Genomic DNA, 57,671 nt, shown 5'->3' with positions numbered 1-57,671 from the left:
GGTATTCGTCAAAATGCTCAAGGCTTGAAGGTAAATCGTTAGCATCAATCGTAAGGCCGTGTTGAAGGCGGTTGTAGATATCCAGTTCGTGATTCAGGCTGGGGTCCGTGGTTGCCAGAAAATGGTATACCCTTTCGTAGTTGTTTAACCGGCTGTACAGCAGCGCTAATAAATATTCGGGCTGTAAGTCCAGCTTTTCTGTAAGCAAGTAGGGGGGCATGACATCAGACCAGTCCAGGAGTGGAAAGATGGCATCGCCCTTGACAATTAGATTCAAAGCACTGGAAACTGGTTTTTCTTCCAGATAATCTACGAGGTGGACCAACTCGTCCAATCGGTCTTCGCTTTGAATAATAGCGGTCAGTTGCTCGTGGTATTTAGTTGCGGCGTATATCGTTAGCATCAGGTTGTTCCTTAGGGCGCGGATCACGGGGATCGGCGCTGATTTGTCGTTGAAAAATATTGGCGTGCCATTCGGCTTTTTGGCGGCTTGGGTAGTCGTTGATCGGGCGGACCAGTTTCTTTAAAGGGTCATCACGGTCGGTAAAAACCATAACCACCCAAAATCTTCCCTTTTCCTCTTTGATTTTATGCGTAACCAGACATTTTTTGAGCCAGCCTGCTTGTTCACCCAAAAATCCGAGGTCCTTTTGATCTCCAGTTTTATCGCTCACAGCTTAGCATTTTGTTGTCGCTAATCATTCCGTGCATAAAGTCAATTAAAAGTGTGCTAAAGCAGCTTGGCCAAAAGATTGCTAGAGAAGGCTGTTTTAGAGCGTGCTGGGACTTTAGTAATCCGTCTGTTCCGGTGCGGCGGGACGCTTTTTGATTATACTACGTTCCGTAAACCCTTATTTAGCTAAGGCTAAACTCCGGTTTCCGTACCTCGCCTAATCAAAAAAATGATTTTTTTCGGCGAGAAGACCAAAATCCCAAAACGCTCTTACTCATCACTACCAAGTATGACCTGAAGTAATTGTAAACCTTCTATCGTCGAAAAAGCCAGCGGACGATCTTCTTCATCTAAGCCGTTGTCGATAATGATCTCCTGTAGGCTCAGGGATTTGTCGCCCTGCATATTACGGTCCTTAAGCATGACCAGACTGCATTGATGTATAGTCTTGAAAGCGTCATTAGACATCGGTGCTATAAGTAAAGCTTTCCGTTGGGGATAGTATACCGTATACACTTGTCGCTCATTGTTGAAAACGCGTTTAGCCAGGCCGCCACTCAACCATAAATGCTGCCGGTTGAGGCGCACCTGATCGCCGTCTAAACCAGGAGCGATATCGGCAAATTCGGAAAGCAAATCCTGGTGAAAAATACGTTCCATTTGATAGATTTTTTATCGCTTTTAGTGATTAGAGATTTGATGGATTGAGCGAATTTTAGGTGGCAAAGCGGCCTTTTATCCTCTTCCTTATTGGAGAAAAGGCTAATTGTTTTATCCAACAAGCCCCATAATCCATCAAGTCTGCTACACACGATTCGTCACCGCTTCATGATTGTTGTCGGTGGCTTGGTTAGACCCTTCGTCCAGACGTGCTGAAATGATATCAATGAGTCGGTCACCACCGGCAATCACCTCCGGGCTCATCCCAATATCTAATTTAGTATTGGTAATGGAGACCAAGTATACACCTATGTCATCAGGGTACTCATCCTGAAGAATTTTTTTGGCGTAGCTAAGGGCTTGGTCCCATTTCAGACTATGCAGAAACACCATTGGGTCATCCTGAACAGCGGCATTGATTTCGCTTGCTGGAAGGTGGTATAAAGTACCATCAGGTTCTCCGGTATTGATAACTCCATCAACAAAGATGATCCTTTCGTTTCCTTTAAGTTGGAATAGCACCTCGAAGGCGGAAGTGCCCATATCGAGAATGGTCAGTTCTTCCCGTTCGGGGTACTTCTCTTTTAGCTGCTGAATGACGTAACAGCCAACGCCGTCGTCGCTGCGGGCTGGATTTCCGAAGCCTAGCAACGCGGTTTTTTTAGCATTCATAATGCGTTTAGACTTTACCGGCTTAAAAAAGCTGTTTAGAGTAGGTCTGGAGGTTTTTTCAGTAGAAAGTACCTCCAAACGTACTCTAAAACGTTTACAATTTAAATCGTGCCATTTCTTCACCATTCTTAGCATCGTGGGCGTGAACGGTGCATACCAGACAGGAGTCAAACGAGCGGGCAACCATGCCAACTTCTACCGGATCATGTGGGTCTTCCACTTCGATACCTTCCAGTGCGGCTTCGATAGGGCCGACTTGCCCTTCGTCGTCATTAGGGCCGACGTTCCAGGTCGTTGGAGCCATAACCTGATAATTCTCGATTACCCCGTTTTTGATTTCTACCCAGTGGGCCAATGCACCACGAGCGGCTTCGGTAGCTCCCCAACCCTTGCCATCACGTTCTTCTGGCTTGATGTAGAACTCTCCGTCCAGATCAACTTGAGTCAACCACTCCATGATTTGAGTATAAATGCGTGGAGCTTCGTGCGTCCTCGCCAGAGAGCGTGTAAAGACACTTGGGCCCATCTTATCCATGATATCGAGGAACAAAGGATCTTTGATCTGATGATCGAGGTTATCAGGGTTTCCGGCCATGATGACCCGGCTAAGGGGCCCCGCTTCGGCGGCGTGGTTATCATAGCGTGGTGCTTTACTCCAACTGTATTTACCTTCCCAATTGGTATCGTGCATGGTTTGGCTTTCCATTGGTGTTGGCAGTGGTTCGTCCCAGGGGTGAGCGGCCGGGACATCTTCGTACCAGGCGCGGCCAACGTGTTCCTGTATCTTGAGATGGTCCATTTCATGGAATTTTTTTCCATCATAGAATCCACCCGGGCTGATCACAGCGCTTTGCCGGCCCTCTACGGTAGGATTATTGTAGAGGTCTTTATGCAAATAGGTGCCATAGGCAAGGAATTTACCCACCCCTTTACCGAATTTATCAAGCCCGAATTCAATAGAGGCACGAATAAAGAGTCCGAGGTCAGAGTTTTTCTGACTTTCGTTTTCTTCTACCCATTCCATCAAGTCATCCCAACTTTTGATTTGCAAGTACCGTTCGATAGAGCAACCCAGCCAAACGGGTTCCAGCCAATCGTTGCGAAATTGATTCAAGATGGCCGTTGCCCGAGTGATATCCTTGAGGGTAGGTGCACACATGACGCCACCAGGCACCATATAAGAAGAGTGGGGCCACTGCCCTCCGAATAACGCATAGACTTCCACCGGTCGCCCGGAGGCAACTACCCCTCTTTGGAAGGAGGTCCCTACGTAAGCGGCAAATCGTTTAGTGACTTCCGGGTAGAGCGGGTGATGGGCAAATTTTTTGTTCGCCAAATCTGTGGCAAAAATAGCGTAGAACCAACGCGGAATACTCTGAAGCGTTTCCGTTGCCTGCCCGATTGCACGAAGCAGTAGCGCGTTGGGCGTCAGTTGCGTTTTCCAAATGGTATCCAGCGCAGAAGAAGCGCAATATAAGTGGCTGCCGCCACAGATCCCACAAATACGTGGCGTTACGATCAGTCCGGACTGGGGGTCTTTCCCCGCCATAATCTGTTCAAACCCACGAAACATTGCTGCCTGGGTATGGGCTTTAGTGACAACGCCACCTTCCATATATACTTTCACGTCTAGGTCTCCCTCCACGCGCCCGACCGGGCTGATATTTAGCTCTTTTACTGTTGACATAGTGAGGTCGCTTAAAGGTTATTTACTGGTTTCGAAGTGTTCCTGCATGGTACCGGTTGCCCTTTCCAGACTACCAAGTACTTTCTCAAACCCAGCTCGGGTGTAGTAAGCGAGTTTGGATACCCCTGCGGGGACGTCCTTGGGTAAAAAACCCAGATGCTTCATGGTTTTAAGAACGGATCCTTTGACCAAATCGTGATGCGGGAACCCTGGTTCGGTACAGCCAAGACAAGGATGATTGGTCCGGGTTTTGGAGCTTTGGCGGTTCCATAGGATTCGGTTACAACTTGCTCTCGTCATGGGGCCGCGGCAGCCTACTTCATAGAACAGGCACCCGCCACGCTTGCCAAAATGTCCGTCCATTTTCTGGGCAAAACTTATAGCATTGGGGCAGCCGGTTTGTACGAAATCAGTGAAGAAGGTCTTTGGCCGGTGATAATCATCGATCAAGACGTCACCAACCCTGCCGGTACTGATCGCTACCAGAATTTGAGTCACCCAATCAGGATGAGCAGGGCAGCCCGGTATGTTAATTACCGGCAAACCTCCCTTTGACTTGAAGTCTGGTCCTAGCAAGCCTCCTTTTGCTTTCTTATGGAATTGCATCCCTGTACTTTCGCTGGGATTTGGGGGGACTGCGGGGATCCCTCCCCAGGTGGCACAATCACCGATAGCGACAACAAAGCCGGCTATATCACTCAGCTCTTTCACCCAGTCGATCATGGGGCGTTCTGCAAAGTAGTTCATCGTCCCGGTGCCGTTGGGGCCCTGAATCAAACTTCCTTCAAAAACTAAAATGTCTAATTGGGTTTTTCCGGCTTTTATGTCGTTCATCAGGTCAGTTACCTGGTCGCCTATTTCCAACCCAATGCTTGGGTGCCAGAGGATGTTGATGCCGAAATCGACTACCAGCTCGGGTATCGTCGGCTCTTCGGCGTTAAGAAAGGACATAGTGTTACCACTACACGCCCCGCCCTGTAGCCAGAGAAGATTTGCCATTGATCAAATTTTAATAAACGGTGGTTTTGCTCCTTAAATAAGGATAACACCTATGAAGGTATTGACTAAGAAAGATTAAAAATATGAAATTTTTATTTGTCCAACAACTTATTTGATAAAATCATAGCTCTTTAAAAAAGGTCTAAATAGGTTTTTATTAGGGATTAGCGGCCCATTACAAAGCTATAGCGCCTTCGTTTTAAGGGCGGTTGGGATCATATTGCAGATGCTGTGACGATTGAAAGCATCATTTTGCCGGTTGGTTGGTCAGGCCAGTCAGGTCCGTTTACCGGTCTTTTGTTTTTCTTCCAGTTCTCCCTGTTCATCGGGCTCGCCAAAGTGCAGGTCTGTGCTGGAGTAAGTCGTGCCAAACGTTTTGGACAAAGCGATGACCTGGTCAATGGCATTCAGCAACTGCTCCCGGCTGAGTTCCTTTAAAGGGTGCGTGAAAACACTGACAACAAATCCATCGTGGATGCTGTACTTGGCATCGAGGGCAGAGTGGAAGTTGGCGCGCAGCATCTTCTCGAGGTGCAGGGGTCTCGCATCCGCCGCTTCGATAATCGGAGTGAAGATGCGCATGCGGTTGCTGCCCGGGTCAGAAAGGACGAGCAGGATGTGGTCTTGCGTATACAGCAGCCATGCTCCCGGGTCTCCTTCGTAGGAAATGTCAGCTTTTTGGAAAGCCTTTTCCATTTTGCGTAGGGTCATCTTGCCCTGAGCGGTGAGGGTGAAAGAACAGCAAAAAAGGCACAGGGCCAGAAACAGCCGCATAATGAGAGGGGTTTTAAATGCTCTTTTTTAAGAAATATGCCCCCAGCGGCCGGATGGCAGCCGGGCGGTGTTTGACTCCGGCAAAGGGGCGCTTATTGCATGACTTCCATCCAGTCCAGGATATCCTCATTGCCCTTCCTCTCAATATCAGCGGGGAGATCGGCTCGTTCCCGTTTTTTTAAATCGATAACGATGGCGCGTTCATTCCCGTCATTTTCCCGCAGTAGCAAAAAACGATTGTCCTGAGCCGTCGCAACGGTTTGGGGGTCCAAAGCCACAGGCTGCTCAAAAACCGGATTGATTCGGAACAAACGGTCGCGGCGGTTGAACGTAGGGAGGATGACCTGCGCCCCCCGGTCAGAAGGCAACAAAAAAGCCTGGCTGTAGGAATCCATCTCATCCTGATATTCCGCCATAGGGAAGACCGGCACGGGCTGGTCTTTGTCATTCAGTTTGAAGACGAAGGCGCCATAATCCTGAACGTAACCAATGAGGTACGACTCCCATACTTCGAGTTGCTGAATGTTGCCTGACTGGGCATCGATGCCGTACCGCTCGCTGCTAAACTGAGGCTTAAACGGCCCCGTCAGGGTTTTCTGTTGCAAATCATACACATAAAGCTGCGTAGTGCCCCGGATAGCCAGTTGCTGCGCTGAACTATTGTAGTTGATATCTGCAATCTGGTAATTAAAGTCAGGGGAGCGGTCTACCGGAAGCGTTTCCTGCTCTATCAGCTGGCAGTTGTTGGCGTTGTAGACCAGTAGTTTCCGGTGGCTTGCTCCCAACTGCTCATCCCGGGTGGTACTATCTGCGGTAATAGCAATGAAGAGGTCTTGGGAAACGCTATAATACGTGTTGCCTTCAAGGACCTTTCCGTTGACGGGGCAATCGGGCATAGGGGCTTGTCGGGCAATGACAGTGGTGGCCAGCTCTGTTGAATCGGGCCTGGATTGGTCTGCTAAACCCGTGGAATTGGTGACCGGTGCATCGCCGCAAGCCATGAGCAGGAAGCCGGATGTCAGTACGAAAGTTAGTAACCGCATAGATTAGTATTTGAATGGAAGCAACCTTACGCATTGCCAAGGCTCTTTATAGAACTCAAAGTAAGGGCAATAAGTTGGCAACAAGCTCTAATAGTAGAGTAGGGGAAAGGTACGGGCGTTATTGGGCTGACCGGTTTTCGGTGGCGGCCGGTGACGATCTTGTTTTTTGACCGGTAGCCCGTACTGTTTTTTCGGGCACTTGACAGGCAGAGATATCCTTTTACGAATTTTTTCGTACTTAAAATTTGTAATTACGAACGCTTTCGTATATCTTTGTCTACGAAGTATTTCGTATAGTAGCTGCTAAACTTTGGGAAATGAGTAAATACAAAAAAATACGGCCCACCGAATCCGAGCTGGAAATCCTGCAGGTGCTGTGGGAGCATGGCCCCTCCACCGTGCGCTTTGTCAATGACCAATTGAATGAAGACCGGGAAGTAGGGTACACGACCACCCTTAAGCTCATGCAGATAATGGCAGAAAAGGAGCTGGCCAACCGCGATACTTCGCAGCGCACCCATATTTACAGCCCGGCGGTAACGGAAGCGGAGACGCAACACAATCTGCTGACCCAATTTGTAGACCGCACCTTCAAAGGCTCGGCTATGAAACTGGTCATGCAGGCTTTGGGCAACCACAATGCCTCCGAAGCGGAGCTGGACGAAATCAAAGCCCTGATAGAGGAAATCGAAACTAAGCAGAAAAAGTAATCACCCGACTATGACTACCACACTTGACTTTTTTGCGGATCCTCTGGTTTACGCCCTGGGCTGGACCGTCGTCCACTCCCTTTGGCAGGGCATGCTCATTGCTTTGGGCTTGGCCGGTGGGATGATTTTGGCGCAGCGCCGGACCGCCCGTTTCCGGTACGGGCTGGCTATTGGAGCCCTGTTGCTGCTGGTCGCCGTATCTGCAGCTACCTTTTACCTGTATTTTGAGGTGCCGGATGGCGCTGGGAATGGTCTGGCCGCGGCTCCGGCTCCAATGGCTGAAGGCGTTGTCCCGTCAATGAGTACCGAAGCCGCCCCACTGCAAGGCCTTGCTTTCTGGCGGGCACAGGCACAGGCCTATTTCGAGCAGCATTTACCGCTGATCGTGGCTGCCTGGCTATTAGGCGTAGCGTTCTTTTTGCTGCGCATGCTGGCCGGGCTGGGTTATGTGCAGCACCTTCGGCACCGGTCTGTCCGGCCGATGGGGGAGCCCTGGCAGGGCAAGCTGCAGGCGCTTTCGCGCCGTCTCCGGTTGCGCCGCAGGGTGCAGTTGCTTGAATCTGCACTGGTGCAATCTCCGGTAGTGATCGGCTGGTTGAAACCCGTGATCCTGATTCCGGTAGGCACGGTCAATGCCCTGACGCCGGCGCAGGTGGAGGCGGTACTGGCCCACGAGCTGGCGCATATTTACCGGCAAGACTATTTACTCAATATCATGCAATCGATAATTGAGGCACTGTATTATTTCAACCCGGCTGTTTGGTGGATTTCCGCCTACGTACGCATGGAAAGGGAAAACTGCTGTGACGATATTGCGGTAGGCCTTAGTGACGACGCCCTGGGCTACGCAAGAGCCCTCGTCAAAATTGAAGAAGCCGCTCAGCGGCATCCGAGAATGGCGATGGCCATGGCTTCGAAAGGGCGCCCTTTTCTGCTGCAGCGCGTACGGCGCATCCTCAATCAACCACCACAAAAAATGTACACCATGGAAAAAATGACCGCTACCGGCTTATTGCTGGCTGCCCTGTTGTTCTTCTCTTTCTCTTATGCACACAACAGTTCCGAAGCTGCTGAGCGTACAGTAATGGAAGCTTTAGATGAATTGCCACCGCTACCATTGACAACCCTGGCCTCCCGCCGGGCCGTACCCGATACCCTCCCTCGTCAGATCATGCAGCTCCAAACCGAGGACAACGGGCGCACGGTCGATGCGGAATTGCAAGATGGCAAAATCACAAAACTAAGTATCGACGGAGAGGAAATCCCGGAAGCTGAATTTCCAAAGTATGAAGGTTTGGTGGAAGACATGCTCGCCGATATGCCGCCTCCTCCGGTACCCCCTGCCGCCCCGGCACCACCGAGCACACCTCATGCGCCTGCACCACCGGCCCCGCCAGCTCCTCCATCGCCGCCAGCTCCTCCTTCACCTGAAGGGCTACGCACCTTCCGCTTTGAGCGCACCACGGATAAAAAAGTCCGCACGGAAAAGCGCGATGATGGCAGTGTAATCATTGAAATACAGGATGAGCGCAATGGCGCGCCTATGGAAGTGATCGTTGAACAAAAAGACGGCAGGCAGGTCATCCGCATTGATGAGAAAATTATCGAAGTAGGGGACAGCCTGGTTATCGAGGACGAAGACCATAATATGTTCTTCTTCAACGGCAAAGACAAGGATATTGACTTTGACTTCAATTGGACGGGCGATAAGGATATGCTGAAAGGCCTCCGGTCAACGGAAGAAATGGAGATCATCCTGGAGGAAGCCCATGAATCTACTCAGAGAGCATTTGAGGAACTGCGTAAAAAAGGGCTTACAACCTATGACTTCGACGATGTCGAAATAGAGATGGACGGCTTTGGGCTTGGGGGGACTCACCCTGAGGTCAAGGTATTTACCGCACCGGAACTCCGGGGAGCAGACTATCGCTTTCCCCGGCCCGGAGGAGGCAGCATGAAGCAAACCATCGAGCAGCAAATGCTACGTGACGGATTCATTGAAAGTACCGAGGAATACAAATTCCAGCTTAGCGGCAAGGGCAAACTGCGCATCAATGGCAAGCGTATGCCGGATGGGGTCTTTGAACGGTATAAGAACCTGTACGAGCGGTCTACCGGTTCCCGCCTGGGGCAAGGGGATGAGGTAGAGATCAATAAGAAATCTTAAGAAATCGGCGCATCGTTTGGAACAGCCAGGTAACATTATTGCCTGGCTGTTTTTTATTTTCCCCCCACTACTTATGCCCCCAGCCACCGCTTAAAGTCGGAAGCCCGGTCCCGGCTGACCGTTACTTCAAAATCAGCAGCGGGTCGAAGGGTGACCAGCAGCCGGCCATTGAAAAAAGGGGCTACTTTCTGTACCGATTGAATGTTAGCAATGACCTTCCGGCTAAGGCGGAAAAAAGACGCCGGCTCCAGCAGGGGCTCCAGTGCATCCAGCGTGTAGTCCAGTGCGTGCCTTTTTTTGCCTTCCAGTTGCGCAAAAACGATGCCGTCTTCTGAATAAAAGTACTGGATTTCTTCAGTGGCAATGTAGCTCAGCTGTTGCCCAATCTTAATGATAAACCGGGACTGGTACTGAGGTTGAGACAGGCTGTTGACCAAGGATTGCAGGACGTCCGGGGACAGCATATTGGGCGACTGTTGCCGGCGGTCGAATTTTTGCAGGGCGGCGGCCAGCTCTTCCTCCTCAATCGGCTTGAGCAGGTAGTCTACGCTGTCCTGTTTGAAAGCCTTCAGAGTGTACTGATCATAGGCAGTGGTGAAAACCACCGGCCCCATAAAGGGCGAATGCTGGAAAATATCAAAGCTCAGCCCATCCCCCAGCTGTATGTCGAAAAAAGCCAGATCCGGAGCTGGATTATTCTTCAGCCATTGCAGGGTGCTTTCCACGCTGTCCAAAGTGCCGCATATTTCAGTGCCTGGCCTCATCTTCAGGATCAGCTGGCTGAGCCGTTTGGCGGCGGGGTATTCGTCTTCTACGATTAGGAATCTCATAAGATAGAGCCTGTTATAATATGAAACTAAGGTACATAAATTGCCAGTTATTGTACATCATTAATTCCATGGTGGCATTACGTAACAGCCTAAAGAAGAGGGGAGCGAGAAAATGAGCTTACGTGTAAGAGAATGGCTGCCTTTCGGGCTGACAGGCATGCATTTATCCGGTAGGAATGGTTTTGATTTAGGGTGATTTTTTGATTAGAAGGAATATTTGTAATTGCCTTGAGTATTTTTTAGGTTATTATTTTGTTTTAATTGCCATATTTGCCGGCATTGTTTATATTTGCTTTGCGAGTTCGAAATAATGTTTTTGCGTTTTCTGTAACAATCAGAAGCGTTCCTGTATGTTTTAAAACCAGTTTTCAGCCTACGGTAAATTATGCACAAAGATTGGTGAGGCAATTTATTAATCTGTTAGAGGTCTGCTAAAGAGGTAGATTTTTTGTCTTTTTCTTTAGGTATATTCCTGTTCTGCTACTGATTTGATAAACGTCCAAATCATGCAGCCTTTTGAAAGTGGCTTGGCAAAAGTATTCAACAGTCAGGAGGAGAGGTTAGAGCCATAAGTTTGATTGGACAAGTTAGTCCCCTGTCAGTATCTGGCCTCCCGGCTGGCTTGTACATGCTGCATGTTCAATTGGATGATGAACGCCTAATGAATAAAACCTTTGTTGTTAAACCATAGATTCAATAACTACAGGTGCCTGGCAGGAATGATCTGAACCGGAACAATTGGGCAATAAAGATGACTAATTATTAGACCATACGTCTGAGCACAGCTAAAGCGTACGCGGGCGTAGAGGAATCAATAGACATATTGTCTGTTTACTTTGGATTCATTTCGGCGAATATCTTTCCTGACAGGTACTACTCAAGTTTACTATTCTCATGAAATATTCAATTGCAATCATATTCGTATACCTACTTCTTTTTAAAGCGTCTGCTCAGGTACCCGACTCTACTTTTGGGGAGATTAACTCTTGGGAACCTGTAACGGGTCTTGAATTCTATGGTATTACAGGGTTTTTTACAGAGTTTGCAGACGACGTTGTCCAAGGCGCCATTCACATCTCAGAGGGTAAAATTATTCTTGGAGGCTACACGGTAAAAAATGACAGCCTTGATTTTCTTATGGCCCGTTTGCTGCCTAACGGCCGGTACGATACGGCTATAGGCCCTATGGGACGTAAGACTATAGATATTGGATACGTAAATGATAGCTGTACCCTGATCGCCAATTACGATGAAAGCCGTTTTTTAATGGGCGGGTGCACTTATCTGCCAGGGCAGCAGGATTACGTAGGGCTTTTGACCAGACTGGATTTTGACGGTGTACCTGATTCCACTTTTGGAAATGGCGGGCACCTGATTCTGGACCTGCCCTCTAAAGAAGAAATGATAACGGAGGCTATCTCGTTACCAGATGGGAAAATTTTGGTAGGAGGGAATGCTTTCTACGGCGGGCAACTCTGGTATGAGTCGGATTCTACCCACCACTTTGTAGTAAGACTTTTGCCCGATGGCCGAATAGACTCTACTTTTGCAAATAACGGAATTTTGTACCATACCCCTCAGGACTACGGTGGCTGTCTGGCACCGATGATTGCGGATATGGCACTGGCACCAGATGGGGGTATCGTAATCGCTGGTATAAACTATGACCCCTATCCGGGCGAATTGAACTGGGAACATGGTTATTGCCTCGAGAACGGGATGTTTGTTTTTAAGCATAGCCCGGATGGAGAGGCAGATCTCTCCTTTGGGGAAGAAGGAGCGGTGGCTCTTCCTTCAATAGAGGGGGTACCTTATTCGATGGAGATTCGAGCAGATGGCAAAATCGTGATTTGCGGAGGCGTTACTTTTGGTTTTCTTAACTGGCCCACAAACGTGTTTATAGCCCGGCTTCTACCGAATGGAGAGGTCGACTCTTCTTTTTTAGGAGGAGATTACTTTATTAAAAATATCATTGGAGGGACGGAGTCTATAAAGCCAACCAGCACTATTCAAATAGGGGAAATGACTTACGTTACCTGGGATGATGAGCATTCAGGATTGACTTTCGGTCTAATGCGTATGGATGAGACCGGACAGTTGGACAGTAACTTTGTGCAAAATGAGTTTGTTGGTGCTCAGGGCAATGGAGTCCTGTTTTCAAGCTATGAGTGGCTGCCTTTTATTCGCGGGATTGTCAAGGCTTATTCCATCGACTCTACAGGCGTATATTTTGTAGGAAGGGTAGGCGGCAGTGGCGCACCTTATAATAGAAATATGTTCATCGCCAAGGTCAAGTTGCCACCTCCTGTCCCTGTTTCAACGGTAGCTGTGCCCTGGCGGCCGTTGTCCTTTTCAGCTTATCCTAATCCAGTTAGAAATGGAGTGCTACATTTATCTCCTGCAACGGGTCCGGTATCGGGCCCTTTGAGTATCCGCCTGGCAGATTTACAGGGGCGATTGGTTTGGCAGCAGCAGGTTACGGATTTGCAAGGTGCATCTACTATTGATGTTAGCGGGCTAAAAAGCGGGATGTATATACTGGACGTTTCAGGGCAGGCAGGGCGATGGGTGGAAAAGATCGTAATATCAGAGTAGTCTTGGTATCAGGAAGCTGAATAGGGGAGCACGAGTAAGGCAATTGAGTTGTATAGGCTTGATCGGGAAAGAGGGGCGCTCCTCCTTTTTTCCTTTCAATTGTACACTGGTTTTTGAAGATCATACGAATTTATGTAATTTGTAACAAATTTAAGCCACCTGCTTAGAGCCAAACCTTATGCACAAAAACTTGCTTAACTAGACACCACCCATGAAAGCAACCGAAGGGCAAACAGACCCTGCTCCCCGTATTCTAATCGTGGACGATAGCCCCCTGAACACGAAACTCCTGAAATTCATCCTCGATGAAGCTGGTTATGAGACCCTTGTAGCTTCCAATGGTGAAGAGGGGATTGCTGCCGTAGAGGCGCATCAGCCCGACTTACTGCTGCTTGACGTGATGATGCCGGATATTGACGGTTTTGAAGTCTGCCGGCGCATCAAAAAGGACCCGGCTAATGAAAACCTGCCCATTATTTTCATCACAGCGTTAGATCAGACGGAGGATATTGTCAAGGGTTTCGAACTGGGTGGAGTGGATTATGTGACCAAGCCTTTCAATAAAAAGGTGCTGCTGGTCCGCATCAAAAACCACATTGACCTCCTGACAAGCCGTAGAAAGGTAGAACAGCAGGCCGCTGACCTTACAGCCTCCAATCACCTGAAGTCGCGCATGTTTTCCATCATCGGGCATGATCTGCGCTCGCCCCTTGGTTCTCTTAAGCTAAGCCTGGACTTTATCAACCGGGGCTTAATTGATCCAAAGAAGGATGACTTTAAGGGCACCGTAATCAAATTGCTCCAATCAACAGATGAAGCATTGAGCCTGCTGGAGAACCTCCTGGGCTGGGGTAAGTCTCAAAGTGACGCACTGGTGGTTACGCCCGAAGCTATTGAGCTGCGGGAAGCCATAGAAAGCGTGGCCCGCCTGGTGAAGCTCAACCTGGAGAACAAAAAGATTCAGCTTGACCTCAACATTCCGGAAGAACTGCGGGCCATGGCTGATTTGCATATGCTCAACGCCATTGTCCGCAACCTGATCTCCAACGCCACAAAATTCACGCCCACCGGTGGCGCGATCACCGTCACCGCAGAGGAAGACGGTGATGAGGTGGTCATAAAAGTGGCAGACACCGGCGTAGGCATACCACCGGAAAACCTGGACAAAATCTTCAACCCCAATGTGCAGACCACTACGGAAGGCACGAACAAGGAAGGAGGCAGCGGCTTAGGATTGCTGCTGGTTCAGGACTTTGTTCAGAAAAACAATGGAAAAATAAGTGTTGAAAGCACCGTCGGTGAAGGCACCACTTTTGCATTTACCTTGCCCAAGGCTTAAGCGCAGCAGGTAACAAATCGCTGAGCACCCCGAGGCAAAAAACATTAAACAAAGTGAGCACAAAGAAAGACTACTCCGTAGAAACCCTTCGCGGTTTCGCAATTATTCTGGTGGTAATGGGGCATGTGATCGGTTCCGGCTCCGATGGGGGCATGAAAGTAGCCGATGATTCAGGCTGGAGGCACCTTTACTTTACGTTCGAATACCTGAGGATGCCTTTGTTCACGGTGATTTCCGGCTGGGTATACGCACTGCGCCCGGTCTCCCTGGAAAAGTACCAAGCCTTTACCTCGAAAAAGGTACGGCGAATTTTGTATCCCATGGTTTTTGTGGGCACGGCTTACTTCCTGTTGCAGTACATCGTACCGGGTACTAATAAAACCGGGAACCTCGCTGAAATCTGGAAAATATACGTGTTCCCCTACACGCTCTACTGGTATTTGCCCTCGCTTTTCTGGGTATTTCTGGCGGTAGGCCTGCTGGATGCGTTTAAGCGGTTGGACAAGTTTGGGCATTGGGCAATCTGGACAGCAGTAGCCTTTGCTTTGCTGTTGATAAGAGATATGGTAATCCCGGAAGCGTCCCCCAACTACCTGAGCTATAAAGGCGGGATATACCTGTTCCCTTTCTTCATGATTGGGGTGGGCATAAAGCGTTTTAAGGGATTCTTTGGGAATGTATGGCTCAACCGGGCACTGGCGGTGGTGTTTATAGCAGGGCTGGCCATTCAGCAATTGGGATGGTTTGATATCATTCAGTACAACCTGGATAAGAAAAGCGGTATGGGGCTGCTGATCGGTGTGACGGGGACCATACTGTTCTTTCGTCTAAAATGGAAGGTGGAATGGCTGATCTACTTTGGCAGCTTTGCCTATTCTATCTATTTGTTCCACTCCTTTGGCACAGCAGCCGGCCGTATTGTACTGAAGAGTATTGGCATCTCACAGGACATCCCTATCTTTTTGTTTTCTCTGGCAGTGGGGATGTTTGCGCCGATTCTGGCGGAAAAAATACTGGATCGCTGGGGCTGGACTCGTATGCTCTTCCTGGGGCGCAGCTATGCTCCTCCTAAGAAAGTGGACGCCACTCCAAAACCGATGACCCGGAGGGTGGTGTAGATTTGGGGTTTCTGATAAACTCAGGTAGGGTTATGCCAAAAAAAATGAGCGATATGGATGCATCCATATCGCTCTAATTGTATGTGTTTAAGGGGAATCTTTCTTTTACTGCAAAATCAAAGCCTGTGGTGCAGATGCCCAGCCTTCGTCAGATACGGCACGCAGGGAGTAGAAGCCTGCTGGCAGGTTGCCCCGGTCGAGCGTAATCGTGATTTTATGCTGGCCACCTTCTGTTTTGGTGTGGGCGATGCTGTGTACCCGGCCCTGAACATCGATCAGTTCAATAGCGTAGTTTCCTTCCGCCGGGCTGTCCACGTTAACGGCGAGCCATCCTGCTGCCGGATTAGGATAAGCCTGAACGCCTGTAGTGGCAGAAGCAGGGACCGCAAAGTTGCTGCGGGTCGTAGAAGCCGTGCGCTCAAGGTCCTGCTGAGCAACGGCTTCGTCCCGGCCGGCTTCGATCAGCGCATTGCCATTGCAGTCGATGATGATGGCAAAAAGTTCGCCTTCTGCTGCCGTATTGCGGGCATCAATTGCAAATAGGGTAATCAGGTGCGCCTCTCCGGCATGTTCAGGTGCCGGCGCAAAATCGATCACCACTGAATCCGGATGATAGGTAGCCGTTGCGTAGGAAGGCAGTCCGGAAACCAGGTACTTGACAGACTCGGCGTCCGGGTCAGTTGCCTGAATACTCAGCTGTTGCCCAAGCCCTGTGCAGATATCGAGATTGCTAAGTGGTGGGAGAACCGGAGCCTGATTGCCACCGGAAAGATAAATGATCTCAATCCCGTTGATCTTGGGCTTGTTTTGAATACCGATGAACTCAAGGTCAATCGTTTCACCTTGTAAGATAGAAACAGTGAAGGTTTTCTTTAAGGCAGCGAGCCCTGCTTCAGCGTAAATACTGAAATTATCGAGTGCCAGGTTGCCGTTCAAGAGCATATCGAAGACAATGGGGCCTTCATCATTAATGTCGTGCGAGCGTTCTGCGAAGAACAGGTTTACCTCGTAGGTGCCCTCGTCCACCGGCATAGACCAATACATTTGATCGCCTGAGAAGCCTTGTGTGGCAAACGGGCCAAACAGGTTATCCGGTGCACCTGTGGAATTGGTGCCGGACCAGCCGTGGCTGCCAGTACGGTGGGTGGTGGTAATCTCAAACGGCGTGATTTGATGATACCCGTCTTCCCAGGTCAAATCGAAGTCTATAAGTTCAGGCCCACCGCAATTCACCCGGATGACCGGGGTGCCGGTCGCAATTTGCTTGTGGAAAACGTGAATATCCACTTCCACAGAATCTACGCCACCAAATTGGTCATCCGCTATGATTTTGATCGTGTGGATACTCCCTGCGTGCCGGTAGCGCACATCGGTTGCCAGATAATGCTGGCCGTTATGCTCGTCAAGGACCATAAATGCCGGAATGTTGAGGACCGAAACGATAATCTCATCGCCCTCCGCATCGGTAATAGGCACGTCAATCCGGTCCTGAGTTAATGTGAGCAACTGAATATTGCCACTGAAGTCAATCCGGGGTGCGGTGTTGTTAGGGTTGCGTACGATATACTCAAACGCCAGGCGGGTTTTGTCGCCATGGGAGTTGTCTGAAAGCACCACCTTGATGGGGTAAACGCCTTTGTCGGCCGGTGTAGGGTTGGAAAGCAGGCGGGTACTGCCATTGGCTAATACCTGTACCTGTATGAACGCAGGGAGTCCGGAAAGGTCGTACTGAATACCATCGCCATCTGCGGTGTAAGCATTCAGCTCAAGGGTGTCGGCTTTATTCCAGTCTGCCATATACTCTTCAGGGAGGTCCAGCTTAGGCAGATAATTCATGGTGAAGGAAAGGCCAGGCTGAGGGCCCATGTTCTGATACGGAGCCGGGAACTGAGGGTAGGGGACAGACAAGTTCGGGTTGCTAATGACCGTAAATGGCGCCTGAGTCGTGCCCGTCTCCGTGGAATTGGCAGAGGCTCCGGAATTGTTCCTGTAGAACACGGTGGAGGCGCCGCCGTACCATTGGTTATCTGTGAGCTCAATAGGGTTGATCTCGTTAAGGTTACGGATCACATAATCGAGCTGCATATTGTAGAAATAGTTGCCTTCAATGAGGATCGGTGCTTCTTCAGTGGAGATCGTCCGGTTGTCAATGTATCCCCCCTCGCTGTTGGCACAGTAGTTATTGGTGATCTCCATGTCACCGGAGCCCAGGGCAATAAAGCTGTGCTCATAGGCTCCAATCATTACGTTATTGTAAAAGCGCCCTACGCTGTTATCTCCGATTTGCAGGCTTTTGCCGTGGTATTTTTTATGATCTACGCCTGCATTCCAGATGAAGTTGTTGTAAACCGCCACATCCTCTACGGCATTAGCGATCTGAATACCTTCCCGGCCAGTGTTCTGTGTGATGTTATTGAAGATACGGAGATGCCTAAACTCCATGCCCGGAGACTTGGTTTCCCCTATATACATACCTTCCGTGACATTTTTTATAAGGTTGTCATGGATGATTAAGTGCTCAAAAACGGGGATTGGATAGGGTGGATTGCCCCCAAAGTCCTTCTTAGCCATAATGCCGAAGAACCCATCGTGATCAATTTCTACAAATTCGATCTCACAATGGGAAGAAAGTCCTGAAAAGGCAACACCGCAATTGGAAGCAATTAATTTGAATCCGTAATGGTCGGTGGCTGTCCCTCTGCCACTAAGTTTCATATGCTTACAGTCCCGGAAGTCGATCGCACTGCCGTAAGTCGTATTGATATTCACTTGCCCCCCGTTATTGATGACAACAATAGGGTGGTCAAGGCTACCCTCAAGGTCCTTAAAGATGAGGGCTTTGACCCGGTCGGCTGCAATAAAGATGGTGTCGCCAGGGCCGGGAGGGATATCAAATGAGCCGGGCGTATAGTACACCGGTGCAACGGCATCAATATAGTAATTGGATTGCTGTCCCAAAACGGGAGCAGAAAATACCAATACAGCGAGGAAAGCGAGTGTTTTTTGCATGAGTTGTAATCGTTTTCGGATAGAATAAAAGTAGCGGGATTACCAAATTTAAACACAGATAAATGTAACTATTTGTGACAGAGTGTCAGCGATTTCTAAGGTGTGGAGCAGCAGTTTAGAGCTTGTTTGGATTTTACACTTCGGGCTGCGTTCGCTCCAAAAGTAAAATCGCAACAAGCTCTTACCTACTTTGCAAGGCATCAGTCAGGATGAAGGCAGTACAGACAGGTGAAAATGCCTACCTTTGCGTAACTAAATAAAACAGAGAAGACTTGAGCGATAAAGTACGTATAGGCACCCGGGGCAGCAAGCTGGCACTCTGGCAAGCCCACCACACCCAAGACCGGCTTGCGGAAGCCGGCATTGAATCAGAGTTGGTCATCATCAAAACGCAAGGGGACCGCATTCAGCACCTGAGCTTTGACAAAATGGAAGGCAAGGGTTTCTTTACCAAAGAAATTGAGGATGCGCTGCTGCGCAATGAGGTTGATGTGGCGGTACATTCTATGAAAGACCTGCCGACCACTTCTCCGGAAGGCCTTTGCATTTCAGCCGTATCTTACCGGGAGAATCCAGCAGACTGGCTGGTGATCCGTAAAGAACGCCTGGATAAGGGGCAAGACTTGTGGCTGCCGGAGAACGCGGTGGTCGGCACCTCTTCTGCCCGCCGGAAGGCTCAGGTCCTGGACTTCCGGCCTGATGTGCAGATCAAAGATATCAGGGGCAATGTACCTACCCGTCTTAATAAGCTGCGGGAAGGGCAGTTTGATGCGATACTACTGGCTGCGGCCGGCATGACCCGCCTTAAGATCGAAGCGGAAGACCTCGAAATCCTGAAGTTCAACCCCAGGGAGTTCATTCCTGCACCGGCACAAGGAGTACTGGCCTGGCAAACCCGGGAAACGGACAAAGCCACCCGCCGCCTGATCAGGCATATTCATGAAAAGGATACGGCAGAGCTGACCAATATTGAACGCAAGGTGCTGAACCTGCTCGATGGGGGCTGTCAAATGCCCCTTGGCGTTTATTGCGAAAAAGATACGGCCGGGTATTACCACGTCTGGGCCGCCCTCGCTGATGCATGGAATGCACCACTGCGCCGGGTACAGTTTTCTCAGAGTACCAGGCACCAGCTGCCGGAGCGCGTGGTGGAAGCGCTGCAAAGCAAGGCTAAAGAATAGCCCCAACCCGCTCCAGCGCCATCACCAGCGCCAGGCCGAAAGCACTACCGGAAATGAACAGGTTCCACTCCCGCTGCTGCACCCGCATCAGTTGAAGCGCAATGGCAGAAAGTGCTAGTACAGCCGCAACGATAGCCAGTTGCCCCAGCTCCACCCCGATGTTGAAGGCGAATAGTTGAGTGAGCAATTGGTCTTCCTGGCCGGGCATCAGGCTGGAGCGCAGAAAGTTGGAAAAGCCCATGCCATGAATGAGTCCAAACAGGGCTGCAAACCCGTAATTTATCTTCATCGTCTGATCCCAGATCCGATTGCTCTTTGCTTTGCGGTGGGCTACAGCGTTGTAAATCGCGGTAAGTGCAATTGTTACAGGGATCAGGAATTCAATCCAGGCCGCATTGACCGGCAGGATGCCAAGGACAGCTAGTGCCAGCGTCACCGAGTGCCCAATCGTGAAAGCGGTGACAAGCAAAGCAACGCTTTTCCATTCCCGGAGCCGGTAAATGGCGCAAAGCGCAATAATGAAAAGAATATGATCGTAGCCTTCGAGGTCAGAGATATGGCTGAAGCCAAGCTGCAGGTAGGTCTGAAATACAGATTGCATAGTGGTTGTGCGGGTTGATGGTTCACAGCAAAAATAAAGCGCCGCTCCGGTTTATCCCCGAAACGGCGCTCTTTTATAGTATTTTAGGCTAGCTCCCCGGAGGGGCCAACCGGCTTAATAGCGGTAGTATTCCGGCTTGTAAGGACCTTCCACTTTCACGCCGATGTACTCGGCCTGATCTTCGCGCAGGGTCTCCAGCTCCGCACCGATCTTAGCGAGGTGCAGGCGGGCAACCTCTTCATCAAGGTGCTTAGGCAAAGTGTACACTTCGTTTTCGTACTGATCTCCGTTGGTCCACAGTTCGAGCTGTGCCAGTACCTGATTGGTAAAGGAGTTAGACATTACGAAAGAAGGGTGACCGGTTGCACAGCCCAGGTTTACCAGGCGGCCTTCTGCCAGCAGGATGATGTCGTTGCCGTCAATCGTGTACTTATCCACCTGAGGCTTAATCTCCGTCTTGGTGTGCCCGTGCTCGCGGTTCAGGTAAGCTACATCAATTTCATTATCAAAGTGGCCGATGTTGCAGACAATAGCTTTGTCTTTCATCATCTTGAAGTGCTTCTCGGAAATGATATCCTTATTACCGGTTGCCGTTACAATAATATCAGCACGGGGAATAGCATTTTCCATGCGTTTTACTTCGAAGCCGTCCATGGCAGCCTGCAGCGCGCAGATCGGGTCAATTTCGCTGACGATCACCCGGCAGCCTGCACCGCGCAGGGAGGCTGCTGTGCCTTTGCCTACGTCCCCGTAACCCGCTACAGATGCAACTTTGCCAGCCATCATCACGTCAGTGGCCCGGCGGATAGCGTCAACTGCAGATTCCTTGCAACCATACTTGTTGTCAAACTTAGACTTCGTTACGGAGTCGTTGACGTTGATCGCCGGCATAGGGAGCGTGCCTTTGCGCATACGCTCGTAGAGGCGGTGTACACCCGTTGTGGTTTCCTCGCTCAGGCCTTGTACGCCTTCAATCAGCTCGGGGTGCTTATCCAGAACGGTATTCGTGAGGTCTCCACCGTCATCCAGGATCATGTTGAGGGGTTGCCCATCTTCGAATGCAAACAGCGTCTGCTCAATACACCACCAGAATTCTTCGTCGGTCTGCCCTTTCCAGGCGTATACCGGAATACCGGCAGCAGCAATGGCAGCCGCAGCGTGGTCCTGAGTAGAGAAAATATTGCAGGAAGACCAGGTGACATCGGCACCCAGCTCTACCAGTGTTTCGATCAGGACTGCGGTCTGAATCGTCATGTGGAGACAGCCTGCGATACGAGCGCCTTTCAGCGGCTTGGACTCGCCGTACTTTTCGCGCAGCGCAATAAGGCCAGGCATTTCGGCTTCCGCCAGTTCGATTTCTTTACGGCCCCAGTCCGCCAGGTTGATATCCTTAACCTTGTATTTCAGCTTTTGATCTACTGATTGCATCAAAGAATTGGTTTTAAAGTGAAAGTAAATACAAGCGGAAAGTTGAGTTCCACTTTATTTTGGCGCAAAAATAAGTTATTTCGCGGGCTTATTCAATTATGAGCGTCAGGCATTTGTAGAAACTACAACTTAATCCACTTGCCTTCTTTCGGTGGTGCTTCGTATTGCTCGAGTTTTTGGAAAAGCTCTGGCAGGCTGGAAGCCATCATCGTCAGTTGGCGGTGCACGGGTTTCAGGAAGCCCTCCGCCTCCATGTGGTCGAGCTGCTGAAGCAGGAAATCGAAGTAGCCGTTCACATTGAGAAAGCATACCGGGTGTTGCCCTTGGCCTACTTGTGCCAGTGTCAGCATTTCGAATACCTCATCCATCGTGCCGTAGCCGCCCGGCAGGACAATAACCGCATCTGACAATTGGGCCATCTTGATCTTACGCTCGTGCATGCTGTCTACAACGTACAGGTGCGTCAGCCCTTCATGGGATACTTCCTCTTTTCTCAGAAAAAACGGGATCACGCCGATGACCTCGCCACCTGCCTGAAGAGCGCCTTCGGCGACTTCGCCCATTAAGCCAACTTTGCCTGCCCCGTAGACGAGGCGGATACCGCGTTGCCCTAGCTGTTGACCGACCTCCCGGGCCGTTTCGGCGTAGAGCGGATGGTTGCCTTTGTTGGCACCGCAAAAAACAAGTGCTGATTTCATGCCTGGATTTTTATGAGAAAATAGATTGATAAACCCAATACCCAAAAAACGCGGCCAGAATTAAAAAGTTGGTCACCGCCTGCCCTATCAGCGCGATTGCTGCAGATTTCCAAAGCAGTGGCCACCACCCGGGCTGAAAAATTTGCCTTAAGGCATAAAGCCAGTAGCCGAACATGCCGGCAATGAGTATAGGGCCAGCCACCTTATCATTCCAGATGAGGAACGGAAGAATCAGCGTGTAAATAAGCGTTTGGATGCTAAAGAGGTAGGTATTGATCACCAGGTGTTCGGCAAAGTTATACCTGCTTTTCCGGAAAAGCAGGTAAGAGCCTACCGCCTGTCCGGGCAGTGATAGCACAAACAACAGGTTGAAGTACTTCTGCATGCCAATAGTCAGCAGGTGAAAAGCTTCCCACAGAAATGGTGGAAGTAAGTTTGCCCCACCATCCTCGCTGAAATCCTGCCAAAGCGGCTCTCCGAGCGGCAACAGGCGCAGCGAGAGAAAGGTGGCAATCGTTACCAGCAGCACCAGCATCGGGAACGGCTTCATCATGCGCTTCCGGTCGACCTCGAGAAATTCCTCCACAGCTTGCCCGGGGCGAAGGAGTAACCGCTTTACCGTATACCCAAAACCCTTTTCCAGGTTGGCGATCAACAGCAATTCATTGATCAGGTAGCGTAGAGTAATCCGTTCCGGTGCATCCTGAGGCATTGGCTTAAGTTTTGAAGTGCCAATTTAAGGTTTTCAAACAAACTGCCGCTCTTTTACCATATCTTGCTTTTTCCCTGGCCTCATTTTAGGATATTCGCAAACCAAGTAGTACTAAGAGCGTACAAGAATTGCCCGGCTTATGAAACCTTTGATTTTTTTGCTCCCAATGCTTGCACTGAGTTATGCTCCTATTGCTGCTCAGTCCAGTGAAAGCCATACGTTTTGGCAGGCTTATCTTGAAAATATCGACTTGGTCTTTAACGACGACCCCTGCGAGGGTTTGCCAGAACTGGAGTTAAATATCTCCGGTCCACTCTGCCTGGACTCCACTTTGGTTTTTAGTGCCAGCGGCGCTGGTCTGACTACCTACGACTGGACGTTCTCCAACCTGGCCTCCGGTACGGAGCCTAACCCGGAAAATGTCTTTCAGGAAACCGGCTTGGTCACTGCAGCCCTTACAGCAGTGGACACCAACGGCTGTACCCGCACCGGCAGCTTGTCCTTCGAAATTGTGGTATGTGAGGAGGGCGATCCCTGCCTGGATAATCCTGATTTGTTAATCACCGGCGATAGCGTGGTCTGCCTGGGCGATGCAGCGACTTTCTCCGCTTCCGGCCCAGATAGTATTTTTCTCTATGATTGGAATCTGGATGTAGCTGGAAGTGCTGATGAGCCCATGCCCTCGGTAACTTTCGAAGAGAATGGGATTTACAGCGTGGTGCTGCTGGCTGTGGATGAAGCAGGTTGTACCTACAGCGATAATTTTAGTTTTGAAGTACGTTTCTGTGAGCCAGCTGGTGGTTGTGCCTATACCTTGCCTAATGCCTTCTCACCAAATGGAGATGGGACCAATGATACCTTTGAGCTGCTCGGCAACTGCCCGGTCGCCAGCTTTGAACTCCGGGTGTTCAATCGCTGGGGCGGTATTGTTTTTGAGACGGATGATCCGGAAGCAGGTTGGGACGGCCGGTTCAACGGTCAGGATGCGCCCATCGAAGTCTACTTCTACCAGGCATTTGTGGAAACGCCCAATGGCAAAGTCGTTGAGCTGAACGGTGATGTGACGCTGGTGCGTTAGGAAGACTCTGGTATGAGCTTTTGGTAATGCGCAAAGCGTTCGAAAATCTGGTCTACATAAGTTACGGGCTCGATCCCACGCACATAGCCGTAGTCCACCACCGGGTCATTGTAATACTTGGGATACGACAGGCGCTTTACGAAAGTCTCCACATGCTTATCCCAAATGTCAGAGTCTTTGCCGTACTTGCCGGCAAGTTTACGGGCATCTACCACATGTTGATAGCCACAATTGTAGGAAGCAAGGGTGAATTTAATGCGCTGCACACTGTCGGGGATACTCTCCCAGCGCTGGTAGAGTTCCTGTAGGTATTCGGTCCCCCCTTCCAGATTGTCGGCAGGGTCGCTTCGGTCAGCAACGCCCAGCTCCCTGGCAGTGGCAGGCATCAACTGCATTAAGCCTTTAGCTTTAGCCCAGGAAGTTGCGGAAGGGTTAAATTGCGATTCCTGATAGATCAGAGCGCTGAGGAAGCGCCAATCCCAGTTCAGAGAGTCTGAAAACTGCTTGACAATACTGTCGTAGCGGCTGATCTTTCCACCGGCTTCACTGAAAAAATTACTCTCAATGCGGGCCCGGAAACCACGCTCATTCTTAAAGTATTTATTGTAGATGACGTAGTAGTCGGTTTGTTGCCGCATACCCTCAACCCATTGATTAAGGGCTTGCAAAAGCTCAGGCGCATTCTTGCGCACCGCCCACGCTGCACGCTGCGAAAAGCTGATTGGAGTGGAGACATCAAGAATAGGATAATAAGCACTGTTGATCTCTGCGATGTTGTCGTCCGCTACGGTGTAGTCCAGTGTCCCATTCACCACTTTCTTGATGATCCGGCCGGTAGACAAGTTGCCGGCTACGGTGTCAATGTAAATATTGCCGCCAATTTCCTGTTCCAGATTTTGTAAACGGTCAAAATAGGAAGAGGCCAGGCGTACGGAGACGGTGTCTTCGATGAGCTCTATAGGATCAGAAATTAAGGACTGCTCAATTTCGTGCAATTTCCAGTTCCGCCAGTCTTTTGGTTTGCGTTGCACGAGCACCTGTTTGGTCAGGTAGAGGTATTTGGTGAAGTCGATATACTGTTTTCTGGGCTTGGTGATGGTCAGACCGTGAGCGATCAGGTCCCCTTCGCCCCGGTTCAGCATGTTGATCAGCTCGTTTAAGTTATCGGCTGGAATGATTTCCAGCGCTACGCCCAAGTGGTCTGCCAGGCGGGTGAGCAGCTCGTACTCAAAGCCCATAGGTTGCCCCCGGTAAAGAAAGTAACTGGTCTCGCTGTATACTGTGATAGCGCGCAAGACCCCCGATTCTTTAATGTCTTCCAGGTCACGTGCTACCATGGGAAAAGGTGCTGCCGGATCAACCCCTTGATTAGAGTTGGAAGTGTCGCAGGCGAAGCAGCAAACCATTAAAAGAAACAGGATGATTGTAAGTCTTTGCATACCAGGGTTTTAAGAGTATAACGGGATGAGGTGTGCAAAGGTTTAGTTTTACAAGGTTTGTACAAACCTGATTGCTGCGGCCTGATTGGTGGCCAACGGGATGTTATGGACATCGCACAAGCGCATCAGCATGCTCACATCTACTTCGTGCGGATGCTTGCCGAGGGGGTCCCGGAAAAAGATGACCATATCCACGTTGCCTTCCACCAGGCGGCTGGCAATTTGGGCATCGCCACCCATCGGGCCACTTTCCATACGATTGACCTCAAGACCGGCCCGCTCCAGGTGCGAGCCGGTGGTACCTGTGGCTATCAGGTCTATATTTTTTTGCTTAAAAAGCGTTGCGTGATCTTTGATGAAGGCAACCATTTCGGGCTTTTTGCCGTCGTGAGCGATAATAGCTATGGTCATACTCATGATTCTGACTAATTACATTTGGTGAACAAGCGATGGGAACGGAGCTGCGGTGCACTGGTTTTGATAAAGTAACTCTGACAAAACAACTAAGCAAGGTTCTCGTTGTTATTCGGTTGCATCGAAAATTATACTTTGGTGCACGAATTTTGATAATTCTAAACTTAAAACCAAGTAAAATGAAGAAACTATTAAGCTCACTTGTTGCTCTTGCTATTGTTGCCTTAATGACACCGCAGCTTATGGCCCAAATTCAGACCCCTGCCCCAAGCCCTTCTGCCGAAATTGAGCAGATGGTCGGACTGACGGATATTCAAATCAACTATTCCCGCCCGGGCGTGAAAGGCCGTACTGTTTTCGCGGAAGACGGTTTGGTCCCTTACGGTAAGGTATGGCGCTTTGGTGCGAATGCTGCAACCAAGTTTACGTTTGACAAAGACGTAGTGGTAGGTGGTAAGGAAATGGGCGCGGGCGAATACGCGGTCCTTTGCAAGCCAATGGCTAAAGAGTGGATGTTGATGTTCTACCCTTATGAGTCTGGAAGCTGGGGCAGCTATGTGGACAAAGATCCGGCTGCAACGGTCTCTGTGAAGCCGGAAAAAAGCCCGGTAATGGTAGAGCAGATGCGCTTTACTGTAGATAATATCACTATGACGGGTGCCGATATCGTCTTTGCCTGGGATAAGATTATGACTAAAATCCCGGTCAAAGTCCACACGGAAAAGCAGGTGGAAGCCTCCATCGAGTCTGTAATGGCTGGCCCAACGCCTAATGACTACTACGCAGCGGCTTCTTACTACCACGATATGGGCAAAGATCTGGATAAAGCGCTGGAGTGGGTCACGATCGCCACAGATGTGGAAAAGCCGGCCTTCTGGCAGGTGCGCCGCAAAGCCCTGATCCTTGGCGATATGGGTAAAAAAGCGGAGGCAATCAAGGCTGCTAAAATGTCAATGGAATTGGCGCAAAAAGCAGGCAACGAAGACTATGTACGCATGAACAAAGCGTCTATCGAAGAGTGGAGCAAGTAATCTTGTTTCCTTTTTAAGCTTAAGCGGGGCGGTTTTCCATTGGGGAGAGCCGCCCCGTTTAGTTTAAACCCTACGCCACCCCAAGAGTCTAAGTCGTAAAAAAAAGCCTATGCGCCTGATTTACACCCTTTTCCTGCTCAGCTTGCTAAATGCAGTTTCAGCCCAAGCGCTCTATTTCCCACCTACTGAGGGCGATGCATGGGCAACCCTCAGCCCCGACAGCCTCAACTGGTGCCCGGAGAAAGTCGACAGCCTGCTGGCCTTCGTGGAAAGCCGGGATACGAAAGCCTTCATCATACTCAAGGACGGAAAAATCTTGCTGGAACGGTATTTTGGTACCTTTCAGCAAGACTCACTCTGGTACTGGGCCTCCGCCGGCAAAAGCCTGATGGCTGCGGTCATCGGCCTGGCGCAGGAGGATGGCTACCTGAATATCAATGACCCTGTATCGGATTATATGGGCCTGGGCTGGACAGAATGCCCGCCGGATAAGGAAGCCCTCATCACCATCCATAATCAAATTACGATGACGACCGGGCTGGATGATTTGGTAGAAGATGACGCCACCAACAGCTGCTTTGAGCCGGCCTGCTTTCAGTACCTGGTGGATGCAGGCACGCGCTGGGCTTACCACAATTCGCCCTACCGCTACACCCAGGAGTTGGTGGAAACAGCGACAGGTGTGAACCTTACCTTATACACCCGCCTGCGCCTGGGCAATGCGATCGGTATGAAGGGGGGCTGGTTTGGCAATGTCTATTTCAGCAAGGCGAGGGATATGGCGCGCTTCGGGCTATTCATGCTGGCTGAAGGTAACTGGAATGGAACCCAGGTCCTGACCGATACGGCCTATTTCAACGCTATGATCACTCCTTCTCAGGACCTCAACCAAAGCTACGGGTACCTGTGGTGGCTTAACGGGCAGCCCTCCTTTATGCTGCCGGCCTCCCAATTGGTACTGAATGGGCCCTTAGTCCCGGATGCACCAGCCGATATGTACGCCGCCCTGGGCAAAAACGACCAGAAAATCTACGTGGTCCCCAGCAAAGGGCTGGTGGTAGTCCGGCAGGGCAATAATGCCGGTCCGGTCGCCGCCGCCGCTTCCTCCTTCGACAATCAGCTCTGGGCCCGTCTTACTGATATGGAATGCCTGACTGGCACGCAAGAGAGCTACCATACCCTACGGTGGTCGGTAGCGCCTAACCCTGTACGGGGGCAGTTGAAGGTCCGGGCAGCATTTTCGGTAAGCCGGCTACAACTTTTGAATGCCAATGGTCAGGTGGTTCGTACGGTGAACGGGCCAAACATGAACGTTGCGGATTTGTCAGCGGGTTTGTACTTCGTCAGCGTATGGTCGGAGGGGCAACTGATAGGCTCTGAGCGGGTGCTCATTCAGTAGGCTGAGCGCTTTTTTGGCGCATTTGCAGGGGTAAGTACCTTATCTATTTACCCTTCTTCGTTTCAATCAACTGGAGCGGCAGGTCAATTCTGAAAACTGAATATTTTTGCTCCTGGCTTTGGACACTGATTTTCCCACCCATTTCCTCTACAACCTTTTGGCAAATGGCCAGCCCCAGCCCGGAGCCTTCGTAGGAGGAATGATTGTGCAGCCGGGTAAACATCTGGAAAATCTTTTCGTGGAAAGTTTCCCCGATTCCGATGCCATTATCTTCTATAAAAATTGAGCAGATGTCCTCCCCGGTCGTACTACTGATGATCACGCGTGGCTGCTCCGATTCGTTGTACTTGATGCTATTCTCGATCAGGTTTTTGAAGAGGATAAACAGCTTGGAATAATTCCAGTTGATTCTAGGGAGGGTGGGCAAAATCATGACCAGGTAGTTCGGTTGTTCAAGGGAATCAAAAAGAGAAGTTTGCACCTCTTTAATCAAATCTCCGAGGTCAACAATGCTGCTTTTTTGTTCCCTGTAGCCCATTGAGAATTGGGCGTATTCGAGCATATCCTCAATCAGGTTGTTCAACCGCTTACCTCCCCGCAAAATGAACCCAAGGTATTCCCGGGCTTCGGGATCGGCATTGTCCCTCAGGCGGCGCTGCAGCAGGCCAGAGAATTTGATCATGTTATGCAGCGGCGTTTTCAGGTCGTGAGAAGCGACGTAGGCGAAGCGCTCCAGTTCGGTATTGCTCCTCAATAATTCCTGATTGGTTTTCGTTAGTTCTTTGTTGGTCTTTTCAATCTGGGCAGTCCGCTCGGCTATGATCTGACTGAGTGCTTCACTTTGCTGTTTTCTAATCTTGGATAAACGCACAAAGTAAGTAGTCAGGCCCCCTAAGAGCAAAATCCCCAGCAGGGACAGCAACCGTATGTTCCTGTCTTTAATGATCCGTAGTTTTTGTTTAAGGTTTTCGACTTCCAATAGCTGATTCTCTTCCGATGCGAGTTGCCAGCCCAGTTGGTTTTTGATCAGGGCTTCACTTTGTGTAAAGGTATATTGGTTGACCTTGTCACTGTAGGCTTTAAATTGAATGTGGGCTTCCAGCGCAGGTTTGTCCAGCCCTTGCTCCATCAGCGCCTCGAACTTCATTTGATAGGCATTGACCAGGTATTGATTGCTATTCGCTTTTGTGGCATAAGTGATCAGCTCTTGCAAGTATTGGTTGAGCCTGGGCCAGTCTTTTTTCAACAGGTAAAAACTGCATTTCGCATTCATGGCACCGAGGGCGATGACACTGACTTTCTGAGTAGAATCAAGCGTTGCCGTCAACTGCTCATAACAAACTTCAAAGGAATGACTTAGCGCTGGTAGTCGCCCTAATGAAGCATGGGCTCTGGTCTTTGCCACGACGGTATAGCAGTTGCGGGGGTCGTCTGCGGAATAAGAGGCCACCTTCTCCAGTATGCCGATGTAGTGCATGGCGGAGTCCGGCATGGATAGGTCAATGAAGTTTTTGATGAGAATGGAGTAGTAATAATTCGCAATCCCCTTGTCCTCCAGCTCCTTGAGGTAGGGATATGCCGCTCTCAGGGCTTCCAGTGACTCTTTGTAGTTGTAGGCTTTGGTAAAAAGCTGTGCCAGCTTGAACCGGCTGACAACCTGAACGGAAGGCTCAGGATAGAGCTGGGCAAGGCGCTGCAGCTTGTTCAGATAGTGATAAACGCTATCCAGGTCCATGGTATAAGTCAGGCAGATGTCAATCAGGGCACCCAGGTTGAAGCTGTTTTCAGCTGCAGCACTGGCAGAATAATAGCTCCGTTGTTCTGGTATTTTTAGCATGGCAATGCCTTTGGCCGAATTGCCCTGTGAGAAGTAAAACAGCCCCTGCATATTATAGGCTTTCACGAGGGCCGCCGTATCTTTTCGCTTCTGTGCAATCTTCAGGATCGGCTCTATATGGTGGGTAAAGTTAACAGAGTCCTGCAGGTAGCGGGCAGCCATGGCAGCCAGGAACCGGGCTTGTAATTCCAAACTATCTGCTTGCAACACTTCGAAGCCTGCCGCTGCTTGCTGAGCCAGGGTGATCTGTGTGGAAAAATCGCCCGATGCCCCCTGCGCCTGCTCCAACAGCTCAACCGAAGATTGATATAGACTATCCGTTTTTTCTTGTCCCCATGCCGTAGCCAATACCCCCATTAGCAGGCAGCATACAGCAAATAACCTAGATGCTTTCATCGCATTTAGTTAATAAGATCGATAAAGGTCCCCTGCATTGGGATATGTTAGTGTTGATCGACTAGGTAAGACGTTGCAGCCAACTGCAGTTAAGTATTGAAGGCGTACAAATGATAAGAGCGTGTTTGGAGGAGCGCTTCTGCTGATAACCACAACTCTTTGATTATCAACTATCGTTTGCTCTAAACATGCTCTAAAGCAGAAAAAAGGTGAGGAGGTTTTGCTTGTGTTTCATGAATGAAGGTAAGGGATAAAACCCAGCAATACAAGGTTTGTACCTTGTTTAACCATATTAGAGTGTGTTGGGACTTTGGTCTTCTATTCGAAAACTAGCAATTTTTTGCTTAGAGTAGGTGCGAAACCGAAGCTTAGCCTTAGATAAATAGCCTGTCCCGCAGTTTTTGCGAGAAGGATTTCCGGAGCGAAGCATAAGCAAACCTGCCTGCGTGTCGAACACTTTGGTCTCCGGTGGCCAAAGCCCACAGGCGACGAGACACAGGCAAAAAAGTGTCTCGTTCCAGGGAGCGGGACAGACCGATTACTAAGAGCTTGTTGGGGTTTTGCTTTTGGAGCGAACGCAGCCAAATTTTGTTCTGATCAAGGCGTGATACATTCAAGAATGGGATTAAAGGGGCCTATTCTTGAATCACATAGCCTTAGCTAAGTGACCGAAGAACAACGAAGAGCAGGACAAAATTTGGCAAGAGCAGCCCGAAGTGTAAAATCCCAACAAGCTCTAAAGTGCCAACACGTTCTTATAGCTGGGTAAAGCCGGACTTAGCAGTTTTACATCCGCTATCAAAAGGTCATTGGGTCCGGGTACAGAAAGGTATAGCCCAATAGGGCCTTCGCCCGCTCATTGCTGATGATTTTGTACGCCAACTCCTTATTCCCTTTGAAGGTGGGCGGCTCCAGCCCTTCTTTTTCCGCCTGAGCGGTATAAAAGGCGGCTCTTGTTGGATGCCCGTCAGCGACCACGTTGAGGGTATGCCCAAAGGCTTCCTGCTCAATCAGCGACTGTATGAGCCCAATGCAGTCGTCCAGGTGAACCAGGTTGACGGGGGCTTCTCCGTTGGGGATGTCTTTTTTGCCCGCCAGGAAGCGGCCGGGCTTTCGGCTGCCGCCCACCAGCCCGCCCATGCGTAAAACGGTGGATCGGGGCGCGCGCAGCAATTGTAAATACCGTTCGATCACCACCAGGGCCCGGCCGGAAGCAGTGGACGGGTTCAGGACTGCGCTTTCGTCCAGGGTGGTATTGTCATTGCCATACACGCCCGTGGAACTAACGAAAACCAGCTCAGGCACTTCCATCCGCATCGCCATTTCCACAATAGCTTTGACCTTCCGGGGGTACGTTTCTTCCACATCGGGATCGCGCCGCCCACCGGGGGGGATGTTCACAAAAAGCAAGTCGGTTTGGAAGAAGTCGCGCAGGTTGTCGCCTTCCAGGTTGTCGCCGACTTTGATTAGAAAGGGGGTGATGCCGGCTTCGGTCAGCGTAGGGAGTTTGTCGGTTGTGGTGGTGGAGCCTTTTACGGTGTAGCCCGCCTGCGCCAGTGTTTGGCCGAGTGGGAGCCCCAGCCAGCCACAGCCTAATATGGATATCGTTTGTATCAAAGTTTTATCGTTTTGGGTATGCAACAATTCAGCTTCCGAAAAGCTTATTGAAGTAGTCAAAACTTGACGAAAATGAATAACTACCAAACCATCAGCTGTGATTTTTACGACGAACTGGAAGCCCGCGCCACGCTTCGGCGCTCCTGCCGTATTGTGTTTCGGGATGCTTCCGGTCAGGATCAAAGTGTGGAGGCCCTTATCAAAGACCTGTACATCCGCAGCAAGGTGGAGTACATGTTGCTCAGCACTGGTTTGGAAATCCGTCTCGATCGCTTGGTCTCTGTGGATGGGAAGCTGCTACCGCAAGCTTGCTAACAGTGCTCAAATGCTGAGTCAAACTCAGTGCCAATATCCTGGCTGCTTTGCTTCACCACCTCAATCAGCGCGCGCTCCCGAACCAGCTCCGCCCCTTTATCCAGATCGGTAGCGAACACCCGGTCCTTGTCTGCAAATGCAATCTCTTCCCGTACCCGGGCGTGCAGGTTTTCCATCAGCGGGCTCGACTTTAGTGGCCGGCGGAAGTCGAAAGCCTGAGCTGCGCACACGAGTTCGATCCCCAGTATCCGCTCCAGATTGCCCACGACCTGTAGTGCTTTGCGGCCGGAAATGGAGCCCATACTCACATGGTCTTCCTGCCCCAGTGAAGTCGAAATACTGTCAGCACTGGCCGGGAAGCACAGGCTCTTGTTCTCGCTCGCCAGGGCAGCAGCGGTATATTGCAGGATCATAAACCCGGAATTGGTCCCGGTCTCTTCCATCAGCAATTTGGGTACAGCACCATCTATGCCCGTAAGCGAAAGATAGCAGCGCCGGTCGGAAACATTGCCGACTTCCGAGGCCGCCAGGCAGGCATAGTCCAGCGGTAGGGCCATCGGTTGCCCGTGGAAATTGCCCCCGCTGATCGAGAGCTCTTCATTCACGATGATCGGATTGTCTGTGACGGAGTTGAGCTCAATTTCCAGGGTTTCCCGGAGGTGCAGCCAGGCGTTACGCGAAGCGCCATGCACCTGAGGGATGCAGCGCAGGGAGTAAGGGTCCTGCACCCGGTCGCAATGGCTGTGGGAGTTGAGGATTTCGGAGCCTTTTAGTAGCGCCCGGATGCGTGCAGCCACATGTTGGTTGCCTTTGTAGGGGCGCATTTGGTGCAGTTCCGGATGGAAGGGCGCAACGGAACCCAACAGCCCTTCAATCATCATTCCCCCAATAAGGTCGGCCTGACTCAGGCAGGCTTGCAGGCGGTCGGTTACCTCCACTCCAAAAGCGGCGATGAACTGTGTACCGTTGATCAGGGCGAGGCCTTCCTTGGGCTGTAGTTGCAGGGGGGACAGGCCTTCTTTTTGCAGCATCTCTGGCGTAGGCACTACCTGTCCTTTGTAGTGCACCTGCCCCAGCCCGATGAGCGGCAAAAACAGGTGGGAAAGCGGTGCCAGGTCGCCCGAAGCCCCCACGGATCCCTGTTTGGGCACCACCGGGATAATGTCCTGCTCAATATGCCAGAGGATGCGATCGAGGGTAGGCAGGGAAATGCCCGAAAACCCCTGCGCCAGTGCATGCACTTTGAGGATGAGCATGAGCTTGGCCGTTTGTTGGGGAATGGGGGAGCCTACACCCACGCTGTGGCTCATGAGCAGATTGTGCTGTAGCTGTGCGGTGTCGTCCGGTGATATTTTGGTGCTGCACAGGGGGCCGAAGCCAGTGTTGATCCCATAGACCGCGTCCCTGCCTTTTGCAAAATTGCGGACGATCTGAGCCGAAGCCGCTACCTTTTCCCGCTGAGCCCGGTCCAATTCCCCGGCTTCATGCTGCCGACTGATACTGAGCGCCAGCCCGGCAGTGAGATGATGCTTTCCGTATAAAAATGGTGACATGGTCTGGGCTTGAATTTTTGGTTTTAGTATTGGTACTCAAAACAGCCGATATCAGGGGCAACGGGGTCCCGCTCATTGCCCGTGAGATCAGTGGTGATGCCGGGCAGGGGGCGGGCCATGCCTTCCGCAATGGACAGGCTATCCAGCAGGTAAACATCGCCATTAGGATCGGCAAAAAGGGTGTCTGTCCGCTCCCCGTTGATGCAGTTGATACAGGCATCAGATTCCAGGAAGTTGGCGTAGAGCCCCTCCTGCTGTTCGAGCAGTTGGTCGACTTTGACAATACAGTTCTCAAACTGGACTTGAAAGAGCTGTGGCGCACTGCCACCACTCACATCGGCAAATCGTAGCTCGTCCCGGCTCGTCCCAAAGAAAATGCAGTTACGGAAGTTGGCCCGGATGCGGTAGTCGTTCCGTACCTGACAGGTGAAAGGGCTGTCGTAGCAGAAGAAGTTGGAGAGCGAAAGTGCCGAGGCATCCACTCCGTAGCTGGCCACGGTGCAGTAGTCAAAATTGTAATCGCCCCCGTTGACGAGCTGCACGGAGTTGGCAAAGTTGTTGTAAACCAGACAGTTCTCCAGGTCAATGCTGCTGTGAAAGCCAATGATGCCACTGCTATTGGTATTATAAAAGCGGGAGTTCTGAGCGCTAAGCTCCCCTAGAGAGTCCACATAGACCCCGAAAATGGCGTTTTTGACCGAAGTATAACGCATCGTATTGCCCCTGGAGCCCCGGCCGATGATAATACCCTGCCATTGACCGGGCTCTTCCCGGAAACCTTCTTCCAGCCGGTCGCCCTGCACCACTATAGAGTCCTCGGGCGTACCGTTGAAGTGGACCCGACCATTGGCCAGCGTGTAGATGATGCCGTCGTTGAAGGTGCCGAAGAGGTCATTTTGGGCAATGCCCCCGTGCACGTAAATGCGCGTGCCGGCTGCCACCTCAAGGGCACAACTATCAATAAGGATCTGTCCGTAGATGACGTAGGGCTTCGGGTCATCCCAAACGATGGTTTGGTTATCGCAGGTGAGCAGGGTAGGAACGCCCCGGTTGAACCGGCTGGGGAAGTAGTTGGCATTTTGCCCCCAGGCTTCCAGCAAGACACTGCTGCGTTGCTCGCCTGTCTCAAAAACAACCTGATCTTCAATAACAAATGGGCTGATGGAAAGGGGCGCATCGGGGTCAACCGTCACTTCCACAAAGACGTAGATGCTGTCGTTGCCCCAAATTTCCACTTGCTCAACGCGCTCCCCTGCGGTGCCGTTGACATTCATACGAAACTTGCCGCTTTCGTTACCGGTGAGGGCTACCGCGTCAATCAGCACCGGCTGTTCACCGCGGTTGTACACCTTGAAGGAACGGGTAGCAGAGCCAAGTTCCGTGAATACGGTGTCGAAGCGCAGGGTGTCTACAGAAAATTCCAGCTCGAAATCGCCCCCGGTGAGAAAGTCGCCTTCGTTGTCGCAGGAAAAGAAAGCCAGGCTCAGGCATAAACCAAGTACGATGTAGGGCATATTCTTCATAGATAGCAGGTATTCATTTGAGATTGCCCCGTTATAACGGAGCAATCCATGATTTCTGTACAATGGCCCAAAAATAGAGAAATGTTGCTGGTTTTTAGCACCCGGTTGGGTATTCCGAAATCCAAGCAAGTGTCAAGCTATGAAATGTTGCAGGAAGGACAGTTAAGTTGATAATATTTGCTGTACCTTTGCCGCAAATCAGGGTGAATATTGAGCAAACCGGTCATCGACGTCATCATTCCTGCTTTCAATGAGGAAGACTCCATTGGGAAAGTACTTGAGGATATTCCTGCCGAATGGGTGCGGGAAGTAATCGTTTGCAATAATGGCAGTACAGACCAAACGGCTGCCGTTGCTACTGCTGCAGGAGCTACGGTATTACCACAGCCGAAGAAAGGGTACGGCAATGCCTGCCTTAAGGGGATGCAACATATTGCCAGCCGCTCTCAACAAGAGCAGCCTGATATTGTTGTCTTTCTCGATGCGGATTACTCTGATCACCCTGAAGAACTGCCAAAAGTAGTGCAGCCTATTATCGAATCAAACTATGACCTGGTGATCGGTTCCAGGGCTTTGGGAGACCTGCAGCCCGGAGCCATGCAGCCGCAGCAGATATTCGGCAACTGGCTGGCCACTACACTCATCCGATTGATTTACAACTATCGATTTACCGATTTAGGCCCTTTCCGAGCAGTCAAATATGCCAGTCTGTTAGAGCTGGATATGCAGGACCCTAACTTTGGGTGGACTGTAGAGATGCAGGTGAAAGCTGCAAAACTGCAAATGAAAACGACGGAAGTCCCCGTGCAATACCGCCGGCGCATTGGGGTGTCAAAGGTTTCTGGCACCATCAAAGGGAGTATCCTGGCGGGCCATAAAATCCTTTGGACGATTTTCAAACTGATTTAATCAACTGTGAACTTAAAGTCTTGGGCATGATATCCATACTCGCCTATTCGGTCTTAGCCGTTTATACTATCGCATTGTTTTACATTACGGTGTACTGTGTCATGCAGTTCAACCTTCTTTACCATTACAAAAAATACCAAAAGACGGAAGCGGAACAGCAACCTGCCGAACTCGAGCCGCTCACGGTCAGTCAAAATGGTGAGCTGAAACGGGCGAGTAGGGCAAAGCATGCCGAAGATAAAGGGGGCACCCTCGTCCTGGCTGAAGCGGCAGAGGATTCCTGGCCCTTCGTCACCATACAATTGCCCATTTATAACGAGCTCTATGTTATCGAGCGCCTGATTGATAGCGTTGCTGCCTTTGATTATCCCAAAGACCGTTTCGAAATCCATATCCTCGACGACTCAACGGATGAAACTATTGAGGTGGTGCGCAAAAAAGTAGAGGCGGTGCGTGCCAAAGGGTATAACATCCGGCAAATACAACGGGAGAAGCGGCAGGGCTTCAAAGCAGGGGCGCTGCGGGACGGTATGGCTTATGCGCAGGGCGAGTTCATTGCTATTTTTGATGCTGACTTTTTGCCCCGTCCGGACTTTCTGCAAAAGACCATCCCGAATTTCCAGGACCCCGAGGTGGGCGTTGTCCAAACCCGGTGGGAGCACATCAATCAGGATTATTCACTCATTACGCGCCTGCAGGCACTGCAGCTTAATGTGCACTTTACCGTAGAGCAGGTCGGGCGTATGTCCGGAGATTACCTCCTGCAGTTCAATGGCACAGCAGGCGTCTGGCGCCGGGAAACCATAGAGGATGCCGGTGGCTGGGAAGCCGATACCCTAACGGAAGACCTCGACCTCAGCATACGGGCACAAATGAATGGCTGGCGGATTCATTACCTGGAGCATATCGGCTCACCGGCAGAGCTCCCGGTAGAAATGAACAGTCTGAAGTCTCAGCAATTCCGCTGGATGAAAGGTGGTGCGGAAACAGCTAAAAAAATGCTCCCTACCGTCTGGCGTTCGGAAGACCTCACGCTCAACCAGAAAATTCACGCAACGAGCCACCTGCTGGCCAGTTCCATCTTCGTCTTTGTTTTCATCACGGGCCTTTCCAGCGTACCCTTATTGTTCCTGCTTGGCGACCTGATCGAGCTGGGCTTCAACAAGAACTTTTTTGCCTACTTCCTGGTGGGGCTACTCTCTATTATCGGCATTTATTATGTGGCTAATGTACAGGCCCCGGTACATAAGGAGCCCTTTGGCAAGGCGCTGTTTAAGTTTGTTTTCTTGTTCCCGCTGTTCCTTGCATTGTCAATGGGCCTTTCTCTTCACAATACAGTGGCGGTGCTTCAGGGCTTCCGCGGAAAGAAGTCGCCTTTTGTGCGTACTCCTAAGTTCAATATCAAGACGATGCGCGACAGCTTCCGCAAGCACAAGTACCTGAGCAGGAAAATCACCTGGACTACAGTGCTCGAAGGTTTGCTGGCCCTTTACTTTGCGGGCGCGGTGGTTGGCGGGCTGTATATCCAAAACACGACCTTTTTGGTGTTCCACTTCATGCTGGCACTGGGGTATGGCGCGATCTTTTACTTCACCCTGCGCCACCTGAGTATAAAGTAAGCTTATGGCGGAGCGAACGCAGTTTTGGCTTGGCAGCGGGCTGTTACTGCTATCGGTTGCAGCACTGGCGTATGGCCCCGGGCAGGCTGATTTTGCTTGGATTGCCGGATTGTACCTACCTGCATTTTTGGCGTACTTATGGCTCTGTACAGGCACGGTGTCCCAACAAGCTCTAAAATTCTACCTGGTATTGGCTGTGGGGGTTCGGGCCCTGATTCTGCCGGCCATGCCGCAGCTTTCCGACGATGTGTACCGTTTTATCTGGGACGGTCGCCTGCTCCTCAACGGGATTAACCCCTTTGAGCACCTGCCTGCTTACTATCAGGCATTGGCTGACCCGCCCGCCGGGCTGACCGATGGGTTGTTTCAAAAGCTCAATTCTCCGGAATACTTTACGATATATCCGCCGGTGGCACAGGCGGTCTTTGGCATTTCCTGCTGGCTGGCGCCCAACAGCATTTATGGTAGTACCTTGCTGATGAAAGGTTTCCTGCTCCTGACGGATATAGGTACAGTTTTGCTCCTGCCAAGGCTGCTGAAAGCTTTGGGGCAGCCACCGCAGCTGGCCTGCTGGTATCTGCTTAACCCCCTGATCATTGTAGAAACCACCGGGAATTTGCACTTTGAGGGGGCTATGGTTTTCTTCCTGGTGCTCAGCTTTTGGTGGCTGCACCGGAAAAAATGGGCGCTCAGTGCAGTCGCTATGGCTCTGGCGGTAGCCACTAAGCTGCTACCCCTGCTGTTTCTGATGTTCTTCATTCGCCGATTGGGCTGGAGGCGCAGCATTTACTACTTTGGAATGATGGGGCTGGCGCTCCTGCTGTTATTTGCGCCCCTGTTGAGCGAGGCTTTCCTGAAGGGCTTTGGGAGTAGCCTCGATCTTTACTTCCGGCGCTTCGAATTCAACGGCAGCGTGTACTACCTCCTGCGCTGGATCGGTTATCAGTGGACGGGCTACAATCAGATTGCCATCATCGGCCCTTTGCTGGCGGCGGGCACTTTTCTGGGCGTTGTATTGCTGGCGATATGGGATGCCTGGCTCGGCAGGTGCTCCAAAACCGCGCTGACCTCGCGCCTGCCGGCGCTTTGCCTGGCGGCTATTGTGCTCTACCTGGCCTTTACACCTACGGTGCACCCGTGGTATGTGGCTTTGCCCATATTGCTCTGCACGTTTACGCCCTATCGCTTCCCAGTGGTATGGTCCATCCTCATAGTACTGACCTATGCCAATTATTCAGGTGGCGCCTATCACGAATACCTGGGGCTGGTTGCGCTTGAGTATCTGGTAGTCGCCGGGTACGCACTTTGGGAGTGGCGGCAACAAAAAAAGCGGAGCAAGGCTGTGCCTCTCTCCGCTCTTTGATGATGCTTTCCGCTTCGCTGCTTATTTGGCGAGCAATTGCTTGACTTGGCCTACGCTTCCGGCATTATAAGCCTCAATACCTTTCTCATTCAATATCTGAGCCGCTATACCGCTGCGGTTACCTGAACGGCAGTAGGCAACCACCGGCTTGCCTTGTTGCTTGAGCTTGCCAATATGGTGTTGCAATTCCTGTAAAGGAATGTTTTGTGCACCTGCTGCCGCACCGCTGTTGAATTCAGCAGGGGTGCGTACATCAATTAGCAAAGCACCCTGGTTCAGTAAAGCTTTTACATCCACAGCATCTGTGCTGCCTCCGAATATCTGATTGAATACTCCAAACATGGTCTGTTGTTTTTTTTACAAAGATGCGGGTGCACAGGCTCCCGGTCAGTGATGCCGGTCACAACGCTGTAAAAACACAGAAAGCCCCCGAAGGAGCTGACTGCTTGTTTTGCCGCGCTAAATGTTTGGGCAAGAGGTTGTTCAAAGCAAGGGTAGAATCGTTATCCCCCCAAAGAGAAATATCCGGGACTTGGTTATGTACCCGGGCAAGCTAGTAAGCAGTCTTAGTTGTTGTGGTTTGTCTAGAAAGAAAAAAGAATTGAGACAGGATTTACAGGTCTAATGCCTGTTATCTCGTTCAAGCAAATTTCGTGGAATCAAAAGTCTAAATCAAGTGTGTTGCATTTCTTAGCCTTTGTTTTAGGTTTAAAAACCTGTAATTCAGTTTGTTGAGTTTTTTATTTTTTTATTTTTTTAGCGATTTGACTATTAATCGTGTCACAAAGGAATCATTTCAGGAGTATTTTATTGTAGTTTTTTGATGTTTTCGGGTAAGGGGACAAACCGGCGGAGTTCTTATCTTCGCATAATGTCTAATAAGAAAAAACACTTTTGATGAAGACAGACCAACACCTGCTTCCCTTGAAGGGAGTTGTTCAACACTACGCCTGGGGCGGCTATGCTTACATCCCTAATCTGATCCGGCAGGAGAATCCTGACCTGGAACCTTTCGCTGAATTATGGATGGGAACGCATGACCGTGGGCCTGCAGTTTTGAAGAGTCAGGCCGGAGCCATCTTGTTGAAGGATTGGCTGTCACAAACGCCCGAAGCCCTCGGCGCTTCCCAGGCACGTTTTGGGGCCGAGCTGCCTTTTTTATTCAAGGTGTTGGACGTGCGTGAGATGTTATCGATTCAGTCTCACCCCACCAAAGCGCAGGCTATTAAGGGCTTTGCTGCGGAAAATGAAGCCGGAGTGCCGCTCTCAGCCCCTCACCGCAATTTTAAAGATGACAATCACAAGCCTGAAGTCATGGTTGCACTGACTGATTTCTGGCTGCTGCATGGGTTCAGGCCCGAGCCTGAGATCAATGCCGTACTTCAGTCCGAACCCGCCTTCGCGCCACTAATTGAACACTTTAAGGCAGGTGGGATTTACGGTTTGTACAAAACAATAATGGAGTGGCCGCAAGCACAAATAGATGAGGTACTGCACCCGCTCCGGGAGCGGGTACTGCCAGCTAAGCTTACGGATAAGTCCAGCCCTGACTTCTGGGCGAAACGAGCTTTCGAACAGTACAGCGGGACTCAGGAAGCAAATTATGACCGGGGTATATTTTCCATATACCTGTTCAACCTGGTATACATACCCCCTGGGAAGGGTATTTTTCAGGGAGCGGGCATCCCACATGCCTACCTGGAGGGCGTCAATGTGGAACTGATGGCGAACTCGGATAATGTCTTCAGGGGCGGGCTAACAGTCAAGCACGTGGATGTACCCATGCTGCTCAGCCATTTAAACTTTGATGCGGTAGTACCCAATATCCTGGAAGGAGAGCCGGTCAATGGCTTCGAATTCAGGTACCCAACGCCGGCTGAGGACTTTCAGCTGAACCGCATACAACTGCAGGAAGGGGACGAGTACCAGCCGGAACCCCCCAAAACAGCAGCAATTGCTTTGGTGCTGGAAGGCGTGGTCCGTTCAGACCGCGGTAGGGTATTCCGTAAAGGCGAGGCTTTTTTCCTACCTGCGGGAATTACGTACACGCTTACTGCGGAGGAAGATGCCACCTTGTTCAAAGCCCTCGTGCCTGTTGATTAGCGGTTGGCAGCTTCCGACAGGCTTTGCAGCCTGACATTATCTCTTCGGAACTTCTGCCCATTGCGGTAAAACTCCAGGCTGATTTTATCGCCAGGGCGGAAAAGCGCAATTTGCTCCTGCAGTTCCGGCACAGAATTGGTTTTTACATTATTGATGCTGATGACCACATCACCTTCCCGCAGCCCTGCTTCGGCAGCGCTGCTGCCTTTGCTAACGTTATTGATGTAAACGCCCGCCACACCCGGCAGCACCTGCTGCTGAGCAATCTCGCCGGTGACCTCCGCAATGCCTACACCAAGTATAGCCCGCTGTACTTCCCCGAATTCGCGAATATCCCGCACTACTTTTCGGACAAGATTGGAGGGGATGGCGAAGGAGTACCCTTCGTACCCGCCCGATTCGCTGATAATGGCGGTATTGATCCCGATCAGCTCTCCCTGTTCGTTGACCAAAGCACCGCCACTATTGCCTGGGTTGACCACGGCATCGGTCTGAATGAAGGATTCTATGCTGTAGGAGCCCCTGAGGATATTGATGTTACGGGCCTTGGCGCTTACGATCCCAGCCGTCACTGTAGAAGAGAGGTTGAAAGGGTTGCCCACGGCGAGCACCCACTGCCCGACTTCTACCTGATCCGAGTCCCCGTAGAGGACCGGCTTCAGTCCGCGTGCGTCCACCTTCAGCAAAGCGAGGTCAGTGGTAGGGTCGGACCCGATCAGTTCTGCTTCGAGTTTCCGCTTGTCATACATCGTAACTTCGTAGGTGGCGCCGTCTTCAATGACATGGTGGTTGGTGATGATATAACCATCTTTGGCAATGATGACCCCCGAGCCCGAAGACACCCGGTACCCGCTGGCACTGAGGGTGTTGATGTTGACCACAGCCGATGTAACGAGTTTCGAGGTATTGATAAAATTGTCAATCGGGCCCTCTGCCCACGCGCCCGGGCGCTGGTTGAAAGGAGCGTTTTCTGCCACCAAATTTTGGGCGGGCTCCTGACTGGTTAATACCGGTTGTGCTACGGAAGTGGCATTGGCTGTGGGCAGCGCCGGATCATAATAATAATGCTGCATCAGCACGAAAGTACAGGCAGTGCTGATTACTGCTACTAGAATGTTTTGAAGTACAGATTTCATAAGGCTGCTTTTTCGCTCCCTGTTTTTGGGTTTGAGTGGAACAAGATAAGGCTTTTCATGATTTAACCCTGCGTTGTAAGATTGCTGCACCAAGGAGCGGTTCCGGTATAGCAAATGCATCTACGCAGACCTTAGCCCAGGTGCGGGTTTCGGCGCAAAGCCGGTCTACCTCCTGCCTGATGGCTTTGGTTTTTACACCGAGCATATAATCGCTTTCCAGGTACCATCCTTTATGCGACTCTATGGTATGTAGCGCGTATAGTTGGTACAGGGTCTGAAGGGTTTCCTTTGCGGTTGCCGGCATAGGTTGCTGGATTGCTTTCTGGAAGGCTTGCAGGACTACGCGCTCCACATAGGCTTCCGATAGCGCGATCATGTGGGGCTGGCACCTCAGGGCCGCTTCATATGAAGAAGCTCCGGCTTTGATATGCCCTCTGAGGCGTTGCCCCAGTGAAGCAGTGAGCCGGTTTTCTCTAAACTCGAATGCACTAAGGTGAAATTCTTCGCTGAGCAGGTGCACCCGGCTGGTATTGCGGACCGCAAACGGGTTTTGTTGTGTCACGGCTGTTGTGACGCGATTGGAGACATAGCGGAGCAAAGCGAGGTTGCCTTCCTCGTTAAATGCCTTCTTGAATTTAGAAAGGAGCCCTTTAGCAACCAGTTGGGTGAGTACCGTATTGTCTCCTTCAAAAGTCGTGAAGATATCGGTATCGGCTTTCAGGTCGGCGATCCGGTTTTCCCAAAGGTAGCCCTTGCCACCGCAGGCCTCCCGGCACTCCTGCAGGGTCTCTGTAGTAAACCACGTAGCGTAAGCTTTTAGCCCCGCTGCGAGGGTTTCGATTTCCCGCATATCTTCCTGCTCATGAGCCACGAAGCGGTCGCTAAGCTCCATGAGCGCAAAGTGCAGGGCGTACGTTTTTGCCAGTTTGGGCATTAGCCGGCGCTGATGACTGGGGTAATCCAGCAGCAGGGTTTCCGGTTCGTTGTGGCGGGGGGCAAACTGCCGTCGTTTTAGCGCATATCTGATGGCAATAGCCAACCCGGATTTGGTGGCGCTCAGTCCGGCACGGGGGACGCATACACGCCCACCTACCAGCGTGCCTAGCATGGTGAAAAAACGGCGGGAAGGGCTTTCGATAGGGCTGGTGTATTGCCCTTCTTTGGTTACCTCACCAAACCGGTTGAGGAGGTTGGTCCGGGGTACCCGTACGGCATCGAACCAAATCCGGCCATTGTCGACCCCATTGAGGCCGAGCTTTGGCCCGCAGTCCTCTACACGGATGCCCGGCAAGAGCTGCCCGTCTTTGCGCAGTGGAACGAGTATGGCATGAATGCCATGGCTCTCACCGTTTACGATCAGTTGCCCAAATACCGTTGCCAGCTCGCCGTGCAGAGCGTTGCCAATGTATTCCTTTCCGGACTCCTCCTTGGGGGAATGGACAACGAACACCCGCTCCCCGGAGTCGTAAGTGATAGTGGTCTCCAGGCCCCGCACGTTTGAACCATGACCGGTCTCCGTCATAGCGAAGCAACCTAGCAGCTCGCCTTTACCGATCGCTTCCAGGTATTTTTTATGGTGCCGGGCGGTACCCAGTTGCAGTATGCTGCCGCCAAACAGGCCGAACTGCACACCAAACTTTATGGCAAGGCTTAAATCGTGGTAGCCCAGCATCTCGAATATTGTAGCGTAGGAGCCCATATCATTTTGGCCGCCCTGGGCAAAAGGGTAGGAGTGACCGCCCAGCCCCTGCTCTGCCAGCATGCCTAACCACTGCAGGACCTGTTGGCGATGGGCTGTTTTGTCGCTGTGGTGCTGGTATCGGAATACAGGGTCAGAGAGCAAGTGGCGCATCCGTTTTCTCAGGCCTGCAAATTTGCCGTCAAGCACTGCCTGCAGGTCTTCTGCTTTAGGCGTGCCAGGGGCCTGCCCCTCCGGCTCTGGTTCGGGCAGGTTGAAAATAAAGCGATGAGTATCAAGGCTGACTTGTCCAAGGGCGGCTTCAATCTCTTTAAGGTATTGGAGGATATCCGGAGCTTGCCACTCCTTGGGGTTGTCGCTGGCTTGTTGAGCCATATAAAGCCCAAGCTCTGCCAGCGATTGTTCGGTTTCGGGCGGAAGCTGCTCGGCAGCCCGTTGTAATTCTACTTCCCAGTAACGGAATAAGTGAGGAGATGGCGGCCGGGTAGGCTGCCCCCACTGTAATAGGGCTTCTTTGTCCTCTGCGGTCAAAAAGGGGGCTTCCTCCGCAAGGCGGCGGAGGGTCTTGATCTCAGTTGGAGCTAAAATGTGGTCCGCCCAGGCGGTGTACAGGATGGGGACCAGGGACTGTACACCGGGCGCATAACTCAGGTTGAAGCTGGAATAAGTGGACATGGGCAATGGGATTTATCAAAATAAACGCTGTCTGGGCAAACATGTTTTTGTGTTATCACGCATTAAGCGTTTGTTAGGACTTTCCTTTGAGGTCCGTTTTTTCCGAACGAGCCCGGTAAACGGAGCCGGATAAGGAGCCGCCCCGTCAAAAATAAAAGACCGCCCCATCGTGGGGCGGCCTGCTTCAATCATGAGAAAACCACTTAAGGAGAGATTCTTGGGCTAATCCAGTTCATCCAAGTTGAACTGTCGGATGGTAGCCATGAGTTTTTTGGAATAGTTCTTGTCCCTGACCAGGTCTGACTGCTGCAGGGCTGTTGCCCACTCAGCGGCCGGAGCCTGCCGCTCCGCCAGCTCCGGGAAATAACGGACGAGCATCAGGCTATGCGCCCGCCAGTTTTCCCAGGCACTGTCGAATATGCGTTTAGACATTGGCGCGCCAAAGTGGTTGTGGCGCGACTTTGCCGCCTGAGCCTGGCCGGCCTGACTTTCAATGATCGCCTGGGCCATCTTTAAACTGGCGGGGACGCCGTATTTATCTTGTTCTGTCTGGGCTACTTTTGAAAAACGATCCACATAAGCGCTGACCTGACTGGCTGTTACCGCAGGGGTGGCTGTAGAGGCGCTCCTAAAAGAAATGGGCTGAGCCAGTGACATCTGTTCGGCCTGCTCTTCGGGCTCCCTGTCATCCGAAAAACCCGATAGCGGAGACCGCATGTTGATCGAAAACTGAATATTCTTCTGTGTAAGAATAAAAAAGGCAATGGCCGCAAGGGCAATTTTGAACCAGGGCAGGCGCACTTCGCTCAGCGTACCGGCGGTAAGCTGATGAAAACGATAATGCAGCGCTGTGAAGAGCTTCTGAAACCCGATGCCCAGGCGGTGCAATACCTCCTGAAGGGTAGGAAGACTGGAGGTGTACCTGGAAGAGCGGCTTAGCTTCCCCTCCCGGTGGGTGCGACGGGCGGCGGAACGCTCCCGCTCCCGTACTGCATACTTTGGTTGTTGATAGGTAGGCATATGAATTAGGTTTTTTGCGAAACGTTTTGTATCTTTCGCAACAAATTGAGTTATTACTTCATTACTTGCCACAAATATAAAACAATAAGTTTTTAAAAAGCAAGTTTGTTTTAAAACATTTTCGTTTAAAATGGCAGATTTTTCAGACCATATTGTGAATCAGCGGTTTAAAGATGTGTACCAGGAGCTGGAGCGCCTCAATCTTATCAAAGGCAAATCTGATATTGCTAAACATCTGGGTACATACAACCATGTCATTAACAGCATCCTCAAAGGGCAGCGTAATATCACCGTAGATCAGCTGCACCGTTTGTTTGAAACATATGGGATAGATGCTAATTACCTTTTCGGTATCTCTGATGAGGTCTTTCTTGACGGGGTGACCCTGCCCGGAGAAATCCCCGTGCGTTCCATTCATGAACGGCAGCAGGGCAGCCGCAGCAACATTACATTGGTGCCGGAGCGGGCTATGGCGGGGTATGCCCTTGAGCATCAGGATAGCTCCTATTTGAAAAACCTCACCAAATTCTCTATTCCAAATTTAGATGGAGAGCTCATCGCCTTTGAAATTAATGGGGACAGTATGATGCCGACCATCACGAATGGGGACTTAGTCGTTTGCGACCCTATTGAAAGAGGAGATCCCCTGCGGGACAATCACGTTTATGTCGTCGTGACTGACACCGTGGTCGCTAAGCGTATTCAGCAGGTCCGGGAGGGCGATCGGGTCACAAGCCTCCGGCTGATTTCTGATAATGATCATGTCTATAAACCTTATTCGGTTGAATTGGAGGAGATTCGCCAGATTCTAAAGGTGAAATGCCGACTGACTTCTTACGCTATCGCTTAGTACACGGTGTTCAGCGTCTTTGTTGTAGAACCTTAAGGTGGGAGGAGCGTTGTTTATAGTCTACCAATCAGGTCGGGGGGTATGAATTCTGATTGAGAGCATGTTTGGAGGTGATTTTCAACGTTAAGGTGCTCCAAACATACTCTGAGTAGCTGGTTAAATATTTTCCCGGTTCAAACCAACAGCCTAACTACTATGAGTGATAAACTATTTGCAGCTATCCGCGGCAATGACATCGACGGAGTCCGCGCAGCTTTAGCAGCTGAGCCTGATTCAATCAATATACCGGATCAGCGGGGTTTCCCCCCTCTGGTACTTTCTACTTACACCGGCAATAAGGAAATTGCAGAATTGCTCATCGAAAAAGGGGCGAATATCAATGCTCAGGATTCTTCCGGCAACACCGCTTTAATGGGCGTCGTCTATAAAGGGCATGAAGCGATCGTTAAAATGCTCCTGGAGAAAGGCGCTAATGTTAATATTCAAAACCACCTGGGTGCTACAGCATTGGTGTTTGCTGCCACTTTTGGACAGGCTGATATTGCGAAGTTGCTGCTCGGCTATGGTGCCAACACGGTGGTCAAAGATACCAACGGGCAATCTCCCCTGGACCACGCACGCAAGCAGGGGGACGAAGTGATCGTGAAGATTTTGTCCGGTAGGGAATAACCGTAATTGAGCCGGGCGTGAACTACAACTGTTGCCTTCCCGTTCTCTGAGAAAGCATTGCTTCTTATATGAACCGACTACGGTACGAAATGAGCCCTTATTTGCTTCAGCACGCCAATAATCCGGTTGACTGGTACGCCTGGAAACCAGAAGCTTTTGAAAAAGCAAAAGCGGAAGGAAAGCCTATTCTGGTCAGCATTGGTTACAGCACCTGCCATTGGTGTCACGTTATGGAGCGGGAGAGCTTCGAAAACGAGCAGGTGGCAGCGTTCATGAACGAACACTTCATCAACATCAAGGTAGACCGGGAGGAACGCCCTGATGTCGACCAAATCTATATGGAGGCCTGTCAGGCCATCAACGGGAGTGGCGGCTGGCCCCTGAATTGCTTTCTGCTCCCTGATCAGCGCCCCTACTTCGCCGGGACCTACTATCCGCCTCAGCAAATGCACAACCGGCCATCCTGGTTGCAGCTCCTGCAACACATGAAGGATGCCTACAACGACCGGCGGGAAGAAGTGGAAACACAAGCGAATCAGCTGATGGATGCCGTCTCCGGGAGCGACCGTATTTTCCTTAAAGAGGACCTGACCGGCGTGCCGGCTGAAGCGCTCTTCCCGGCTGAGGGCCCTGAAAATATCTATGGCCATCTTGCCCGTTCTTTTGACTTAAAACACGGTGGCTTCGGAGGAGCGCCCAAATTTCCCGGGACGATGGGGCTGCGGTACTTACTGGAATATGCCCATTTGTCCGGTGCCACAGAACCGCTGCAGCATTTTCATTTCTCTATGGAGCAGATGATTTACGGCGGAATTTACGATCAGCTCGGCGGTGGTTTTGCCCGCTATGCCACCGACCGGGAGTGGTTGGTCCCTCACTTCGAAAAGATGCTTTACGACAACGCATTGCTCACCGGTCTTCTGGCAGATGCCCACCGCAAATCGCCCAACGCCCTCTACGCAGAGACGATACGGGAAACCCTGGGATGGGTCAAAAGAGAAATGACAAGCCCGGAGGGTGGGTTTTACGCCGCTTTGGATGCCGATTCCGAAGGCGTGGAAGGCAAGTTCTATGTTTGGGCCTACGAAGAAGTCCGGGACCTGCTGGGGGAGGACGCTGAGCTATTCTGCGCGTACTACGACATCACCCCCGGCGGCAACTGGGAAGGGGCAAATATCCTGCACCGGACCTATTCAATAGCCGATTTTTCAACGGCAAGAGGCATCGCGCCGGAAGCCTTGCAAGCCCATCTTGCTGATGGCCGGATACGGTTGTTTAAAGCCCGCGAAAAGCGCGTGCGCCCCGGGCTCGACGATAAAATACTGCTGGGGTGGAATGCCATGATGGCAACAGCCTGTGCGAAAGCTTACGCAGCGCTCGGCGATAAGGACTACCTGGAGATGGCCACAACGAATGTGAATTTCTTGCTGGAAAAGCTCGAAAAACCCGACGGGCACGCCTTTTTCCATACCTATAAGGCGGGGCAGGCTCAGTATGATGCCTTCCTTGACGACTATGCACTGCTCATTGAAGCCTTCATTGAACTTTATCAGGTGAGCCTGGATATAGCCCTTTTGCGTAAAGCCGGAGACTTATGTACCTATCTGGCCGGCCACTTTCTTGACTCCGGGGATAAATTGTTTTATTTTACTGGTCAAGAGCAAAACGATATCCCGCTTCGGCGCAAAGAACTCTACGATAGTGCGATTCCATCTGGCAATTCTACCATGGTTCACAACCTTCATAAGCTGGGGCTGCTGTTTGGTAAACAGGAATTCAGCAGTCTTGCTGTAGAAATGTTGCGTGGGATGAAAACTTCTGTAGAAAAATACCCCACTTCTTTTGGACGTTGGGCACGGGCGCTGTTGTACCGGAGTTACCCCTTTTACGAAATTGCTTTGGTAGGGCAGCAAGCTACTGCCAAAGCAGATCACCTCGGGCGGTCATTTATTCCCAATGCTGTTGTGATGGCATCCATAACAGCAATTGAAGACTGGCCATTGCTGGCTGGCAGGGAGACCGGTGGAGACACCAATATATACGTATGCCAAGAATATGCCTGTAAACGCCCCGTTGATACGGTGGAAGCTGCACTTGCGCTTTTACAAGACAACGGATGATCATCAAAAATACAAACCCGGCAAGCATGAAGCAATTATTAACGATACTGCTGGTCACTTTTATCACTGGCATCGGCTGGTCTCAGCAAGCTGCACAGTACAGCATGTTCATGATGAACAAGTTCAACTGGAACCCCGCCTATGCGGGCATGGAGAATGCGCTGGTCGCTACAGGTATTTACCGGTCTCAGTGGCAGGGGCTACCGGGCAACCCGGTGACGCAAAACATCGGCGTGCACCTTCCGGTCAATATCATTCGTAGTGGTATGGGGCTGACCCTGGAAAACGATGAACTTGGGGCCCGGCAACGGACGACCGGCACCCTTTCCTACAATTATCAAATGGAGCTGGGCCGTTGGGGCATCTTATCAGCTGGCGGTAGTGCGGGCTATGCCCAGCGCACCCTCGACGGTGAAGCGCTGCGCACGCCGGGGGGGGATTACTCTCCTTCGGATGGTATCCTGATACATAATGATGACTTGCTGCCGGTAACGGCCATTTCAGGCAGTACACTGACTTACGGTGCAGGGGTTTACTTGCTCACTGAGCGTTTTGAGGCAGGGCTTGCCGTCCGGAATATTACCGAGCCAATCGCCCCAATCAGTGATGCCCTGAGCATGCAGTTGTCCCGGGCGTTTTTCTTTAATGCAGAAGGGCACTTTGACCTCAGCTCCATGATCAGTTTCCATCCGGCCGTATTGGTCCGTTCGGACCTGGCGCAGACCCAGACAGACGTAGCTGCCCTTTTTCATTATAACGACAATATAATAGCAGGGGCGTCGTTTAGAGGATACAACAGCAACTCAATAGATGCCGTAGCTATGATTCTCGGCTTCAAACTGAGCGATAATATTACTGTAGGCTATGCCTATGATTTTACGCTGTCAATTCTCAATCAGGTGAGCAACGGCTCACATGAAGTTATGGTAAGCTATAACCTGAATAAGACACTGGGTACCGGAAGGCCTCCAAAGATCATTTACAATCCACGTTCGCTGTGATTTTTGCAGCCCGGCAGTCGGATGGAGGTCATCTGAAGCGGGTGGAAATTTCTTTTCTGCATAAAAAACCGAGTGAAGCGTGAGATTTATTCAGGCTGCAAAATGGCAGATCAAATCTCGTCACTACAGTAGCTTCACACCACTTCTCAGTCCTTTTTTGAAATGTAAGCTGCCCGCCTTTTCGTGGGTAGAATCAGAAAAGAGAAAAATTAATTTTTGATAAGATAGGCAAACAGCCTATATTTACGACTGCGTTTATTAGACCGTATTATATATTCTGAAGGAAAACAAGGGTGTTAACATGAAACAATTGATCAAGCTTTCACTAGTCCTGCTAGTGTTTGTTGCCGCGTCGTGTGGCAGCAGTGAAAACGGCCAGCTGATTGGCGTACTAGAACGTCCCGACTGGCAAGGAATTAATCCATACGGAATGGTTTACGTACCCTCCGGTACGTTACACATCGGACCATCTGACCAAGACGTAAGTAATACGTTTGTGCAGCGTCAGAAAGCAATCTCTATACAGGGATTCTATATGGATGATACGGAGATTACCAATAACGAATACCGCCAGTTTGTAAACTGGGTCCGGGATTCATTAGCTCACTCCTACCTCGACCACTACGTTGAAACCGAAGACGGTGAAGAGCGGATCGACTGGGAATACGAAGTCGACTGGGAAGACGAAACCCTGGAAGATTTGTATTATCAGGGCGATGACCGCTTTGCCGGCAAGAAAGAACTGGATGCCAGCAAGCTGGTATTTGAGTACGAGTGGTACGACTGGCAGAAGGCTGCTCATGACCACGGCCGTTCACCACGCAACGCTTTCATTCAGCGCCGCAAAGTGAATGTCTATCCGGATACGCTGGTTTGGATCCGCGATTTCTCGTACTCTTACAACGAGCCGATGACGCGGAACTACTTCTGGCACCCTGCCTTCGACGACTACCCGGTGGTAGGTGTGGACTGGCACATGTCTAATGCGTTCGCTTACTGGCGGACTAAGCTTTGGAATACTTACGCTCAGACCCGCGGTGACGGAATCAACTCAGAAGATTTCCGCCTGCCAACGGAGCACGAGTGGGAATACGCAGCCCGTGGAGGCCACGACCTGGCGATGTACCCCTGGGGCTTGTACTACACACGTAACGCTAAGGGTTGCCTTCTGGCTAACTTTAAGCCCGGGCGCGGTAACTACCCCGAGGATGGCGGTCAGTACACCGTACGTGCTGATGCTTACTTCCCTAACGATTATGGTCTGTACAACATGAGCGGTAACGTTTCTGAGTGGACCGTTACAGCTTACTACGATAACGCTTACGCCTTCCTGCACGACCTCAACCCGGACATTCGCTATGATGCCAAGGACGATGATCCTGAAGCATACAAGCGCAAGGTGATCCGCGGTGGATCCTGGAAAGACGTTGCGCACTTCCTTCAGACTGGTACGCGCCACTGGGAATATCAGGATACAACCAAGTCTTACATTGGCTTCCGTTGTGCATTGACCTTCCTTGGCCGTTCACTGAACGATTTCTAATGATAACACCACACTGAAATTGGATGTATGCTTTCACACGAAAGACATGCATCCAATTTCTTTTGGGTTATCTCCTACCTGTACTCACCTTACCTTTCTCAAGGCTTTTTATAATGTATCCCGCTGGCCTTATCAGCTATGCACTGTAATAAACCTGGGTGCCTGTTACAAAAATCAGGAGAAGAGAAAAAAATAAATATAACCTGTAACCAATCGGGAGCAGGGCATTATGTGGTAGGGTTCGGGAGAGCCGATCTCTCAAATTTGCTAAGAATTTAGATCATCAAAACTATTAAAAGAGAACAAGATGAGTTTCTTGAAGTCAAAAGGGTTTAAGTACGTTAAAAACCTGATCATCGGTCTCGGTGCATCAGTAGTATTGATGGGTGCACTTTTTAAGCTGGAAAGCTGGGAATTTGCCTCTGAAATGTTGATCGTCGGTCTGTCCGTTGAAGCATTTATCTTCCTTTTCCTCGGTCTTATTGGCCCTGAGCCTGATTACTACTGGGATAAGCTGTACCCGGGCCTGAGTGATTACAATTCCAATATCGCTCCACTTTCTGCCGGCGGCACCGCAAACGCACCTGCTGCGCTAAATGGTGAAGTCGTCGAACAGCAATTGGGTGGTATGTTATCGGAGCTGCAGACGATGTCTAAAAGCCTCTCTTCACTCAAAGCGTTGCAAGAGGTAGACTTTTCTGGTACAAGTGATCAGATCAAAGCAATGAGCAATTTCTATTCTAAGCTCAATGAGGCGATGGCTGATCTGTCTGATTCTCTGGAAGACACCAAGCAGTACAAAGAGCAGCTCAATGCCCTCAATCAAAACATTGGTCAGTTGAACGGCACTTACGCACAACTGAACAACGTTTACGGCAACGTAATTTCTGCCATGTCAAGCGTTGGCAAATAATCCGAGTTGACGCATCCCTATTTTTGAATTCTCTAAAAGCTATATAGCATGTCAATACCTAAGGAACCGCGGCAGCTCATGATCAACCTCATGTATCTGGTGCTGACCGCGCTACTTGCCCTTAACGTATCGGCCGAGGTGATGAACGCTTTCTTTACACTGGACGATGGTAACAAAGAAAGTATCGCAACTGTGGAGTCTCAGTTGGAGCAAACAGTAAGCGGGCTGAAAAGCTTGCTGAGCGACGAATCCAAAGCCAAGTACCGCCCTATCGAGCCTGCCGTAGATCAGGTTCGTGAAACGATTTCAAGCTTCAACAGCTACGTGAACACGCTGCGGGATAACCTCATCGACGAGGCCGGCAACCAAAACGGTGAAGTGGATGATGAAGACTACACCGAAAGCTACGGAAAAGTGGTGCCTAAGGGCAAGAAAAACAAGGACGTCACTACACGTATGCTCGTAGACGCAGGCCGTGGTGAAGAACTGAAAGCCGAAATCCTGAAGACCAAAGAGCAACTGGTTAAGATCTATACAGATCTGCTCCGTAACTATGGCAAAGACTTTGGCCTGAAGGATCCGGAAATTGAAAACCGGATTAAGAATATCGGTAACAACCTGCCATTTGGTATCGATGATGAAACCTGGAAGGAAAGCAAAGACAAGCAAAGCTGGGCGGACTTTAAGTTCCGTCAAATGCCGCTTGCTGCAGTACTTCCACTCATGAGCCAAATGCAGTCTAACGCAAAAAGCTCTGAAGCTGCACTGATCAACAGTATGGCAGAGCTGGCCGGCGGCCGTGTGGTTGAATTCGACTCCTTCTTCCCGGTTGTACAGGCTGAAAAAGCCTACGTGATCAAGGGCGACCCTTTCAACGCTGAGATTTCTGTAGGTACTTACAGCTCTCAGATCAACCCGAACGATATCAACATCTACGTAAACGGTAGCGCTGTACCAGTAGGAGAGGGCGGAAAAGCAGAATACTCCACCCGTACCACCTCTACAGGTAACAAGCAGCTGAAGTTGAAGGTAGAAGTACGCAACCCGCTTACCGGCGAAGTTTCAGAAGGCGAGAGCATCTATGAATATGAAGTGGGTACCCGCTCTGCGACAGTATCTGCGGATAAGATGAACGTATTTTACATTGGTGTGGACAACCCCGTTTCAGTTTCTGCATCCGGTGTGTCTTCCAACGATCTGAATGTACGGGCTTCCGGCTGTTCTATCCGGGCGCTGAACCGTTCAGATGGAAAGTATATGGTAACAGCTGACCGTCCGGGAGAAGCAAAGATCATTCTCGCTGGTGGGGGCTTGCCAAGTACTACGTTTGATTTCCGTATCAAGCGTATTCCTGACCCGGTAGCCCGTCTGTCTAAGTCTAGCGGTGGTGCAATGGGTAACGGTGAGTTTAAAGCTCAGGGTGGTGTAGGTGCCTTCCTGGATAACTTTGACTTTGACGCACAGTGCACAATTCAGGGTTTCACCCTTGTATACGTAGCCGCTCGTCAGGACCCGGTCGAGGTCATCAACGCCGGAGCACGGTACAATGCGGCTTCCCGCCGTATGGTTAATCAGGCGAAGCCTGGCGATATTTATTACTTCGATGATGTGAAAGCACGTTGTCCGGGTGATAAGGTCGGCCGTCCGATCAACTCCATGGTCTTTAAGATTAAGTAAGGCTATCCGGCCTTCATCAGATCTGCTGCTTCAGCCAGCTCTTCGAATGGAAGGGCTGGCTGTAGTCAGCCAGGCCCGAAAGGGTTTGTAATATATTGAAAATCTGTGCAGTAAGAATTCTGTTATTTTAACGTAGGTTGCAAAATAGCAAGCACGAAATAGCCGTTAGTTTACTGTAAGAGCGTATTTGGACTTTTGTCTTCTAGTCGAAAACTAACCATTTTTTGGTTAGACGAAGTATAAGCAGGAAAGTGTCCCGGTTCACTGGGGCAGGCCGATTACTAAAGTCCCAACACGCTCTAAATGATTTCGAATCATTTGTCAATCTAAGAGGGCGGTGCGCAGTAGAAAACTATACGTCCATTTGAGCCGGAATATTTCCCAAGAACGCACCGTTAAGATTGATCTTTTATTTTGCGGTCATTGGTGGCGCGAAAAGGAAAAACGTGGTGTTAATCCGCTGCTATACTTTCGTCCTTCATCGGAAAAGCAGTATTTTTCGCACTCCTAGTGCACTAGCCTGAATTAGCGGATCGTTTTTTCAGGCTTGGAGCCTTTGCTGATGCTGTATCTGAAATGGTCAGGCACTCACGCATCAATCCACTAGGCTTTTGGCCGTGGTCAAATTCTCGTTCAAACAAATTAATTATTAAAAAATCAGCCATGAAGATCGCTCTGAAATTTTTCAGCTTAGGATTGTTGATGTTCTTCCTCGCTGGTCCGGTAACAGCTCAGACCCCCGACAACATCATCATGACTGAGTCTGGGGAAATGAATACGGACAAGCCCCTCGATGATATCGTAGAAAAACGCCTGACTTTCGAAAAGCGGGTATTGCCTTATGACCATATCCGCGAGGCAGATATTTTCTGGGAAAAGCGCATCTGGCGGGTCATTGATGTACGTGAGAAAATGAACCTCTCTTTTGCTTATCCTGAGCGCCCGTTTTTCACTATCCTTATGGAAGCTGCAGAAGCTGGTGAAATTACCGTTTACAGTACAGAAGATGATAAGTTCTCTATCCCACTTACGCCCGACGAGGTCGCCTCTATGGGCGCTAGTGTAGATACTATCGCTACCGTAGACCCCGAAACCTATGAAGAAACATTCCAGGTGGTGCGCAACGAAGTGAACCCCGACGATGTGAAACGGTTCCGCCTGAAGGAAATCTGGTTTTTCGATGAAGAAACCTCCACCTTGCAGGTCCGTATTCTGGGCATTGCACCACTCATCGAAGAATTCGACGATAACGGTAACTTCAAATACGAGCGCCCCATGTTCTGGGTGTACTACCCTGAAGCACGTGAAGTGCTGGCCCGGGAGCGCGTATTCAATATCGCCAATGACTCAAGCCCGATGAGCTACGAGGATCTCTTTGAGATGCGCTTCTTCTCAAGCTACATCTATAAAGAGTCTAATGTCTTTGACCGGCGCCTGGAAGATTACCTGTCTGGTACGGATCTGCTCATGGAGTCTGAGCGCATCCGTCAGGAAATTTTCAACTTCGAGCATGACCTTTGGTCTTATTAATTAAGCCCAATAAGATAAGGCTTTCACAGCTGCCTATCATCTTGAGCCAATAAGCTCAGAAGTGGCAGCAGCAGAAAGCCTGAAATTAAAAAAGCGGTTTCGGATTAAGTCCGATACCGCTTTTTTACGTCTTAAAGAAACCTAATTAGTCAGAGTGGATGGCAAGCATACCTCAGTCACAGCCAAACTGGGGGAATTGGCTATGGAGTTATTAACCAGCTTAAAAAACAGAACAGGGACCTCTTTCTGAGAGATGAGGATCAGGAGGCTAGTTCATCAACCAGGCGGGAAATTTGCGCAAGGCGGTCCCGGTTCAGCGAATAGTTGATAAACTTACCCTGCCGCTCTGTATCAACAACCCCCGCACGACGCAAAATTGCGAGATGCTGAGAAGCTACAGATTGTTCCAGCCGCAGCTTGATGTAGATATCAGTAACGGTCATGCTGTCGCTTTCTTCCAGCAAGCCAATAATCCGCTGACGCAGCTTATGGTTGATGGCCCGCAAAACCAGTACGGCTTTCCGGAGCTCGGCATAATCCAGTGTGACATCGCTATCGCCCTGATTTAGTGTTACGGTTTCGTTCTTTTGTTTTCTCATATCAAGCTATTTTACATATTAAAGAAACTCTTCATGCTATTTACAATTTCTGTGCCAAAAAGGACGAAGAGCTTTCTTTTGCTGTAAAATGATTTAGTTTCAGATTGACTAGGGAAAGGCAGGATTAATTGAACCTGTGCTTTGATTGCCTCTCTCGGAGCTGCTGATTCAGCAGGCAGAGCCATTTGGTTGCTGGAATTAGCGCTCAAGCCATAAAATCGGCTTTAATAATAGTATCCTTACAAAAGTAAAAAAATATTCACATAAATGAAATGTGTAATAAGGTCTTATCGTCTATTTTTTTGAGAGTCATGCATAATAGAGTTTATTAACGCAAATTTTGTATGTCTCTGAATGGTCTTTTTCACCAGCTCTGCATCTCGTCCTCACCTTCGTAGCTTTGGCTACGAGGTTCCGGGCGTTCTTTGATCTGGCAAAAAATACTCATCCATACCCTATACAAAACCTACCTTAATAAACTCTAATCGTAACTATTTAGGTCAATTTGCAAAATAGCGAGAAAATAGCGAACTAGCACAGGTGAACAAAGACGAGATCATAGCGCAACAGGCTGAGCAAATAGCGAAGCTGGAATCACTGCTGGCCGCAGCGCTGGCTCGTATTGCAGCCCTGGAAGCTCAGCTGAAAGCCAATAGCCGGACTTCGTCGCGGCCTCCGAGCAGCGATGGGCTGAAGAAAGCCCCAGCTTTCCCTCGCAAGAAAGGCGGCAAGAAGGGTGGCCAGTCT

Annotated in this window: 48 protein-coding genes (1 of these 48 running past the window's edge); 23 read left to right on the top strand and 25 right to left on the bottom strand. The window is 50.5% G+C overall.

The window, feature by feature from the left end; genetic code table 11:
- From RIC19_RS10965 to RIC19_RS10930, 8 genes are all read right to left on the bottom strand, one after another.
- Positions 1-403, bottom strand: partial view of a hypothetical protein gene (locus RIC19_RS10965; protein ID WP_350178361.1) — the beginning only. It extends 1,106 nt beyond the left edge of the window; the window shows 403 of its 1,509 coding nt (coding positions 1-403); the start codon lies at positions 401-403; its stop codon lies beyond the left edge, outside the window.
- The gene (locus RIC19_RS10960; protein ID WP_350178360.1) at positions 378-674 is read right to left on the bottom strand and encodes a hypothetical protein; all 297 of its coding nucleotides are present in this window, start codon (positions 672-674) and stop codon (positions 378-380) included. The genes RIC19_RS10965 and RIC19_RS10960 overlap by 26 nt, the downstream gene beginning before the upstream one ends.
- Positions 675-943: 269 nt before the next feature.
- On the bottom strand, positions 944-1,333 hold the full coding sequence (locus RIC19_RS10955) for a hypothetical protein (RefSeq protein ID WP_350178359.1): 390 nt from the start codon (positions 1,331-1,333) through the stop codon (positions 944-946).
- A 144-nt stretch (positions 1,334-1,477) separates the two neighbouring features.
- Positions 1,478-1,984 carry a hydrogenase maturation protease gene (locus RIC19_RS10950; RefSeq protein WP_350178358.1) on the bottom strand — a complete coding sequence of 169 codons (507 nt, stop codon included), beginning with the start codon at positions 1,982-1,984 and terminating at the stop codon, positions 1,478-1,480.
- A gap of 115 nt (positions 1,985-2,099) precedes the next feature.
- The gene (locus tag RIC19_RS10945; RefSeq protein WP_350178357.1) at positions 2,100-3,692 is read right to left on the bottom strand and encodes a nickel-dependent hydrogenase large subunit; all 1,593 of its coding nucleotides are present in this window, start codon (positions 3,690-3,692) and stop codon (positions 2,100-2,102) included.
- 18 nt (positions 3,693-3,710) lie between these two features.
- Positions 3,711-4,691, bottom strand: coding sequence for an NADH-quinone oxidoreductase subunit B family protein (locus RIC19_RS10940; protein WP_350178356.1), 981 nt, complete (start codon positions 4,689-4,691; stop codon positions 3,711-3,713).
- A gap of 276 nt (positions 4,692-4,967) precedes the next feature.
- Positions 4,968-5,465 carry a type III secretion system chaperone family protein gene (locus tag RIC19_RS10935; RefSeq protein WP_350178355.1) on the bottom strand — a complete coding sequence of 166 codons (498 nt, stop codon included), beginning with the start codon at positions 5,463-5,465 and terminating at the stop codon, positions 4,968-4,970.
- A gap of 92 nt (positions 5,466-5,557) precedes the next feature.
- Positions 5,558-6,508 (bottom strand): hypothetical protein, encoded by a 951-nt coding sequence (locus tag RIC19_RS10930; RefSeq protein ID WP_350178354.1) that lies wholly within the window; start codon positions 6,506-6,508, stop codon positions 5,558-5,560.
- A 317-nt stretch (positions 6,509-6,825) separates the two neighbouring features.
- On the opposite strand from RIC19_RS10930, the gene RIC19_RS10925 reads away from it, so the two are divergent.
- Positions 6,826-7,218: a BlaI/MecI/CopY family transcriptional regulator gene (locus tag RIC19_RS10925; protein WP_350178353.1), complete on the top strand. Its 393-nt coding sequence runs from the start codon at positions 6,826-6,828 to the stop codon at positions 7,216-7,218.
- A gap of 10 nt (positions 7,219-7,228) precedes the next feature.
- Positions 7,229-9,385 (top strand): M56 family metallopeptidase, encoded by a 2,157-nt coding sequence (locus tag RIC19_RS10920; RefSeq protein WP_350178352.1) that lies wholly within the window; start codon positions 7,229-7,231, stop codon positions 9,383-9,385.
- Positions 9,386-9,456: 71 nt separating this feature from the next.
- On the opposite strand, the gene RIC19_RS10915 is transcribed toward RIC19_RS10920, so the two are convergent.
- Positions 9,457-10,215, bottom strand: coding sequence for a LytR/AlgR family response regulator transcription factor (locus RIC19_RS10915; protein WP_350178351.1), 759 nt, complete (start codon positions 10,213-10,215; stop codon positions 9,457-9,459).
- Positions 10,216-11,109: 894 nt separating this feature from the next.
- Here RIC19_RS10915 and RIC19_RS10910 point away from each other — a divergent pair.
- The 3 genes from RIC19_RS10910 (at position 11,110) to RIC19_RS10900 (ending at position 15,267) form a co-directional block, all read left to right on the top strand.
- The gene (locus RIC19_RS10910) at positions 11,110-12,810 is read left to right on the top strand and encodes a T9SS type A sorting domain-containing protein (RefSeq protein WP_350178350.1); all 1,701 of its coding nucleotides are present in this window, start codon (positions 11,110-11,112) and stop codon (positions 12,808-12,810) included.
- Between the two features lie 211 nt (positions 12,811-13,021).
- On the top strand, positions 13,022-14,149 hold the full coding sequence (locus tag RIC19_RS10905) for a hybrid sensor histidine kinase/response regulator (RefSeq protein ID WP_350178349.1): 1,128 nt from the start codon (positions 13,022-13,024) through the stop codon (positions 14,147-14,149).
- Positions 14,150-14,202: 53 nt separating this feature from the next.
- Positions 14,203-15,267 carry an acyltransferase family protein gene (locus RIC19_RS10900; protein WP_350178348.1) on the top strand — a complete coding sequence of 355 codons (1,065 nt, stop codon included), beginning with the start codon at positions 14,203-14,205 and terminating at the stop codon, positions 15,265-15,267.
- A 105-nt stretch (positions 15,268-15,372) separates the two neighbouring features.
- Here RIC19_RS10900 and RIC19_RS10895 read toward each other — a convergent pair whose 3' ends face one another.
- On the bottom strand, positions 15,373-18,276 hold the full coding sequence (locus RIC19_RS10895) for a malectin domain-containing carbohydrate-binding protein (protein WP_350178347.1): 2,904 nt from the start codon (positions 18,274-18,276) through the stop codon (positions 15,373-15,375).
- A 272-nt stretch (positions 18,277-18,548) separates the two neighbouring features.
- On the opposite strand from RIC19_RS10895, the gene hemC reads away from it, so the two are divergent.
- Positions 18,549-19,457, top strand: a complete 909-nt coding sequence (gene hemC / locus RIC19_RS10890; RefSeq protein ID WP_350178346.1) for a hydroxymethylbilane synthase — start codon at positions 18,549-18,551, stop codon at positions 19,455-19,457.
- Here hemC and RIC19_RS10885 read toward each other — a convergent pair.
- The 4 genes from RIC19_RS10885 to RIC19_RS10870 form a co-directional block, all read right to left on the bottom strand.
- Complete coding sequence (locus RIC19_RS10885; RefSeq protein WP_350178345.1) at positions 19,447-20,058, bottom strand: HupE/UreJ family protein; 612 nt, start codon at positions 20,056-20,058, stop codon at positions 19,447-19,449. The two genes, hemC and RIC19_RS10885, sit on opposite strands and share 11 nt — an antisense overlap.
- A 114-nt stretch (positions 20,059-20,172) precedes the next feature.
- The gene (ahcY, locus tag RIC19_RS10880; RefSeq protein WP_350178344.1) at positions 20,173-21,486 is read right to left on the bottom strand and encodes an adenosylhomocysteinase; all 1,314 of its coding nucleotides are present in this window, start codon (positions 21,484-21,486) and stop codon (positions 20,173-20,175) included.
- Positions 21,487-21,608: 122 nt separating this feature from the next.
- Positions 21,609-22,184: an LOG family protein gene (locus tag RIC19_RS10875; RefSeq protein ID WP_350178343.1), complete on the bottom strand. Its 576-nt coding sequence runs from the start codon at positions 22,182-22,184 to the stop codon at positions 21,609-21,611.
- 10 nt (positions 22,185-22,194) lie between these two features.
- Positions 22,195-22,896: a DUF3667 domain-containing protein gene (locus RIC19_RS10870; RefSeq protein WP_350178342.1), complete on the bottom strand. Its 702-nt coding sequence runs from the start codon at positions 22,894-22,896 to the stop codon at positions 22,195-22,197.
- Between the two features lie 139 nt (positions 22,897-23,035).
- Here RIC19_RS10870 and RIC19_RS10865 point away from each other — a divergent pair, with 139 nt between their 5' ends.
- Positions 23,036-23,974, top strand: coding sequence for a T9SS type B sorting domain-containing protein (locus RIC19_RS10865; protein ID WP_350178341.1), 939 nt, complete (start codon positions 23,036-23,038; stop codon positions 23,972-23,974).
- Here RIC19_RS10865 and RIC19_RS10860 read toward each other — a convergent pair.
- Positions 23,971-25,413, bottom strand: a complete 1,443-nt coding sequence (locus tag RIC19_RS10860) for an MltF family protein (RefSeq protein WP_350178340.1) — start codon at positions 25,411-25,413, stop codon at positions 23,971-23,973. The genes RIC19_RS10865 and RIC19_RS10860 overlap by 4 nt on opposite strands.
- A gap of 48 nt (positions 25,414-25,461) precedes the next feature.
- On the bottom strand, positions 25,462-25,824 hold the full coding sequence (locus RIC19_RS10855) for a methylglyoxal synthase (RefSeq protein WP_350178404.1): 363 nt from the start codon (positions 25,822-25,824) through the stop codon (positions 25,462-25,464).
- A 182-nt stretch (positions 25,825-26,006) separates the two neighbouring features.
- Here RIC19_RS10855 and RIC19_RS10850 point away from each other — a divergent pair, with 182 nt between their 5' ends.
- On the top strand, positions 26,007-26,858 hold the full coding sequence (locus tag RIC19_RS10850) for a DUF2911 domain-containing protein (protein ID WP_350178339.1): 852 nt from the start codon (positions 26,007-26,009) through the stop codon (positions 26,856-26,858).
- A gap of 109 nt (positions 26,859-26,967) precedes the next feature.
- On the top strand, positions 26,968-28,257 hold the full coding sequence (locus RIC19_RS10845; protein WP_350178338.1) for a serine hydrolase domain-containing protein: 1,290 nt from the start codon (positions 26,968-26,970) through the stop codon (positions 28,255-28,257).
- Positions 28,258-28,300: 43 nt separating this feature from the next.
- Here RIC19_RS10845 and RIC19_RS10840 read toward each other — a convergent pair whose 3' ends face one another.
- Complete coding sequence (locus RIC19_RS10840) at positions 28,301-30,490, bottom strand: sensor histidine kinase (RefSeq protein WP_350178337.1); 2,190 nt, start codon at positions 30,488-30,490, stop codon at positions 28,301-28,303.
- 798 nt (positions 30,491-31,288) lie between these two features.
- Positions 31,289-32,107: an SDR family oxidoreductase gene (locus RIC19_RS10835; RefSeq protein WP_350178336.1), complete on the bottom strand. Its 819-nt coding sequence runs from the start codon at positions 32,105-32,107 to the stop codon at positions 31,289-31,291.
- Positions 32,108-32,179: 72 nt separating this feature from the next.
- Between RIC19_RS10835 and RIC19_RS10830 the strand changes: the two genes are divergently transcribed.
- Positions 32,180-32,422 carry a hypothetical protein gene (locus tag RIC19_RS10830; RefSeq protein WP_350178335.1) on the top strand — a complete coding sequence of 81 codons (243 nt, stop codon included), beginning with the start codon at positions 32,180-32,182 and terminating at the stop codon, positions 32,420-32,422.
- Here RIC19_RS10830 and hutH read toward each other — a convergent pair.
- The gene (hutH, locus tag RIC19_RS10825; RefSeq protein ID WP_350178334.1) at positions 32,419-33,975 is read right to left on the bottom strand and encodes a histidine ammonia-lyase; all 1,557 of its coding nucleotides are present in this window, start codon (positions 33,973-33,975) and stop codon (positions 32,419-32,421) included. The two genes, RIC19_RS10830 and hutH, sit on opposite strands and share 4 nt — an antisense overlap.
- A gap of 23 nt (positions 33,976-33,998) precedes the next feature.
- Positions 33,999-35,498 (bottom strand): right-handed parallel beta-helix repeat-containing protein, encoded by a 1,500-nt coding sequence (locus RIC19_RS10820; RefSeq protein WP_350178333.1) that lies wholly within the window; start codon positions 35,496-35,498, stop codon positions 33,999-34,001.
- 210 nt (positions 35,499-35,708) lie between these two features.
- On the opposite strand from RIC19_RS10820, the gene RIC19_RS10815 reads away from it, so the two are divergent.
- From RIC19_RS10815 to RIC19_RS10805, 3 genes are read left to right on the top strand one after another with little or no spacing between them, the layout of a single operon-like run.
- On the top strand, positions 35,709-36,407 hold the full coding sequence (locus RIC19_RS10815) for a glycosyltransferase family 2 protein (RefSeq protein WP_350178332.1): 699 nt from the start codon (positions 35,709-35,711) through the stop codon (positions 36,405-36,407).
- A gap of 26 nt (positions 36,408-36,433) precedes the next feature.
- Positions 36,434-38,026, top strand: a complete 1,593-nt coding sequence (locus RIC19_RS10810) for a cellulose synthase family protein (RefSeq protein ID WP_350178331.1) — start codon at positions 36,434-36,436, stop codon at positions 38,024-38,026.
- 4 nt (positions 38,027-38,030) lie between these two features.
- Positions 38,031-39,389, top strand: a complete 1,359-nt coding sequence (locus tag RIC19_RS10805) for an MptA/MptB family glycosyltransferase (RefSeq protein WP_350178330.1) — start codon at positions 38,031-38,033, stop codon at positions 39,387-39,389.
- A gap of 21 nt (positions 39,390-39,410) precedes the next feature.
- On the opposite strand, the gene RIC19_RS10800 is transcribed toward RIC19_RS10805, so the two are convergent.
- Complete coding sequence (locus RIC19_RS10800) at positions 39,411-39,731, bottom strand: rhodanese-like domain-containing protein (protein WP_350178329.1); 321 nt, start codon at positions 39,729-39,731, stop codon at positions 39,411-39,413.
- A 555-nt stretch (positions 39,732-40,286) separates the two neighbouring features.
- Here RIC19_RS10800 and manA point away from each other — a divergent pair.
- On the top strand, positions 40,287-41,492 hold the full coding sequence (gene manA, locus RIC19_RS10795) for a mannose-6-phosphate isomerase, class I (protein ID WP_350178328.1): 1,206 nt from the start codon (positions 40,287-40,289) through the stop codon (positions 41,490-41,492).
- On the opposite strand, the gene RIC19_RS10790 is transcribed toward manA, so the two are convergent.
- From RIC19_RS10790 to RIC19_RS10780, 3 genes are all read right to left on the bottom strand, one after another.
- Complete coding sequence (locus tag RIC19_RS10790; RefSeq protein ID WP_350178327.1) at positions 41,489-42,628, bottom strand: S1C family serine protease; 1,140 nt, start codon at positions 42,626-42,628, stop codon at positions 41,489-41,491. The two genes, manA and RIC19_RS10790, sit on opposite strands and share 4 nt — an antisense overlap.
- Before the next feature lie 55 nt (positions 42,629-42,683).
- Complete coding sequence (locus RIC19_RS10785) at positions 42,684-45,002, bottom strand: acyl-CoA dehydrogenase family protein (RefSeq protein ID WP_350178326.1); 2,319 nt, start codon at positions 45,000-45,002, stop codon at positions 42,684-42,686.
- Between the two features lie 222 nt (positions 45,003-45,224).
- On the bottom strand, positions 45,225-46,022 hold the full coding sequence (locus RIC19_RS10780) for a glucosaminidase domain-containing protein (protein WP_350178325.1): 798 nt from the start codon (positions 46,020-46,022) through the stop codon (positions 45,225-45,227).
- A gap of 130 nt (positions 46,023-46,152) precedes the next feature.
- Between RIC19_RS10780 and RIC19_RS10775 the strand changes: the two genes are divergently transcribed.
- The 8 genes from RIC19_RS10775 to porN all read left to right on the top strand — a co-directional run bounded on the left by RIC19_RS10775 (position 46,153) and on the right by porN (position 56,325).
- Positions 46,153-46,872 (top strand): S24 family peptidase, encoded by a 720-nt coding sequence (locus RIC19_RS10775; protein ID WP_350178324.1) that lies wholly within the window; start codon positions 46,153-46,155, stop codon positions 46,870-46,872.
- Between the two features lie 195 nt (positions 46,873-47,067).
- Entirely contained in the window at positions 47,068-47,541 is a 474-nt protein-coding gene (locus tag RIC19_RS10770; protein ID WP_350178323.1) for an ankyrin repeat domain-containing protein, read from the top strand.
- 68 nt (positions 47,542-47,609) lie between these two features.
- Positions 47,610-49,661 (top strand): thioredoxin domain-containing protein, encoded by a 2,052-nt coding sequence (locus tag RIC19_RS10765; RefSeq protein WP_350178322.1) that lies wholly within the window; start codon positions 47,610-47,612, stop codon positions 49,659-49,661.
- A gap of 26 nt (positions 49,662-49,687) precedes the next feature.
- Positions 49,688-50,662 carry a PorP/SprF family type IX secretion system membrane protein gene (locus RIC19_RS10760; protein ID WP_350178321.1) on the top strand — a complete coding sequence of 325 codons (975 nt, stop codon included), beginning with the start codon at positions 49,688-49,690 and terminating at the stop codon, positions 50,660-50,662.
- 301 nt (positions 50,663-50,963) lie between these two features.
- Entirely contained in the window at positions 50,964-52,205 is a 1,242-nt protein-coding gene (porK, locus tag RIC19_RS10755) for a T9SS ring complex lipoprotein PorK/GldK (protein ID WP_350178320.1), read from the top strand.
- Between the two features lie 307 nt (positions 52,206-52,512).
- Positions 52,513-53,118, top strand: a complete 606-nt coding sequence (gene porL, locus RIC19_RS10750) for a type IX secretion system motor protein PorL/GldL (protein WP_350178319.1) — start codon at positions 52,513-52,515, stop codon at positions 53,116-53,118.
- Positions 53,119-53,166: 48 nt separating this feature from the next.
- Positions 53,167-54,795, top strand: a complete 1,629-nt coding sequence (porM, locus tag RIC19_RS10745; RefSeq protein WP_350178318.1) for a type IX secretion system motor protein PorM/GldM — start codon at positions 53,167-53,169, stop codon at positions 54,793-54,795.
- A gap of 663 nt (positions 54,796-55,458) precedes the next feature.
- The gene (gene porN / locus RIC19_RS10740; RefSeq protein WP_350178317.1) at positions 55,459-56,325 is read left to right on the top strand and encodes a type IX secretion system ring subunit PorN/GldN; all 867 of its coding nucleotides are present in this window, start codon (positions 55,459-55,461) and stop codon (positions 56,323-56,325) included.
- 260 nt (positions 56,326-56,585) lie between these two features.
- Here porN and RIC19_RS10735 read toward each other — a convergent pair whose 3' ends face one another.
- Positions 56,586-56,924, bottom strand: coding sequence for an ArsR/SmtB family transcription factor (locus tag RIC19_RS10735; RefSeq protein ID WP_350178316.1), 339 nt, complete (start codon positions 56,922-56,924; stop codon positions 56,586-56,588).
- 540 nt (positions 56,925-57,464) lie between these two features.
- Here RIC19_RS10735 and RIC19_RS10730 point away from each other — a divergent pair.
- On the top strand, positions 57,465-57,671 hold a 207-nt coding region (locus RIC19_RS10730), incomplete at its 3' end, for a DUF6444 domain-containing protein (RefSeq protein WP_350178315.1).

Source organism: Phaeodactylibacter sp. (assembly GCF_040219495.1).
Classification (GTDB): Bacteria; Bacteroidota; Bacteroidia; order Chitinophagales; family Saprospiraceae; genus Phaeodactylibacter.
This window is presented reverse-complemented; position numbering and strand designations above follow the sequence as displayed.

Coding starts and splice junctions, on each gene's coding strand:
- RIC19_RS10955 (WP_350178359.1), bottom strand. CDS start 1,333: ATGGAACGTATTTTTCACCAGGATTTGCTTTCCGAATTTGCCGATATC.
- RIC19_RS10945 (WP_350178357.1), bottom strand. CDS start 3,692: ATGTCAACAGTAAAAGAGCTAAATATCAGCCCGGTCGGGCGCGTGGAG.
- RIC19_RS10940 (WP_350178356.1), bottom strand. CDS start 4,691: ATGGCAAATCTTCTCTGGCTACAGGGCGGGGCGTGTAGTGGTAACACT.
- RIC19_RS10935 (WP_350178355.1), bottom strand. CDS start 5,465: ATGCGGCTGTTTCTGGCCCTGTGCCTTTTTTGCTGTTCTTTCACCCTC.
- RIC19_RS10930 (WP_350178354.1), bottom strand. CDS start 6,508: ATGCGGTTACTAACTTTCGTACTGACATCCGGCTTCCTGCTCATGGCT.
- RIC19_RS10925 (WP_350178353.1), top strand. CDS start 6,826: ATGAGTAAATACAAAAAAATACGGCCCACCGAATCCGAGCTGGAAATC.
- RIC19_RS10920 (WP_350178352.1), top strand. CDS start 7,229: ATGACTACCACACTTGACTTTTTTGCGGATCCTCTGGTTTACGCCCTG.
- RIC19_RS10915 (WP_350178351.1), bottom strand. CDS start 10,215: ATGAGATTCCTAATCGTAGAAGACGAATACCCCGCCGCCAAACGGCTC.
- RIC19_RS10910 (WP_350178350.1), top strand. CDS start 11,110: ATGAAATATTCAATTGCAATCATATTCGTATACCTACTTCTTTTTAAA.
- RIC19_RS10905 (WP_350178349.1), top strand. CDS start 13,022: ATGAAAGCAACCGAAGGGCAAACAGACCCTGCTCCCCGTATTCTAATC.
- RIC19_RS10895 (WP_350178347.1), bottom strand. CDS start 18,276: ATGCAAAAAACACTCGCTTTCCTCGCTGTATTGGTATTTTCTGCTCCC.
- RIC19_RS10885 (WP_350178345.1), bottom strand. CDS start 20,058: ATGCAATCTGTATTTCAGACCTACCTGCAGCTTGGCTTCAGCCATATC.
- ahcY (WP_350178344.1), bottom strand. CDS start 21,486: ATGCAATCAGTAGATCAAAAGCTGAAATACAAGGTTAAGGATATCAAC.
- RIC19_RS10875 (WP_350178343.1), bottom strand. CDS start 22,184: ATGAAATCAGCACTTGTTTTTTGCGGTGCCAACAAAGGCAACCATCCG.
- RIC19_RS10870 (WP_350178342.1), bottom strand. CDS start 22,896: ATGCCTCAGGATGCACCGGAACGGATTACTCTACGCTACCTGATCAAT.
- RIC19_RS10865 (WP_350178341.1), top strand. CDS start 23,036: ATGAAACCTTTGATTTTTTTGCTCCCAATGCTTGCACTGAGTTATGCT.
- RIC19_RS10860 (WP_350178340.1), bottom strand. CDS start 25,413: ATGCAAAGACTTACAATCATCCTGTTTCTTTTAATGGTTTGCTGCTTC.
- RIC19_RS10855 (WP_350178404.1), bottom strand. CDS start 25,824: ATGACCATAGCTATTATCGCTCACGACGGCAAAAAGCCCGAAATGGTT.
- RIC19_RS10850 (WP_350178339.1), top strand. CDS start 26,007: ATGAAGAAACTATTAAGCTCACTTGTTGCTCTTGCTATTGTTGCCTTA.
- RIC19_RS10845 (WP_350178338.1), top strand. CDS start 26,968: ATGCGCCTGATTTACACCCTTTTCCTGCTCAGCTTGCTAAATGCAGTT.
- RIC19_RS10840 (WP_350178337.1), bottom strand. CDS start 30,490: ATGAAAGCATCTAGGTTATTTGCTGTATGCTGCCTGCTAATGGGGGTA.
- RIC19_RS10830 (WP_350178335.1), top strand. CDS start 32,180: ATGAATAACTACCAAACCATCAGCTGTGATTTTTACGACGAACTGGAA.
- hutH (WP_350178334.1), bottom strand. CDS start 33,975: ATGTCACCATTTTTATACGGAAAGCATCATCTCACTGCCGGGCTGGCG.
- RIC19_RS10820 (WP_350178333.1), bottom strand. CDS start 35,498: ATGAAGAATATGCCCTACATCGTACTTGGTTTATGCCTGAGCCTGGCT.
- RIC19_RS10810 (WP_350178331.1), top strand. CDS start 36,434: ATGATATCCATACTCGCCTATTCGGTCTTAGCCGTTTATACTATCGCA.
- RIC19_RS10805 (WP_350178330.1), top strand. CDS start 38,031: ATGGCGGAGCGAACGCAGTTTTGGCTTGGCAGCGGGCTGTTACTGCTA.
- RIC19_RS10800 (WP_350178329.1), bottom strand. CDS start 39,731: ATGTTTGGAGTATTCAATCAGATATTCGGAGGCAGCACAGATGCTGTG.
- manA (WP_350178328.1), top strand. CDS start 40,287: ATGAAGACAGACCAACACCTGCTTCCCTTGAAGGGAGTTGTTCAACAC.
- RIC19_RS10790 (WP_350178327.1), bottom strand. CDS start 42,628: ATGAAATCTGTACTTCAAAACATTCTAGTAGCAGTAATCAGCACTGCC.
- RIC19_RS10785 (WP_350178326.1), bottom strand. CDS start 45,002: ATGTCCACTTATTCCAGCTTCAACCTGAGTTATGCGCCCGGTGTACAG.
- RIC19_RS10780 (WP_350178325.1), bottom strand. CDS start 46,022: ATGCCTACCTATCAACAACCAAAGTATGCAGTACGGGAGCGGGAGCGT.
- RIC19_RS10775 (WP_350178324.1), top strand. CDS start 46,153: ATGGCAGATTTTTCAGACCATATTGTGAATCAGCGGTTTAAAGATGTG.
- RIC19_RS10770 (WP_350178323.1), top strand. CDS start 47,068: ATGAGTGATAAACTATTTGCAGCTATCCGCGGCAATGACATCGACGGA.
- RIC19_RS10765 (WP_350178322.1), top strand. CDS start 47,610: ATGAACCGACTACGGTACGAAATGAGCCCTTATTTGCTTCAGCACGCC.
- RIC19_RS10760 (WP_350178321.1), top strand. CDS start 49,688: ATGAAGCAATTATTAACGATACTGCTGGTCACTTTTATCACTGGCATC.
- porK (WP_350178320.1), top strand. CDS start 50,964: ATGAAACAATTGATCAAGCTTTCACTAGTCCTGCTAGTGTTTGTTGCC.
- porL (WP_350178319.1), top strand. CDS start 52,513: ATGAGTTTCTTGAAGTCAAAAGGGTTTAAGTACGTTAAAAACCTGATC.
- porM (WP_350178318.1), top strand. CDS start 53,167: ATGTCAATACCTAAGGAACCGCGGCAGCTCATGATCAACCTCATGTAT.
- porN (WP_350178317.1), top strand. CDS start 55,459: ATGAAGATCGCTCTGAAATTTTTCAGCTTAGGATTGTTGATGTTCTTC.
- RIC19_RS10735 (WP_350178316.1), bottom strand. CDS start 56,924: ATGAGAAAACAAAAGAACGAAACCGTAACACTAAATCAGGGCGATAGC.